This is a genomic window from Sphingobacterium multivorum, from assembly GCF_900457465.1.
Lineage (GTDB): Bacteria > Bacteroidota > Bacteroidia > Sphingobacteriales > Sphingobacteriaceae > Sphingobacterium > Sphingobacterium multivorum.
This window is the reverse complement of sequence record NZ_UAUU01000009.1, coordinates 403,699-461,369: the sequence shown is the minus strand read 5'-3', so window position 1 is coordinate 461,369 and position 57,671 is coordinate 403,699. Positions and strand designations below refer to the sequence as shown.

The window sequence follows — 57,671 nt, the reverse complement described above, 5'->3', positions numbered from 1 at the left end:
TGGAATCATAACAGTAGGTATGAGCTGCCGGTCATCCCATCGCCAAGTCTGCCAAATTATCTTTCTGTTCGGTTGTACCTTTCATTATGTCTTTTTGAAGGTACGGATATTTCGGTAGGTCGGGGTACGGATTGGCCGTTCCAGGTATTAGGTTATACAAATCCGGTCTATGGCTCCTTTACTTTTACACCGGGCGAACGTCACGGTATGTCCAAACATGTGGAGGGCAAAGGAACAGTCAATTATGGTGTTGATTTGCGCGGTCTGGATGCTGATCATCAAAAATTTACCTTAAAATATCTGTTGGAATTTTATCAAAAGACACCTGATAAATCCACTTTCTTCGCGCGGCCTGAATTTTTTGATAAGCTTGCGGGGACAGATCAATTACGTAAGCAAATCCTTGCCGGACAATCTGAAGCTCAGATTCGTGCTTCTTGGTCCGATGACCTGAAAGCCTATAAGCAAATGCGTAAAAAGTATCTGCTTTATACTGATTTCGAATAGCAATAACTAACAATATTAACTAGAATCATTTATTTTAAAACTCTATAATCAATGCGAAAATTTGTACTATTTTCTGTTGCTCTTGGATTGAGTTTTCCTTCTGAATCCTATTCTTTTGCAAAAAAAGAAGGTGCTTTGAATCGCGACAATTTAACAAGCGCCTTTCTGAGTTCTTCTGCAAAAAATGCGTTTCAAAATACGGTGCAAGGTACTGTAAAGGATGGAAAAGGTCCAGTCTCTGGGGTAAGCGTGTCTGTGATTGGCGGTACTGCGTCAACTAAGACTGATGCTCAGGGGCATTTTAAAATTACAGCTGCCGTGGGGAGCAAGTTGCGTTTTTCGTCTGTAGGATACGTGACGAAGGAGGTTGCCATTACTTCAGCTACGCTTGATGTAACATTAGCGGACGATAATCAAGCGTTGGACGAAGTGGTCGTTGTCGGTTACGGTACCCAGAAAAAAGGTAACCTAACTGGTGCGGTTTCATCGATCAATGTGAAGGAGAATCTACAGAGTCGTCCGATCGCCGATGTCGGCCGGGCAATTCAAGGGACGACGCCAGGATTTAGTGTTACTGTACCGAGTGGTGAGGTTGGATCTGATCCTACCATGCGTATTCGTGGTGCAATATCTTCCATTCAAGGGAATAGTAGTCCATTGATCTTGGTGGATAATGTGGAAATCCCGAGTATCCAATATGTAAATCCGGATGATGTTGAGTCGATCACCGTATTAAAAGATGCTGCCTCTTCGTCCATCTATGGTGCGAAAGCTGCTTTTGGTGTCGTATTGATTAAGACGAAAACAGGTGGAAGTGCGGAAAAGGTTACCGTAAATTATTCTAATAACTTCTCATTCCAAAATCCATATAAAAAGTTGGAAATGGGACGTGTTAATGCCTTGAAATATACCATTGACGCATTAGAAAGAGTTGGCGGAACCGAAACTGGTGCTTTCTATAAAGTAAATAGAGAAAGTTATGAACGCGCAGTGGAGTGGGATAAAAAATATGGATCTTCAATCGGGAAAGATGATCCAACGGTATATGGCAGAGACTGGTATGTAGATCCGGGATCGCCGACGAAAAAGTACGGTGTTAGAACGTATGATCCATATGATTATATGGTGCGCGAGTGGGCTCCCACACAAACACATAACTTGTCTTTAAATGGTACCATTAAGAAGACACAATATACAGCTTCATTTGGTTCGTTAAACCAAAGCGGTATGTTAAAGGCCGGCGATTCGGATAAGTTTAAACGGTATAATGCTGCATTAAGACTAAATACCGAACTGAATAAATATGTGACTATTAGGGGTGGAGCGATGTTTGCACAACGGAACAAGATCTATCCTTATGCGACAAACTCAACAACGGCCGATCCATGGTTGTACATGTATCGCTGGAGTTCCCTTTATCCAATGGGCTATGACGAAAATAACAACCCAATAAGGAGTCCATGGAGTGAAAATGAGGCGGCAAACCAAGCTTCCATGCTTCGCAATTATATTAATTTAAGCGCTGGTGCTACAGTTAATATAATGAAGAATTGGAAAGTAGATGTAGACTATACATTTACCAATGAGGATTATAGCTGGCGTAAAAACGGGACGAGATATACAGCAGCCAATTCTTGGGTAGCAGCTAAACAACGGTTTGATGCACAAGGAAATCCAGTTTATGTCAATAAAGAAGGAGCTGTTGTCAATAAGGGAGATGCTGATGCAACTTTAGCTTATGATCTTTCCAATGATATGTATACAGCGAATGGTTCTGCGCAAGATCATATCTATATGCGTTCACAAAATGAACATAAGCATACTGTCAATGCATTTACAACGTATGAGCTCGACTTGAATGATGATCATAACTTTAAATTTATCCTTGGTTTAAATAGAGTAACAAACGATGGTTCTTACCATTGGACACAGCGTGCTGATTTATTGGATATCACAAATCCTCAGTTTGATTTGGCTGTGGGCCAAATTACGGGTAGCGGTGGTGAGTATTGGGAATCACAATTAGGGTATTTTGGCCGTGTGAACTATGCGTATAAGAATAAGTATCTATTTGAAGGTAATATCCGTTATGATGGTTCCTCCAAGTTTCCAACAGATTTGAAATGGCGATGGTTTCCATCCTTTTCAGCAGGCTGGGTAGTTTCAGAAGAAAAATTCATGGACTGGTCAAGGGCTACATTAAATCAGTTGAAGTTTAGAGGTTCATGGGGTGTTATCGGAAATCAAACGGTACCTTCTGATCTTTATGTTTCAAACATGGATGCGGGTCAGATTAATTACATCGTCAATGGCGCATTGTTGAATTCTGTGGGCACGCCAAAACTGAATTGGCCAAACGTTACGTGGGAAGATCTGGAGACCCTGGATTTCGGTGCGGATGCCAGATTCTTCAAGAATAAATTAGGTTTGACGTTTGACTGGTATCAGAAGAAGACCAAAAATATGTTTGCTCCTTTGGAAGGAACAACACTGACCTTGGGTTCTGCGGCGCCTTGGGGTAACTTCGGTACCTTGACGACCAAAGGCTTTGAATTGGCCATCGATTTTAACCACCGATTTGAGAATGGATTGGGTATTAATTTTAGGGCTAATTTGGATGACTCTAAATCTGTTTTTTAGTGGCTATACGTCATTACGCACTACCGGTGTGAATTATAATGGTCGGGTATATGGTGATATTTGGGGGTATGAGACAGACCGTCTGTACCAATACAATGATTTTGTATTGGATGGAAATAACAATCCGCAGTTGGTAAAACCAAATGCAGATATGACCAAATATTATGGAAGTACAGATAACGTCTATCTCTTGAAAGAGGGGCCGAATGGTGAAAAGCCTGTCTATCAGCCACGATTCCAAAATTCAACTAATTTCTATTTTGGTCCTGGGGATGTTAAATTCAAAGATTTGAATGGTGACGGCGAGATCGATAATGGTGACGGTACGATCGATAATCCTGGCGATATGAAGATCATTGGTAATTCGACGCCTCGTTATCAGTATGGCTTTAGATTTGGTGCTGATTGGAAAGGCTTCGATGTTTCAGCATTTTTCCAAGGTGTGGGACAACGTAAAGTTTGGGGAGCAGGATTCTTGGCGATTCCAGGATTTAACACTTCAGATGGAGCAATGCCTGCAAGCTTTGTAAACGATTACTGGACGAAAGATAATCAAGGAGCATTCTATCCAGCTGCATTCAACAACGGCGGTAGTGCGAATGTCAATAATATGCAAGTTCAGTCCCGCTATCTGTTGGATATGTCGTATTTGAGAATTAAGAACCTAACTGTGGGGTATACAATTCCTCAGCATATCGTGCAACGAGCTAAGATAAATAACTTACGTGTTTATGTTTCGTTGGAGAATTTCTTCACTTGGGATAAGCTTCGTGGCTTACCGATTGATCCGGAAGAGGTGGAAGGCTTCTCGATTTTTAATGAAACGAATTACAACGGTGGACGTACAGGTGTTGGAACACCAACATTTAAGAGTGCCTCATTTGGTGTTCAGTTAAACTTTTAAACGAATTTGACAGATGAAATTAAATAGAATAAAAATTGGATCTATCATGCTTTCCGCCATATTATTGGGGGTGGGCTGTAGTAAGGATGTGCTGGATAGGCCTGATCAAACTAAAGTAATCGATGAAAACTTTTGGAGAAATGAAGCTGATGTTCGTTTGTATGCAAATGATTTTTATTTAAATTATTTTGTTGGCTATAATACTTTTTATGGTACGGCCTATGCTCCCTTAGTGGGATATAACTATGCAGATGACTTTACTTCTGAAGGAACGCAAGGTGGCTTTGAGTCAGTTGTTCCGACGAGTAGAGGTGCGAGTACGGTGACACCTGATATGTTGACGACCTACTCAGGGCCGACCTGGAATTTTTACTGGGTTAGAAAGGCTAATGTGATGTTGACCAGGATTGAAACAAAGGCCAAGTCAAAATTGTCAGAGACTGAGTATAAGCACTGGACTGCAGTAGCTCGTTTTTTTAGAGGCTACGAATATAGTAGGTTAGTTTCTGTGTTTGGTGATGTGCCTTATTTTGATGTTGAAGTTGATCCGATGGATCAGGCTACAATGTATAAGGAACGTACCAAGCGCGGGGAGGTTATGGATAAAGTCTATACAGATTTTGAGTATGTTCTTGATAATATGCGTGCTGATGACGGAAAAGGTTATGTAAATAAATATGCAGCAGCGGCACTTATTTCTAACCTCATGTTGTTTGAAGGTTCCTGGGAAAAATACCATGGCTTGGATCAGGATCGTGCGAAAAAGTATCTCGCGCTTGCGGTTAAAGCGTCCGAAGTTGTCATGAATAGTGGAAAGTGGTCTTTTGGAAGTGATTTTAAAAGCCTGTTCGCATCTGAAGATCTTTCAAGCAATCCAGAGGTAATTTTCTTCAGAACTTATAATGATGCCTTGAAAGTAACGCACGCCGTAGGTTCTTACAGTAATGGTACTGAAGGGCAGAAGGGCGTTAACTTGGATTTGTTGAAATCTTTTATCTGTAACGATGGAAAGGTTTGGCAAAACTCAGCGCTCACAAATGCTTCGGACTTTTCGATGAAATCTTTGGCGAGAACGAGAGACCCACGGTTTGAAGCTTCGTTGATGGATACCGTTAATACAGCTTCATCAACATTTGCTTACGGTCATAAATTTGCTGCTAGAGAAGCCTTGACGTATATTGGAAAAACTTATCCAGCAAAATGGAGTAGTAATACAAATACAAATGATGCTCCGATTGTGCGTCTTGGTGAGGTTGTGTTGAATTGGATTGAGGCAAGGCAGATTCTTGCGGAGTTTTTTGGTGGAGCAGCTGTTACCCAAGGTGATTTGGATAAATCAATCAATGCGGTACGGAATAGGCCGCTAGACGCAGATGCCATAGCTAAAGGGGTAAAGAAAACGGCACCTTTGACATTAAATTCCCTGCCGAACGATCCAAGCCGCGATGCGGATGTATCGCCGTTGATGTGGGAAATCAGACGTGAACGAAGAATGGAATTTGTATATGAGTATGCGCGATTGAATGATATCCGTCGCTGGAAAAAATTGGATTATATGAACTTTTCACGCAATGTCGATTATTCATTGGGTCCCTGGGTAAATATCAAAAAGGACCTTCCAAATCGTTTGACAAAAGCTTACGAAGGTGTTTTGAAAGTCCGTGACGCAGCAGGAAATACAATCACGTACAATGGTAAAAACGCCGATGCTATGGTGGGATATTACGTTGTTCCGAAATTTGCAAACAGGGTAAGTTTTACCGATCGGTCGTACTTGGCTCCTGTTGGACTGAATCAGATTCAACAATATGCAAATTTGGGCTATATCTTAACACAGACGCCAGGCTGGCAATAGATAGCATTGTATTAAAAGGCCTTTCTGAATTTCAGAAAGGCTTTTTAATACATAATGAATTTTGATTTACATGAAGATGCATAAAAATGCAATATCATTTCTGTTTTATGCATAAAAACGCTATTTTTAAGAAAACATTACGCATGAGGTTTCCAATTATCACCTTTTTTATTGCATTATCCTGCGTTTTTAACGTTGCGATAGCACAGCAGTCCTTCAAATTTGCCCACGTAACAGACACGCATGTCGGTGGTGCAACAGGTGAGGAGGATTTGCGACGTACTGTAAAGGACCTGAATACATTGAAAGATATTGATTTTGTTATAGTCTCCGGAGATATCACCGAGTTTGGTGCTGATCATGAGTTAAAGCTTGCGAAGCGAATCTTAGATAGTTTGCAGCTGCCTTGGTACGTGATTCCGGGAAATCACGATGGCAATTGGTCAGAAAATGGAGCCAACACGTTTCGCACCGTCTTTGGTGGCGAAACCTTTTTCTTTAAGCATAAAGGCTACGCATTCATTGGAACCAATTCAGGCCCCAATATGCGCATGAGTCCTGGTCAAATTCCTCGGGAAAACCTGGTTTGGATGGATTCCATTTTTGCAGCGAATCCGGATAAACAGCTTCCATTGATCTATATTAATCATTATCCACAGGATTCATCGTTAAATAACTGGTTTGACGCACTGAAAAGAGTTAAAACGCGGAATGTCCAGTTGGCGCTTTGTGGGCATGGTCATGCCAATAAATTATACGATTGGGAAGGAATTCCGGGGGTGATGGGACGGTCTAATCTGCGTGCGAATAAAGCGGTTGGAGGTTATAATATTGTGACCATCGCCGATGGTAAAGCGAGTTATCAAGAGCGTAATCCCGGTGTAGGAATGCAGGAGAAACCTTGGGTTGTTGTTCCAATGTTCGACCATCATTATGAAAATGAAACGATAAGCTACCCGAGACCAAGTTATGCTGTGAACGCAAAATATGCGGACCAGGTTAAAGTTAATTGGACGTTTGAAGACGCCAGCGATATCGGGGCGGGACTAGCCGTTTACAAAAATAGCGTGATTACATCAAATACCGTGGGCGATATCTTTGCGCTTGACTTAAAAACTGGCAAAAAGCTATGGGCATACCGTACCGGCGGTAAAGTTTATTCTACGCCTGCTGTGTGGAAAGGGATTGTCGTGGCGGGATCATCGGATCATGCAATTTATGCGGTAGATGCCGGTAATGGCAAGTTGTTGTGGAAGGTGGAGACTGAGAAGGCGGTTTTGGGTTCACCCTTGCTACATGATGGCATGGCTTTTATCGGTGGCTCGGATGGTAAGTTTAGAGCGCTGGACATCAAGACGGGAGCTGTAAAGTGGAGTTTTGACCAGGTCAAAGGATTTGTATCGACGCTGCCAACGTATTATTTGGGGAATGTAATTTTTGGTTCCTGGAGCAATGGATTCTATGCTTTGGATGCCAAAACGGGTAAGCTTTCGTGGGAGTGGAATAATGGACAGGCCAATCGGATGTTTTCTGCTGCGGCATGCAATCCGGTGGGGGTAAACAATCGTGTTTTTGTAGTTGCACCGGATCGTTTTATGACAGCACTGGATGCGAATAACGGTGCGGTCATCTGGCGGGAAAAGAAAGATACCATTCGGGTGCGCGAGTCTATGGGGTTGGCTGCAGATGATAAATTGGTTTATGTGAAGACGATGGATGGGGATCTTTTAGGTATTTCGGTTGCTGGTGATCGTATGGATGTTGCCTGGAAGTCCAAACTTAAATTGCCCTACGAATTGACACCTTCTGCAATTATATCCAATGGCAAGTTGGTCTTTGTGCCGAGTCATTCGGGTTTGCTATCTGGAGTTGACGCAAAAACAGGCGCGGTAGTATGGCAATATAAAATATCCAATGGAATGGTTAATCCCGTTGCACTAAATGGGAGAAATACCGTGATAGCGAGTACGATGGATGGCAAAATAGTTTCATTACAGTTTTAAGCAATCGATTGAAATGGTCTTTTTGAAAATAAATGCCTTGATATGATAAAAAAATGTCTAAACTTCTTAAATTTACGTCAAGCTTTTTTGCTTGTTTTTGCATGTTTTGTTTGTAACTTTGCGAAAGCACAGCAAAATGCTTGGATTAGAATAAACCAATTGGGCTATACTCCAGCGGGCAAGAAGGTCGCGGTATGGGGTGGGAAATCAATCAGGCAGCTTCGTTCTTTTGAAATTAAAAACGCACAAACGGGTAAAACAGTCTATGTACATCCTGTTGGAAAAGATTATGGGGCTTATGGTCCTTTTGTTCAGAGCTTTCGTTTTGATTTCTCTTCCATGCAGGATACTGGACGCTTTTTTGTTCAGGCCGGAGATGTGAAGTCTCCAACATTCCGAATCGCTCGGGACGTTTATAAAGGAGCGGCAGATTTTGCACTGCGTTATATGCGGCAACAACGGACATTGTTCAACCCTTTTCTGAACGATAGCTGCCATACACACGATGGCTTTGCGCTGTATGCAGGAAAGGTTGGCATTCCCGATAGCTCCCGTATCGATGCGGGTGGCGGTTGGCATGATGCTTCTGATTATTTGCAATATGCGACAACGTCAGCAAATGCAACATTTCATCTGTTAGCGGCTTACCGCGATTTTCCAAAGGTGTTTGGTGATCTAAAGCAAGCAAATGGTCTTGATGGAAAAAATGGCCGGGCCGATGTGCTCGATGAGGCAAAATGGGGCTTGGATTGGCTGTTGAAAATGCATCCCAAGGCCAACCAAATGTACAATCAGATTGGTGATGACCGGGATCATGCCAGCATGCGGATGCCAAAGGAAGATCCTTACTATGGTCGTGGATTTGAGAGACCGGTGTATTTTATCGATGGAGAGCCACAGCAGCGTGGCAAGTTTATGAACAATACAACCGGGACAAGCTCTACTGCTGGTAAATTTAGTAGTGCTTTTCGACTGGGGGCGATGTTGTTTGACAAAGAGGATCGGAAATATGCAACGCTGCTTTCGAAGAAATCGGAAACAGCCTATGCTTATGCCAATATAAAACCAGGCGTGACACAGACAGTTTCTGTGAAATCGCCCTATATTTATGCCGAAGATAATTGGGTAGACGATATGCAGTTGGCCGCTGCAATGGGTTTTTCGATGACAAAAAAAGAAAAGTTTGCACGAGAAGCCTTACGCTTCGCCCGGCAAGAAAAGATTACACCTTGGATGGTTAGCGATACTGCTGCACATTATCAGTGGTATCCTTTTATCAATCTTGGGCATTATGAGTTGGCAAAAGGATTAAAAGGACAAGATCGCGAGGAGATTGTTTCCTATTATAAACAGGGGATTGAGCAAGTCAATCGGAGAGCTGAGAAAAACGCTTTTTTTCGGGGAGTTCCCTTTATTTGGTGTAGCAACAACTTAACGGTATCCTTTGCGATCCAATGTCTCTGGTATAAAGAATTGACGGGAGATGCACATTTTGATGAGCTAGCCCAAGCTAATTTTGACTGGTTATTCGGGGCGAACCCTTGGGGCACGAGTATGGTATATGGTCTTCCGGCTGGAGGCGATACACCTGTCGATCCGCATTCGGCGTTTACCTTTCTTGGAAAGCATCCGATCGACGGCGGATTGGTTGATGGGCCCATTATGGCATCCACGTACCGCAATCTGATTGGTATCAAGTTGAATAATCCGGATAGCTATGCGGAGTTTCAAAGTGATCTGGCGGTCTATCATGACGACTACGGAGATTATAGTACGAATGAGCCGACAATGGATGGTACCGCTTCGTTGATTTATCTGTTGGCTTCAAAGGAGGGTAAGGCCATGGAGGAGCCTACCGGAAAAAAGTAACACGGGATGTTTTTGGAGCTATTGTCCGGGGCGACTCGACAAAACGGCAGGTGGCCCTGGTGTTTACCGGTCATGATTTATCTGAGGGTACTGCTGAGGTATTAGCAAGTCTAAAGCATAATGGCGTTAAAGGCTCTTTTTTCCTGACAGGTGATTATCTCAGAACTCCAGGTTTTAAGCCGTATGTCCGTCAGATGTTAAGCGATGGCCATTGGATTTCGGGGCATTCCGATAAACATATTCTGATGAGTGACTGGGGGAGTAGGGATGTGCTTTTGGTCAAACGTGACTCTTTTGTCGCTGATCTAAAAGCAAACCTGAAAGCACTGGAAGGCGCGGGTGTCAAAAGAGAGCAGCTGTCCTATTATATTCCTTCTTATGAATGGTATAATAGTGAAACAGTCGACTGGGCAAAGGCAGTTGGTCTAAATTCGGTTAATTATACACCAGGAATACGGACTGCGGCTGATTATACCTATCCTGAAATGGGGGGGCGTTATTTATCGTCGACAGCGATTCTCGACAATCTCTGGTCTTACGAAGCTCGATATGGGCTCAATGGATTTTTGATATTGATTCATATGGGAACTGACGGTCGGCGGAAAGATAAGCTGTATCATCATTTGGATGATATCATTAGCATATTAAAGGGGAAAGGGTATCAACTTGTGGATGTACCCGATTTATTGAAATAAAGAAATACAATATATACTAATAATGGTAAATACAACGGAGAAAGATTCGAATTATCAGGATTTAGACAAGATGTCTGTGCATGAGTTATTGACAAATATCAATAATGAGGATAAATCTGTGCCACTTGCTGTAGAGCAGGCTATCCCTCAGATTGAAGCATTAGTCAAAGTCACTGTGGAGAAAATGAAGGCTGGTGGTCGAACTTTTTATATCGGCGCTGGTACAAGTGGCCGTTTGGGCGTGCTGGATGCGTCTGAATTACCTCCGACATACGGCGTTCCATTTGAATGGATCATTGGGTTGATTGCTGGTGGTGATACTGCAATTAGAAAAGCAGTTGAATTTGCAGAAGATGATCTGGAGCAAGCATGGAAAGATATGGAAGCGTATGATATTGATGAAAACGATGTTGTTATCGGCATTGCGGCTTCTGGAACCACACCTTATGTTATCGGCGGATTGAAAACGGCAAACGAGAAAGGGCTTGTGACGGGCTGTATTGTCTGTAACGGAGGGTCCCCGATTGCGGAAATAGCGCAGTATCCGGTTGAAGTTATTGTTGGGCCAGAATTTGTTACCGGGTCTACGCGAATGAAATCGGGTACAGCACAGAAACTTGTGTTAAATATGTTCAGTACCGCAGTGATGATCCAATTGGGTAGGGTAAAGGGGAACAAGATGGTCGATATGCAATTGTCAAACCATAAGCTGGTCGGTCGTGGTGTACGTATCATTATGGATCAGACCGGGGCGCTTGAAGAAGAAGCTGCGGCTTTGCTTGAGCAATTTGGTAATGTAAGACAGGCAATCGAAGCTTATCAGGATACCCATTGAGCATAACCTATTAAAATCACCTATTTAAAAACAAACTATGTCACCAGTAATATTATTATCTTTTATAATAATCTATTTTGCAGTTCTGCTTGCTGTAGCTCACTTCACCTCGAAGGGAGCTTCCGATAACTCTACCTTTTTTGTCGCAAACCGGAACTCTAAATGGTATATGGTCGCCTTTGGGATGATCGGTACCGCGCTCTCCGGCGTAACTTTTATCTCGGTTCCCGGCGCAGTCGGTGCGTCTGAATTTAGCTATTTTCAATTTGTTCTTGGGAACGCCGTTGGTTTTGTCATTATTGCCTATGTATTGCTTCCGCTCTATTATAGAATGAACTTGACTTCCATTTATACGTATTTGGAAGAACGTTTTGGGCACACCACGTACAAGACCGGTGCTGCTATTTTTTTGGTTTCCCGTACGATCGGTTCGGCGTTTCGTCTTTATCTGGTCGCAATCGTATTGCAGCATTTTATTTTTGATGCCTGGAATGTGCCTTTCGCGATTACGGTCGTTATATGTTTGGTGTTAATCTGGATGTATACAAACAAGGGTGGCTTAAAGACGATTATTGTGACAGATACCCTACAGACTACCTTTTTAGTGACCGCAGTAATTCTCTCTATCTATTTTATGGCCAAAGGATTAGATTTTGGTATCGTCGATACTTTCGAGGCTGTAAAAGAAAGTAGTTATTCCAAGATCTTTTTCTGGGATGATTTTGTCGGCAGTAAAGCAAATTTTTGGAAACAATTCTTGGGAGGAATTTTTGTGACCATTGCGATGACGGGGCTAGATCAGGATCTAATGCAAAAGAACTTATCGATGGGGACCATTAAAGAAGCCCAAAAGAACATGATCACTTTTACAAGTGTTTTTGTGGTCATTAATATTTTCTTTTTAGCTGTCGGTGCTTTGCTGTATATCTATGCGGCTAAAAACGGAATTGATGTGACTCAACTGGCAACACGCGATTATTTGTATCCAGAAATTGCATTAAACCACTTGGCTATTGTTCCTGCAATCATCTTTATGATGGGCTTAACGGCTGCTACTTTTGCAACGACGGATAGTGCGCTAACTGCCCTAACGACATCTTTCTGTGTGGACTTTCTAAATTTCAATAAAAAAGAAAATCCCAATGATCCAGCGCTGATCAAGCAGCGTAACTATGTGCATTTCGGTTTTTCCATTGTGATGCTGTTGGTTATTCTGGTCTTTAAGCTGATCAATGATGACTCGGTCGTCAATGCAATCTTTACTGCGGCGAGTTATACCTATGGACCTTTATTAGGTTTATTCGTTTTCGGAATATTCACAAAATATGCCGTGCGGGATAACGCTGTACCTTATATCTGTGTACTTTCGCCTACCGTCTTATTTTTGCTTAAAACCTATGTTATTGAAGTGTATACACCTTATGTTATCGGATTGGATTTGATCATTATTAATGGTTTTATCACGTTTTTAATGCTTTTGATCAGTTCTCCAGGTAAAGCAAATGAAAAAGCGTTATCTCATCACTAGTATTTTTCAGCTATAAAAAATTTCTCCATTGGTGAGAAGATGTAAATACAAGTATTGATTTTGATTTGTACGTACAGAAAAATTAAGTTAAGTTTGATATACTTAGTTTTCTGTACGTATGTATCATAGCATAAATGAGACTACGGAATTTATCCGTAGAAAAATTGGAGATTTTACTCCAGAATTCGGTATCATCCTAGGTACTGGTTTAGGTAAGTTGGTTGATGAAATTGAAGTCAAGTATCAGCTAATGTATTCCAATATACCAAATTTCCCTATTTCAACTGTTGAATTTCATTCTGGTAAGCTCATCTTTGGAAAACTGAGTGGCCGCAATGTGGTCGCTATGCAGGGGCGGTTGCATTATTATGAAGGTTACGATATGCAGCAGATTACATTTCCGATCCGTATCATGAAAGTTTTAGGGGTACAAAAATTGTTTGTTTCCAATGCCGCAGGGTCCTTAAATCCTGAGGTGAAAAAAGGTGATCTTGGTATTATTGAAGACCATATCAATTTATTGCCCGATAACCCACTTCGCGGGCAAAATCTATCCGAGTTTGGTTCTCGATTTCCCGATATGAGTGAGGCTTATAACCGAGAAATGATCGTACAGGCTCTTGAGATCGCAGCAAAGCATGATATTAATGCACGAAAAGTTGTTTATGTTTCCTCTGCAGGTCCAAATCTGGAAACAAAAGCGGAATATCGCTATATGCGTCTGATCGGTGGCGATGTGGTCGGTATGAGTACCGTTCCAGAAGTAATTGTCGCTAATCATATGGCGCTTCCGGTATTTGCGATTTCTGTTGTTACGGATGAAGGTTTTCACGAGGATCTTAAACCCGTTTCCTTGCAGGAAATTGTCAGTGTTGCGGAGAAAGCGGAACCTAAAATGACGTTAATTTTGAAAGAATTAATAGCTTTGCAATAAATTGTCTTTTCATGTATCATCTTTGATGGCCAAAGTTGATGGATTGGTGGATATTTGAGAGTAATTTGTTCATTCAGGTGAATTTAGCTTTTTTGGTTTTTATATAATTTTAGATGAAGTTGATCGTACGCATACTTGCCGCATGGTGTGTTTTATTTGTTTATTCCATGGATGTTATTGCCCAGAGCAAGGAAGAGTGGAGTAGTGCATTGGATTCGGCTAGGGCAAAGGAAGATGGGAAGAAAGATTCTGTCATCCTTTCTGCGAAGTATATCCGATATGCCACACTGGATATGTTAAAAAAAGGAACTTATACACGGCAGATCGATACATCACATCATAATTATCAATATTATAATCCGCAGAATTTACCCTGGAATCCCAGCGTGAACCTTGGGGCTTATGGTCTTGCTACACGGGATCTATTGTTCCAACCTAAAAAGACCATTGGCTTTCAGTCTGGTTTTACAGCATTGGAACGTTATTTATTGAACCCCGATTCGATCCAATATTTTAGGGCCCGGGCGAGGTACTCCGAACTGTCGGCTGTGGGATTCTTTTTTAATGACCAAGTCTTTAGGGCACGGGTAGCACAGAATATCAATTCTCAGTGGAATATGAATGTCGATTTCCATTCGACCAAAACGGATGGATTTTATCTTGGGCAGAATTATTCGGATTTAAAGGCTTCAGTTGCGTCTTGGTATGAATCGAAAAATAACCGGTATAATTTGTTGATCAATGCAGTATTTAATCGTTTGGATGCCATGGAGAATGGTTCTATTACGGAGGATCTTCCATTTGCACCCGGAAACAGGCAGTCTCCGGACCGGTTTATACCGAAATTCAATGATCCGAGTAAAACAAATGTACCGCGATCCAAATGGTGGGATAACTCATTGTTTCTACGTCAATCGCTTTATTTAGGGCGATTGGATACAATCGATAAAGGAAAGCCGACCATGCAGATCCATCCGACCAATAGCATGGCGCATAATACGCGCATAAGAAGACAGACCTATAATTTCTTCAAGAACATGGATGACCAAAATGCGGCATTGCCTTACAATAATAAGGCATTGGCGCTGAACAGTGATAAGACGCTGATCACGAATGTTTCCAATGAATTTGAATATAACTTTTTTCTCAGAGGAAAGTCGGTCTTTAAGAATGAGGCGAAACTAAATTTGGCTTTTCAGCACGACATGAACTGGGTGGAGCAGCATCAGTTGGACTCCATGCGCTATTATAACAATACTTCAGCCTATCCACAGCCGCTGAAGAAATTGCCGGATAGCACCACATTTGATCGCTTTTATCAAAATGGAATCGTGAAAGGTGAATTAGGGTATAAGTTTTCAGATCGTCTTGATTTTAGTTTAAAAGCGAATCAGATTGTATTTGGTCACAACTTTGGGGATTTCTTGTATGAAGCTAAAGCGGATATCTCCATGGGGGATAAAATTGGAAAGGTGACCCTGTCGGCTTATTCACAGAATAAATCGCCAGAGATGGTTTTCGAGAATTTAAATTATACCTACGGAAAATGGAATGATTTAGATCTTAAAAAGACGAAAATTCAGAATCTGGGTTTTCAATATGCCAATCCGATGCTTGGTTTCCATGGTAAGGTGGAGTATTTTTTGATGAACAATTATACCTATTTCGAAGAGTTGTCCAATCCACAGAACGATCCTAAAAAGGATAAATGGATTGTTCCGGCACAATTGGACAAAGCGAATTTGTTGAAGGTAAGTGTTGGACAAAAATTTAAATTAAACCATTTTACCCTCGATAATCTCGTGGTCTATCAAAAGACAGATCAACAGAACACACTGGCTGTTCCGGAGCTGTATACTTGGCATAGTTTGTATTACAGTAACCTGTTTTATAAAGTTATTGATTATAGTATCGGTCTGGACGCAAAGTTCAATACACCTTATGCCAATCCGAATTATTCAATTGGGACAGGACAGTTTTACAATGCTTACAAACAGATTGAGTTTTCGACATATCCAATCATGGATCTATGGATTACAGCGAATATACAACGGGTGAATATGTTTTTGAGTTATAATTTTTTAAATCAGAACTTCTATCCGCATGGTTACTATACGGTCAGACGTTATCCGATGAATAGTGCTAATTTTAGATTTGGTATTTCTTGGAAGTTCTATGATTAAAAATTATTTCGGTGTTTCTTAGCTTGTTGTGATATTAAAGGCATAAAATCTTATAAAATAATTTTGAGAATAGAATTTTTAAGCTATATTTGCACACGCAATTAGGGAACGGCGTTCTTTAAAAAAGTATGGAGGCTTAGCTCAGCTGGTTCAGAGCATCTGCCTTACAAGCAGAGGGTCACAGGTTCGAATCCTGTAGCCTCCACCATACAAAGTCGGAGAATTAGCTCAGCTGGTTCAGAGCATCTGCCTTACAAGCAGAGGGTCACTGGTTCGAATCCAGTATTCTCCACCAATCCAAAACGGAGGCTTAGCTCAGCTGGTTCAGAGCATCTGCCTTACAAGCAGAGGGTCACAGGTTCGAATCCTGTAGCCTCCACAAAAGCATCATCAATTGGTGCTTTTTTTTCGTTAGGGGGTTTAGCTCAGCTGGTTTAGAGCACTACCTCGACAAGGTAGGGGTCACTGGTTCGAACCCAGTAATCCCCACGATAAAAAAAGCGTTCTTCATGAACGCTTTTTTTATGGGCTGAATTCGCTGTAAATTTGAAAGTCCCCGATCCGGTATTCAATCTATCTCGGGAATCTTTCGCATTTATTTTCTAACTATTTCCGTTTCTTCCCTAGTTTAATTCCGTAACCTGTTGTCCATTCAATAAAATCAGCTTTACCGCCATGGGCTTTAATGGAAACACCGGCAAAGAAATCTTTGTAAACTTTATAACGTACTCCTGCTCTTAAATACACGGGCATGCTCTCGCCATTGAATTCGTTGCGATGAAGATAGACTCCTACATTTCCGTTGATATAAAGGCGTGAATTTAACACATGATCAATGTAGAATGCGGGGCCGTAAGAAAATAAGGCGGAGAATTTTCCGGCTTTGTCGCCGGCAACCTTCTCGTCGTTTCCACTGGCTGAATAAAATGCATCAAACCCAGCGCCAAGCCGCCATTTGTAGCCGAAATGCTTGCTGTAGTATGCACCTAGCATAGATTTAAAATATTGGCTATCGTGTTCGCGATCAATCTGTTTGAAGCCAAAGGCATAGTTGAAATGGAGTTCCTCTGTTTTCTCCATTTGTGGAATACTACTTTTTCTATAATCAAAAGGCTTGTTTGTTGGTGTATACGAAACCGATAGGCTCAAGGGGACGAGGTTTATCCCTGTGTTCGGTAATGCCAGGGCGCCATTGCTGAAGTGGTGGAAGGCTGCACCAGCCCCTACCTGAAAGTTTTTATTTAGGCGGTAGTTGACCTGAAGTCCAAGATCAATAAATACATTGTTTTTGCTGCCAATAAGTAGGTTGAACGGATTGTCCTCCTCATTGTAGGGGTTGAATCTCCCGGAAAGACCGAGCGCAATGCGGTAGTTGAAATTCCATCTTGAATTTACTTTTGGCCGAATAGGAATGGCAACAAAGCCATAGGCGGCGAAAGGTCGTCCGAGGTGCTCCTGACCAAAAGTACTGCTGTAGATGCCTATGCCGTATATTGGATAGTTGTATATTTCATTGTAAATACTCTTTAATGAGTCTTGAAACTGGGTCTGAAAACCGACTCTAAAATTTAACCCACTATAGTATGAGTCAGCAAGGGTTTCTTTGGAGCGCTCATTGAATTTGAGTTCGCCCCCGCTTTCATGTTCAAGTTGGAATATAAGTCTCGTCTTAGCTGGGGTACGGCTTTGTAAAGTGTCATTCGGATTTTCTATTCGGGGTGTGACCTGTGCTGTGGCACGAAAGGAGAGCAGTGTCAGGGCCACAAAAGCAAGTATTCTTGATCTCATGAAATAAAACGTTAGCGTTTTTTAAAATTTTTGCAAAAATAAGAATGATATATCATTGTAACAACAGTATTTAAACAGTAGCGAAATCAAGTTATAAAAAATGCCATTTTTCAGCCACACCATGTCGGTTAGTGGTGAGAGAAATTAGGCAGCTTAACTATCAGGCTGTCAAATGGGTAAATAATTATTGTTTATGTCTTTAATTATATTGCATATAAAAAGCAATTTATCTAAGTTTGAGGTGAAAAGAAAAAGGAAATATGATTAAAAACCTATTTAGAATTACTGCTGTTACGTTTGCACTAACAACAGCAGGGTGTGCTTTGTTTGCTCAAAACGCCAAATTTGATTGGAAAGAAGCATCTGAGGGGGGTTACACCTACAAGTACGTCACGAATGACCCTACACATTCACGGTTTTACAAGTTAAAAAATGGCTTAACGGTGATTTTGAGCCCGACCAAAAAAGAACCACGTATCCAAACTTACATTGCGACAAAAGCGGGGAGCAAAACAGACCCGAAAGATCACACCGGTTTGGCCCATTATCTGGAGCATATGCTGTTTAAAGGAACCGATAAATTTGGTTCTAAAGACTGGGCAAAGGAAAAACCTTTGTTAGATCAGATTGATGCGCTCTATGAGAAATACAATGGTACAACAGATGAAACCGAACGGAAAGCAATCTATAAGGAAATCGATAAAGTATCTGGAGAGGCTGCGAAATATGCTATTGCGAATGAGTACGATAAATTGATGGCATCAATGGGGGCGGAAGGTACTAATGCATTCACCTCATTTGAGCAGACAGTCTATCAGGAGCAAATTCCTAGTAATGTAATGGATAAGTATCTCGCTGTACAGGCAGAACGGTTTAGATATCCGGTATTGCGTCTGTTCCATACTGAGCTGGAAGCTGTGTATGAAGAGAAAAATATCAGTCTGGATAAAGATAATCGTAAGGCTGTAGAATCGATGTTTTCAGCTGCTTTTCCTAATAATAATTATGGAAAGCAGACGACAATTGGTACTGTAGAGCACCTTAAAAACCCATCTTTGAAAGCGATTCGTGAATATTTTCACACCTACTATGTCCCTAACAATATGGGGGTTATTATGTCGGGTGATTTTGATCCTACAGAGGTGGTGAAAAAGGTGGATAAGGCCTTTGCTTTTATGCAGGCGAAAGAAATTCCGGCCTACACGTTTGATGCAGAGAAACCAATTTTAACTCCTGTTGTCCGCGAGGTTAAAGGTCCGGATGCTGAATTTATGTTAATGGGATTCCGTTTTCCTGGCGCTGCAACAAAGGATGCCCGTATGCTCAATCTGATGAGTCAGATCTTGACAAATGGTTCTGCCGGTCTGATTGATCTGGATTTGGTGAAGAATCAAAAATTATTAGGTGCAGGTGCTTTTCCGTATGTGTTAAAAGACTATTCTCTGCTTCTGTTGCAGGGTAATCCTGGTCAGGGACAGAGCTTGGAACAGGTGCAACAGCTGCTGTTACAAGAATTGGCAAAATTGAGAAAAGGAGAGTTTTCGGATGAGCTGATCACGGCGATTGTGAACAACGCTAAGAAAGACGAAATCAAGCAAAATGAAAGTTATGGTGATCGTGCTGAATCATTGATGGATGCCTTTACTTCGGGTCAGGATTGGGCGTCTGTCGTGGGCTATTCGGATGAGTTGAATAAAATCACCAAGCAAGATGTGGTTGATTTTGCTAACAAATATTTGAATGACAATAATTATGTTGTTGTTTATAAGCGTAAGGGAGTTGATAATAATGTCGTTAAAGTTGTTAAACCTGAGATTACTCCCGTAACGGTCAATCGTGATGACCAGTCTGATTTCTTGAAGAAAGTAGAAGCATTGCCAGAGGATAAAATTCAGCCGGTATGGGTAGATTATAACAAAGATATTCAGAAGGCTACTGCAAACGGTTTGCCAGTACTTGCTGTAAAGAACTCAGATAATGAACTGTTTTCGCTGTCTTATCGTTTTGATGGTGGAAAATGGAGCAATAAATTGCTTTCATTGGCTGCGGGTTATCTAGAATTTTTAGGTACAAAAGATAAATCCAGTGAGCAGTTTAGCAAGGATTTTTATCAATTGGCGTCTGATTTTTCAGTGTCTGCAGGAAATGAAGAAACTATGGTGTCGATTTCAGGCTTGAATTCAAACTTTATAGCTACACAGAACTTGATTCAGGATTTATTGCGTAATTGTGTTGCTGACCAGGAGGCTTTCAAAATGTATATTGCCCGTCTTAAAAAAGCGAGAGCAAATGCGAAAGAAAACAAGGGAGCGATCATGGAGGGCCTAAAATCTTATGCTAAATACGGCGCTAAAAATCCATTTAATAATGTGTTTACAGACGCGGAATTGGATGCTTTAAAAGCGGAGGATTTGGTGAAGGCATTGCACGATTTGGCTAATATGAAACATACGATGCTTTATTTTGGCCCGTTAACTGCCGCGGAATTTGTAGCGAAAGCGAAGCCTTTGAAACAAGGGGCTGGAGAGTATATTCCGGCGAAAAAGGCGGTCGTGTTCGCAGAATTGCCAACAAGCAAGAACCAGGTCCTTTTTGCTAATTTCGAAATGAAGCAGGCTGAAGTATTTTGGTATAGAAGCTCAGGAGTATACAGTAGTGCCTTGACACCGACTGTTTCTCTGTTTAATAATTACTTTGGTGGCGGCATGGGAAGTATTGTCTTCCAGACTATCCGTGAATCGAAAGCATTGGCTTATTCAACTTATGCCTATTATGGACAGCCTTATAAAAAAGAAAACCATTACACCGTTGGGGCCTATGTTGGGACGCAGGCTGATAAGTTTAACGATGCGATTAAAGGCATGAATGAGCTGCTGGATGTGTTGCCTGAAAGCGCTAAAGGGTTGGATATTGCGAAAGTAAGTCTGGAAAAATCAATTGCCAGTGAACGTGTGTTGAATGCGTCTATATTAGGTAGTTATCTAGCTGCACAACGTTTGGGAAATGCAACTGATATTCGTAAAGTTGTCTATGAGCAAGCGCCAAAATTAACTTATGGTGACCTAAGCACTTTCCATAAGAAAGAGATGAGTCAAAAGCCGTACGTTTATTGTATTGTAGCGAAGGAAGAAAGTCTTAAGCCAGAGGATCTTGCGAAACTGGGCGAGGTTAAAAAGCTGGATCTTAAAGAGATCTTCGGCTATTAGATCCCGGATTGCTTGTCTTAAGAATTAGATTAGCGTATGATACGAAAGAAGCCTCCGGTGTTTGCCGGAGGCTTCTTTCGTATCAGGTTTTGTGATGCCCTTTGTTTTTTATTCTTGTTTCACGCTACGGAATCCTTGTTTCACTGTTCGCGAGTAGGATTAGTTTTAAGGTGAATTCGCTATCATGGCTACTAAAACTAGCGTATTAAAACCGGATAATCTCCTCAATCTGTTCGTTGATAAATTGCAGCGTATCTTCTTTGAATAACTGCCCTTCATCATTCAGTTCGTTCTGAACATTGGGTAGAAAGATCTTAAGGGGAAGCACGTGCATTCTTAAGTAGTGGCATATGCCCGTCAGGTGATCTATGCCGCGGAGGTTGCCATAGCGACCTGAGGATAACCCAACCAATGCAGCTTTCTTGTGATAAAAACTAATCGGAAATGTACAGCAGTCAATGAACAGTTTCAGTGCTCCTGGAATACTTCCATTGTATTCGGGAGCGATGAAAATAAATAGCTCAGCTTTACTTACCATTTCTTGGATGGGTTCAAATGCGGTGCTTCTTTTTCCGTAAAGATCTGTTTCTAAAATGTTTGCTGGTAGATCTTCCAACGAAAAGATGTTACTTTCAATTGACTTACGATCAAGTAATTGCTGGTAGCATTTTGCTATTTTTAACGTCTTACTATTGGGACGGTTTGTTCCGGATATTATTAAAATCATTGTGTTGTTGATACTTATAAAAAGCGCATTTTCAAAGTGGATACATATCTTGATTTTTTGTATCTTAGCATCCTGAGGATATGTGCTTTCGATCAATCAAAAGTACGAAATATGCTGAATTAGTTTTGTTAATTTGAATCGCAGATTAAAATTTGGGCAAATTGATCTTCAGAGACGTGAAATGTAGTATAAAATGACATTTTAATTAAGAAAGGTTTTCATTCAAGATGGGAAAAGTAATTGCAATCGCAAATCAAAAGGGTGGGGTCGGAAAAACCACAACGTCAATTAATTTGGCGGCTAGTTTGGCGGTTTTAGAATATAAAACATTGTTGGTCGATGCAGATCCCCAAGCAAACTCTACTTCTGGGATTGGCTTTGACCCTCGTACAATCAGCGCAAGTGTATACGAATGTTTAGTGAATGATTTGGATCCTCGTGAGGCTATTCAATCAACAGAAACGCCAAATTTGGATCTTTTACCGGCTCATATTGATTTGGTTGGGGCAGAAATTGAGATGATCAATATGCACGAAAGGGAGTACAAGATGAAAAAAATCTTGGATCAGGTGAAACAGGATTATGATTTTATTATCATCGATTGTTCACCTTCCTTAGGCTTAATTACAATCAATGCACTATCTGCTTCGGACTCAGTTATCATTCCGGTACAGTGCGAATACTTTGCCCTAGAAGGACTTGGTAAGTTGTTGAACACAATTAAAATCGTTCAAAACCGTTTAAATACAAGTTTGGAGATCGAAGGAATTTTGTTGACCATGTATGATGTTCGTTTAAGATTGTCAAATCAGGTGGTCGAGGAAGTGAAAACACATTTCACAGATTTAGTTTTTGATACGATTATTCAGCGAAATACCCGTTTGAGCGAAGCTCCAAGCTTTGGAATTTCTGTTATCATGCATGATGCGTCCTGCAAAGGGGCAATAAATTATTTGAATTTGGCACGCGAGATTTTACAGAAAAATGGGCATCTTAATGAAATGAATAAAACAGTAACCGCATAATATGGCAGCACATCAGCGTAAAACAGGACTGGGAAGAGGCTTAGGTGCGCTATTAAACGATAGTGTAGAAGTTCCTGCTAAAGGTAATCAGCAAGTGGAAGAAGCTCCTCTAGTTACACCAACTGCAGTAAAAACAACAAAAGAGAATGGCAGTATCAGCCATGTCCGTGTAGAAGAAATATCTGTCAACCCTTTTCAGCCGCGTACAGAATTTGATCCGGTTGCCTTACAGGAGTTATCGGAATCGATTATTTTACAGGGTTTAATTCAGCCGATTACCGTACGTAAAATTTCGGACGGAAATTATCAGTTGATTTCCGGAGAGCGGCGTCTCCGCGCTTCGCGCTTGGCCGGTATCACCGAAATTCCAGCGTATATCCGTACCGCCAACGACCAGCAGATGCTGGAGATGGCCCTGATTGAGAATATTCAACGGGAGAACTTAAATGCTATTGAAGTAGCCTTAAGCTTTCAGCGCATGATTGAGGAGTGTAATTTAAAACAGGAAGAATTGGGTGAACGTGTTAGTAAAAACCGTTCTACTGTTACAAATTATCTCCGTTTATTAAAACTTCCACCTGTCATTCAAGCGGCAATACGCGATGGAGCCTTGACTATGGGACATGCTCGTGCCCTGATTAATATTCCAGAGGTTGATAAGCAGCTTTATATCTTTAAGTTGATTATTGATCAAGGTTTATCCGTCCGTAAGGCGGAGGAGTTGGTTCGTGAGTTACAAAAAGGCGGTAAGAAAAAAGCTGGAAAAGATAAAGCTCCGATGTCTTTTCAATTGCAGAAAATTGAAGATGATCTGGCGTCGAAATTTTCTTCTCGTGTCAAATTGAATCTGAAGAGCACCAAAGGAAAGGGTGCTATTGAGATACCTTTTGAATCGGAAGATGATTTAAGTCGCATTCTTGAATTGTTAGATTGGTAATATGACCAAGTTAATAAGCTTGATATTTGCGGTATTTGCACTGTCGGTAGTACATGGACAGACTGTGGATACAATTCCTAAGAAACAGTTGGCACCCGTCAAAATAGATAGCATAAAGCAAAAATCGGTACAGGATACCGTAAAGAAGGAATCTCGGAAGGAACGTAAAAAACGGGAGAAGGAGGAGGCGAAGGCGAAAGAGAAGGTTGTGTTTAAAGATTCAACCCGTTTGGCTATCGAAGCAAAAAATAAACAAGCTTGGAAGCGCTCTTTAGTACTTCCAGGCTGGGGACAATATACAAATGGCGGCGTTTGGTGGATAAAAGTACCTGCAATCTATGGTGGCTTAATAACAACCGTACTTGTTTTCGATTTTAATAACCGTTATTATAAGGAATTACTGGGGGTATTACAAGACAAAGCTCTTGGTAAGCCGATTGATCCTTATTACATCGGAATCTCCGACCAATCTATCATCCGGGCAAAAGATAATGCGCGGCGAAATCGAGATCTCATGGTGCTACTTACGTTAGGTGTTTATGGCCTGAATGTCGCAGAAGCTTATATCGACTCGATGCTTAAATATCGCTGGAGTATCGGTGATGATAAACCCAAAAAAACGGCTTTCTTAATAGGACCTACTTTAATGGATGCTAGTCTCGCGTCGGGAACTTATTCGTTTAAACCTACGGTCGGACTTAAATTGACCATGAAATTCAATTAAAATCTCCTGTTTTAAAGGTTATATTTTGATTCCTTTTGTTTATTCATGAGTTTATTTCTTTATTAAGGGATTCATATAGCCCAAGCAAATTTAAGACAATAAGGACTGAACAGTTTTATTTTCATACGGGTTTATGGTTTTAAACATGGGTATTTCATTGAAATTTTTTAATTTTAAAAATAAACTATACTTTTTTCTAAATATATGAACATCATTCTCTTGGGATATGGCAAAATGGGGCAGATTATCGAAAGATACGCGCTGAAAAGAGGCCATCAAATTTTTTTAGTTGTCGATGAACATAATCGTCCTAACCTGACTGCTGATGATATTAAAGGTGCTGATGTCGCAATAGACTTTAGTGTACCTTCTGCAGCATTGGATAATATGAATCTTTGTCTTGAGGCAGGTGTACCTATTGTCGTCGGAACAACCGGTTGGTATGATCAACTGGAGGATGTTAAGGCGAAGTGTTTGGATGCTGATGGTTCTATTTTGTATGGCTCCAACTTCTCTATCGGAGTGAATGTATTCTTCCATATCAATAGAATGTTGGCGAAGGCATTGCAGCCTTATAAACAATATGATGTTCAGGTAGAGGAAATACACCACATTCACAAATTGGATGCACCAAGTGGTACAGCAATTACGATTGCAGAGGGAATATTGGATAATAGCGATGTGAAAACCAATTGGGTAAATACTGTTGTTGGTGAACAGGATGAGCTTATTCCAAAACCACAGGAACTTTTAATAGAAAGTCATCGAATTGAAGAGGTTCCGGGAACACATACGGTACTTTATAGTTCTGAGGTTGACCAAATAGAATTTAAACATACCGCACATAGCCGTGATGGATTTGCTTTAGGAGCTGTAGTTGCTGCTGAATGGTTGAATGGCAAAAAAGGTTTCTATCAGGTTACTGAAATTTTTGATTTTAATAAATAGTACTAATTAGTAGATTATGGGATTAATTATATTTGCGGTTTTAACAGCAATATCGGGATATGGTTTGTGGCAATTGTTTGTTAAAGCTGGCAGAAATGGCTGGGAAGCGATCGTGCCTTTTTATAGCCAGTATATTCAGGCAAAATTGACGGGAAGACCTACATGGTGGGTAATTTTATTGCTCGTGCCAATTGTCAATGTCTTTGTTTTCTATAATCTTTACCTTGATTTTATCCATTGTTTTGGAAAACGCCGGTTTTGGGAGAATGCTGCTGCTGTTTTAGTGCCTTTTATCGTTCTGCCCATGTGGGCAAAGGACAACAATGTGCGTTTTTTGAATGGTTTATATGCAAAGAATTTAAAGGCAGCTACTCAGGAAGGTATTGAACTGACCGAGGAGAAACGTGCCGAAATTGCACTTGAATCTTACAAAGATTATAAAATTAAATATCCGTACAAGAAATCCATGGTACGTGAATGGGCAGATGCCATTGTATTTGCAACTGTAGCAGCGTCACTTATTCGTGGTTTTCTGATCGAGGCTTATATGATTCCTACAGGATCGATGGAGCGTACCTTGTTGATCGGGGATTTCTTATTTGTAAGCAAGTTAAATTATGGACCACGGGTTCCTAACACACCGATTGCCTTTCCTTTTGCGCATCATACGATGCCCATCACTGGTGGGAAAGCATATTCTGAATTGATTGAACTACCTTATAAGCGTTTGCCAGGATTTCAAAAGATTGAGCGTAATGATGTTGTTGTTTTCAATTTTCCTGCAGGTGACACTGTCGCGCTCGAGAACCAAAATGCAAGTTATTACGATCTTGTTCGGGCTTATGGCTGGCAGACTGTCAATTCCCAATTTACGATCCAGGCAAGACCTATTGATAAAAGGGAGAACTATATTAAACGCTGTGTCGGATTGCCGGGCGATAAAATTTTCATGAAGGATGCTAAACTCTTTGTGAACGATCAACCGGGTTTTGATCCTCCAGAAAGCCAATTGGACTATCTCGTCTTAACGGATGGTACCCCATTAAATATGGATAGATTACGGGAGTTGAGAATAGAAGCGGCTGGTGGAGATCAGCAGCCTGGTGTTTATCAGTTGTTCATGACAAAAGATGAATTAGCTATAGTAAAATCGTGGTCGAATGTCAAAGAAATCAGAAGAAATCCTGGTGGTGAAGGTGCTTATCCGTACGATCCACAATACAAATGGAATTTTGACAATTTTGGGCCGATTTTAATCCCGAAGAAAGGATGGACGGTGGCATTAAATGCACAGACTCTGCCCATTTATGAAAGAGCGATCCGCGTTTACGAAAACAATAAGTTAGAAAAACGTTCGGATGGGATCTATATCAATGATGTGAAAGTAGACCATTATACGTTTAAAATGGATTATTTTTGGATGATGGGTGATAATCGCCATAATTCCTTGGATTCAAGAGGTTGGGGATTTGTTCCCGAAGATCATGTTGTCGGAAAGGCTTTATTTACTTGGATGAGCTGGGATGAGATTGGTACAGGACTTTCGAAAATTCGCTGGAACCGTATCTTTAAAGGAATTCATTAGCAACTGCCATTTGAGCAATAACACCGCTATTTGGGGTGCAATAAAAAAGGGCTTTCGTTGTGAAAGCCCTTTTTTATGAATCTGTGTTTTCTCTCAGCAAGAGAAAACCTTTGTGATCTCCTTTGGAGCTACTGGTGACAGCGAAATTACGAAGGTTTTAATGAATATTTTTGCAGTTTCTCAACCACAAGGGTGCTGCCTGATGAACGCTATTCCCTGAATGTTGCACTACTTCAAACAAGCGAGGTAACGTTTGATCGTTTCCTCTAACCCTAAGTATAGTGCATCGGATATAAGCGCATGGCCTATGCTTACTTCCAGCAGCTCAGGAATGTGCTGGTTGAAATATTGCAGGTTGTTGAGGTCCAGGTCATGGCCTGCATTTAGACCTAATCCAACTTCACGTGCTTTTAATGCAGCTTTGAAATAGGGTTTTATCGCAAGTTCTTTATCGAAGCCATACTCTGTAGCAAATCCTTCTGTATAGAGCTCAATGCGATCTGTTCCTGTTTCGGCCGCGGCCTCTACCATTTCTTCGACGGGATCAACAAAGATAGAAACACGTATACCTGCATCTTTGAACAATTTACACATATCTTGTAGATAGGCTTTGTTTTTAATGGTATCCCAGCCATGGTTAGAGGTTAATTGTCCTTCGGTATCGGGCACTAAGGTTACCTGTGCTGGTTTATTGGCCAATACAAGGTCAATAAACTTCTGTTCTTGGCAATTCCCTTCAATATTGAGTTCGGTCTGGATTTCTGCTTTTAGATCAAAAACATCCTGATATCGAATATGTCTTTCATCAGGTCGTGGATGCACAGTGATACCTTGAGCGCCAAAACGTTCACAGGCTAGTGCCGCAGATACTAGATTGGGGTTATTGCCACCTCTAGAATTTCTGAGCGTTGCGATTTTATTGATATTTACTGAAAGTCTAGTCATTTTCCTGTATGTTATGATGTAAAAATACAAATAATATCTATTTTTTTTTAACTTGCATATATGGATGGAATCGACTATAGCCTGTTTAGCGGCTTTCGCCTATTGGACGTTATTGATATCATATTGGTAGCGATTATTATCTACTATATCTATAGTTTGATTAGGGGGACCATTGCCGTTAATATCCTGATTGGCGTAGCACTGTTTTATGGCGTTTATATTGTCGTCAAACAGATGCATATGCGCTTGCTGACTGAGATATTTGGCGGTTTTATATCCGTAGGATCAATTGCTTTGATTGTTGTATTCCAGCAGGAAATCAGGCGGTTCTTACTACACGTGGGAAAGAATATATCCATGAAACGAAAAAAAGTTTTTTGGTCGTTTATCGGGAATAAAAAGGCAATACAAAAAGATTTGACGGAGGATCTAAAACCCGTTATTGAAGCCTGTAGAAGCATGTCGCGTACACGGACGGGAGCTCTATTAGTTTTCTCAAAGTATTTTGACGAGGAATATTATCAAAGCAGCGGTGAGTATATTGATGCCCATATCTCCAAGCGCTTGATTGAAAGTATCTTTCATAAAAATAGCCCATTACATGATGGTGCGGTGGTTATTGTTGATTTTAAGATTATGACAGCATCTTGTGTGCTACCATTGTCGGATAGTGAGGATTTACCGCTGCAATTCGGACTACGGCATCGCGCTGCAATTGGAGTGACGGAAATCTCGGATGCGATTGCCGTTATCGTCTCTGAAGAGACTGGTGAGATATCTTTTGCGAAGGATGGAAACGTCAATATGAACGTTTCACCAGAAGAACTTGAGCAATTGCTAAAAGACGAGTTATAAAATAAAAAGCTGAGCTATAAAAAAAGGTTTTAAATGCCAATGCCCCCAAAAAGTTAGACACTTTCTGGGGGCATTTTTAGATAGAGATACCTATTTCTTTGCAGCGTTGATCACTTGTGTATTTAATTTGATGTATTCACCATTTTTATCTGCTGTGGCAACTTCAAGACCTTTGGTTGCTGTTTCTATCGCACCTTTTTTATCTCCAGCTTTTAATTGCGCTTTTGCTTTCCAATATAGGACGTGAGCGGCTTTGGGTTGAGCTTTAGCAGCTTCGTCAAACCAGCTTAGTGCTTTATTTAGATCTAAATTATTACTGAAGTAATATTGGGCTGCAGCAAAATAAGGTTTTTTCTCACCCTTCATAGCCTCGTCAATAGAAGCTAATATTTTAGCCTGTTGATTGACTTTGAGATCAACCTTTACAGACGTTTTTTCCCAAGCGAGACTCAATACAGCGCCTGTAGGTGTAACATTGTCAAAAGAAATGGTAAATGTCTCCACTGGATTTGCTAAGGTCTGTGGTTTAACATTGAAGCGTAAGGCATCTTCAGTTTGTTTATAGGTATAGGCACCCCATTGTTTTGTGTTTTTACTGATGATGATGGTCCACTCTGATTTGTTCGGGATTGTGAAAAGAGCGTAGGTTCCAGCAGAAAGCTTATGGCCATTCAACTCAACATCACCTTCAAAGGTTAATGTGGTATTGGTATTTGCTCCTGTACGCCATACTTCATTATAAGGAACAAGATCGCCAAAGATCTTACGACCGTTCATGCTAGGTCTGCTGTAATTAAGGGTTACGTTTTCAATACCCAATCCTTGTGTAACTGTCTGTGAGCTACTTGCTGCAGGTAGCTTTAGCTGAGCAAAAGATTCGTTGGCCGTAAACATCATTGTTGCGGCAATGGCAATTGCAAAAAGATTCTTTTTCATCTGTATCATTGTTTGTTTTGTTGTATGCTTAATATTTAATGGCTCTTACAGCATCTATCTCCTAAAAGTAGGAAGAATTTTAAGAAAAAAAGGCATCTATTTTTAGATGCCTTTTTTTCTTAAAATATAAGATGGATTTACCTTAATTCGTTTTTTCCCACTTTATGACCTGCTATAGAGAAATACATAATGTATAGATAGCCTGGTACCATCGCATATAGGAATGCATGTTGAAAATCAATATGCAAATGATCTTTTAACAGTCCATAGATCAAAGGCCATATTGCTCCACCAGCAATACCCATAATCATAATTGCTGATCCTGTTTTTGTGAATTTTCCCAGACCTTTAATTCCTAATGGGAAGATCGCTGGCCACATGAGGGAGTTTGCGATTCCTAATAAGGCAACAAATATAAATGATGTTGTGCCAGTTGTGAAAACAGAAATGACGGTGAATGTGATGCCAATGATTGTGCAAATGCGTAGGGCCATTTGTTGTGATACAAATCTTGGAATAGAGATAATACCGATAATGTAACCGATCAACATGCAAGATAGTGTAAATGCTGTTGCGTAGGTCGTAAAGAAGGGATCAACTTTCAGTTCGCGTGCATAGACGCCAATGATATCTCCCGCCATAACTTCGACCGCTACACAGAAGAAAATTGCCAAAGCGCCCAAGAACAAATGTGGATATTGAAATATCGATGTTTTCTTTGCCGCAACAGTTCCGCTTTCTACGCTGCTTTCTTCTTCTGCGTCCATATCGACCTCAGGCAAGTGAGTGAACTTTAAGAAAATTGCGAAGGCAACGAAAATAATTGCAAGCGAGATGTATGGCGTGTGTACGCGTTGAAGAAGATTATCTAAGATCGCATTTTTTTGGACCAGATCCGTTGTTGCTTCTAATTTTGCTGTTACTTTTTGAGCATCTTTTAAAAAGAGTGTTCCGAAAAGGATAGGTACAATGATACCAGCCGATTTATTGAAAAAACCAGCTATTGAAATTCGTTGTGCTGCGCTATCAATAGGACCAATAATACTTAAGTAAGGGTTAACTGCTGTTTGTAATAATGCCATTCCTGAACCTTGAATAAAGATTCCTGTTAAAAATAGACCATAGCTTCTGTTATCTGCCGCAGGAATAAAGATCAAGGACCCTAAACCTAATATAATAAGACTGACAACTAAACCATTTTGGAAACCAATTTTTTTGATGATGACTGAGCTTGGAAGTGCTAGGAAAAAATAAGCAATATAGGAAGCAAAGGTTACGAAGAAAGCTTGCAAATCTGTTTCGAGGTTACAAGCAATTTTTAAGAATGGAATTAAAGTTCCGTTTGCCCAGGTAATAAAACCGAGGATAAAAAATAAACCACAGCAGATGGCCATAGGGCGAAAAGCTGTTTTACCAACGTTAGGATTAGTGGTCATGTTTTGTTTTATTATATTTAGTTAAGTTATCGTTCGAGTAGTTAAGTTATCGTTCGAGGATTGGTAAATCAGTAGGAATAAGGAATGAACAAACGATTGCATGCAATTTTTGTTGATTTTTAAAATATCCATCCTACAAGACTACTTAAATTTATTGAATATTGGAAATAAATAAAGGCATATTTTTGGAGTATTTTGATAATTAATTGGCAAAAAAAAGGAGGATAAATTGTGAAATTTATCCTCCTTTGCTTATAAACGTTGTCGAATTTTAATTAGACCAAGTTGATAAATCGAGTTAGCAGGAGCCAGACAGTCCTCTTCATTTTGGAACGATTGCTACTGTAAGCCTTGAGATACAATTTAATTTGTTGAAACGGTCGTACATTTTTATTTCCCAAATGTGTGTGGACCGGCCAATATGTATCGGGCTACATTTTGCGGTGATTACACCGCTACTGACCGGGCGTATGTGATTGGCATTTACTTCAAGTCCCACACCGCGGTATTTGTCAGGGTCAACCACGAGATTGGATGCGATACTTCCCAAAGATTCCGCCAGAACGACAGAAGCACCGCCATGTAAAATGCCGTGCGGCTGTTTGACTTTATCTGTTACAGGCATGGTCGCCGTGATGGAGTTGTCATCTATTTCTGTTGCTTGAATTTCGAGCAGACCTGACAGATATTTATTGAAGAATACGTTAATTTCCTCAATGCTGTAATGCTGAAACCAAATTTTTGACATCGTCTGAGTTTAAATAACGTTCTTGGATAATAATGCGGTGATGATTGAGATGGCCCGCAATGACATACAAAAGCGCTTTTACACTTGTCAGCCGTTCAGATGCCATGCCCTTACGTTCTAGTTCCACATCGTTAAAACTATTGAAAAGCATCATGTTAGCTTTGCGAAGAAAGGTGAATTCTTTGCTTAAACTTTCTAATGTGCGGTCGTTGTAACGGGAATATTGAATGAGATAGTCTTGGTCATACCCGGCAAGCTCTTTAAGGTCATTACGTGAAAAACGCAATGCCCGGTAAGCCATGATACGCTCATTATCGATGACGTGGCCAACAACTTCTTTGATGGTCCACTTATCTTCGGCGTATTTAAAATTACCTCTTTCCTCAGGAATCGTGTCCAGAAATGCTGGAAAGGAGAGCGTTTGTTCTTCTAGTGCATCAAACACGTTATCGACGACAGTCTCAATATAAGGTGCGTAGACTGCTGGATATTCGTCAGATTTGAGTGGCTTCATATTTTAAATTGCTTTTTAAGATTATTCGAAATGTTGTTCCTTTACCTACTTCAGATTCTTTTACAAAAATTTGTCCCTGGTGGTACCGCACCATTCTTTTTGTCAGACTAAGGCCAAGCCCCCAACCTCTTTTCCGTGTTGTGAAACCCGGCTGGAAAACAGATTCAAAATTAGATCTCGGAATTCCTTTGCCCGTATCACTAATGTCTATAAAAATTTCTTCTTTCGCAATATTTTCTGAAATATTAACAGTTATCTTTCCTTCTGTGCCAATGGCATTTACTCCGTTTTTCAATAAATTTTCGATAATCCAATCAAAGAGTGGAATATTGAGTTGTGCTTCAAGATGTGTGTCGCCTTTTAATTCGAAAGCAATTTTATTACTGGTTCGTATGCGAAAATAATCCATATAATTTTTGATGACATCATAGAGGTTATGGTTGGTCAGTACGGGAGTAGATCCTATTTTGGAGAAGCGGTCAGCGACGATTTCAAGTCGTTTAATGTCATTTTCCATTTCATTTAGCGTGTCATCTTCTTCGGCATCAAATTTTATGCGAATCAATTCTAACCAGCCCATCAGTGACGAAATAGGGGTGCCCAACTGATGTGCTGCTTCTTTGGTTAGTCCGACCCAAACAAGATTTTGTTCAGATTTTCGGATGGAGTTGAAAACCGTATAGGCAATAATGAGAAAGAGGGCAATCAATGATAATTGTACATAAGGAAACACCCTTAACTGTTGCAAAAACCAAGAATCCTTATAATAAACATGCCATTTTTGACCATTTTCCAATTCCAATGTAATCGGAGGATGGCTCTTCTTCATAAACGCGAGCTGCTTTTGAAAATATGCCGGATCATAATCGAGATGTTTTGTAACACTGTCGTTGTGTCCGGGTTTAATATTTGTCTTTGTGGAATCGAGGTTACGCCAGAAAATAATGTCTTCCTTATCGTCAGTAATAATTGCTGGTAAATTTAGGCTGTCTCTTACGGCGTAAATAAATGTAATGAATTCATCATCAACGTCGGGCATGGTCATGATATTTTTGGTACTCATAGCCCATACCTCAGCCTTTGAACGTTCGGCATGCGCAAGATTTCGAACGAGGTAGTTGGTATAAACCAAAGAGGCGACAGCAATGACTGCTGCAAAGATAAGCAAGATAAATTTCCAGCGTTGTTGGCTAATCTGATAGGGTTTCATGATTACGTATTCGTGTCCTTCATTTGCAAATTACTGAATAAATGTCTGTTTTCTGCACTTTTATTCATTGAAGAAGTTAACGTACCATCCAAATCAAAAATTTTGTGGTAATTTTGCGGCATGAGTTCAGAAAGAAAAGTAAGAGTGCGTTTTGCACCGAGCCCGACAGGTGGTCTTCACCTTGGTGGGGTACGTACAGCTTTGTTTAATTTTCTCTATGCGCGTCAGCATCAGGGAGATTTTATTTTACGTGTCGAGGATACGGACCAAACTCGTTTTGTCCCAGGTGCTGAGGAGTATATCAACGAATGTTTAGCATGGTGTGGTCTGTCTCCAGATGAAAGCCCGTTAAAAGGGGCGAGTACGGACCTTACCGTCAAAGTGAGCGAAAACCATCTTACCGGAAATATGCTGAGCAGTTGATCGAGAATGGTTATGCTTATTATGCATTTGATACTGCAGAGGAATTGGATGAGCAACGTAAGTTGCAGCCTAATTTTCGCTATAGCCACGAAAATAGACTTCAATTGCGTAATTCATTGAGTCTGTCTGAGACTGAAACTCAACAATTATTGGATGCGGGGACTCCGCATACCATTCGTATAAAGATTCCTACCGATGAAACGGTAACATTCACGGATATGATCCGTGGAAAGGTTGCTTTTGATACAAATCTTGTCGATGACAAGGTGTTGCTTAAAGCAGATGGCATGCCGACTTATCATCTGGCAGTTGTTGTCGATGATAAAGCTATGGAAATATCGCATGTTTTCCGTGGTGAAGAGTGGTTGCCTTCGGCGCCTATCCATATTTTATTGTGGGAATACCTCGGCTGGGGTGATAGCATGCCAGGTTGGGCACACCTTCCATTAATTCTGAAACCAGATGGAAATGGTAAATTAAGTAAGCGTGATGGCGATCGCTTGGGCTTCCCTGTTTATGCAATGAACTGGACTGATGCGAAATCTGGTGATACAACAAAAGGATTCCGTGAGATGGGCTTCTTGCCAGAAGCTTTTGTCAATATGCTTGGGGTGTTGGGCTGGAATGATGGAACTGAACAGGAGATTTTCTCCTTAGATGAATTGATCCAGAAATTTGGTGTTGACCGTATCAGTAAAGCTGGGGCAAAATTTGATTTTGAAAAAGCAAAATGGTTCAACCATGAATGGATTAAACGCACATCGACAGAATCTCTGTTGCCACAGATCAATACAGTTTTGGAGCATCATCAAGTAGAAGCCGATGCCGCTTATGTGAGCCGAGTATTGGATGCCGTGAAAGAACGTTTAACCTTTGTTGAAGACTTTTGGACTCAGGCGTCCTTCTTCTTTTCGCAGCCTGCGGAATATGATTTGAGCGCGGTAAAACCTAAATGGTCTGCTGAGAAAACAGCATTTTTTGAGCATATTAACCAATCATTTGAAGGATTTAATACCTGGAAGGCTGCTGAATTGGAACCCTTCTTCAAAGATGCGATTCAGGCATCAGGGATGAAGATGGGTGAGCTTATGATGCCATTCCGGATTATGCTGGTAGGGGGTAAGTTTGGACCAGATGTATTTCAGATTGTTGAATTACTTGGTCAACAAGAGGTCATAGCGCGTGTGAAAAAAGCACTTAAAGAATTCGATGCTTAAATAGCTTTAAGTACGAGATACTGAAAAGGGGTTGTCTGCATTGCTATGCAAACAGCCCCTTTTTTCTGAAAGAGGTTGTTTATTGATTGCTGTTGTTTTTATCAAGTCATCAATGCGCGATTAAGTCATCAATGCGCGCGCGATACGCGGTTGATTAGCCAAAAAGAATCTTCCGTTCGGGTTCTTAACTGTTGTTGCTCGCGAAATCATGGAGCTTGTCTATAGGGGGGAGTGGCCTCATTTACAAGTATGGTATCCTTAGGCGCATGAAAAGTGTTTTGGCTGGGCCGAATAAAAATATTAGCCCCGTTATTAGTATTCCTAGTATCCCTAGATAAGTAAATATCTCCATGTTACTGATTAACGTTGCTTGCTGACTTAGGGTTCCCAAAATACTTTTGCTGGCAATACGGCTTGCTATCTGATCGCCATATATTCCGGCATATTTCTCCATTAATGTATCCCAATAGTTTATTGTTAAGGTATTGCTTGTATTCAATGTTTGTTCGAGTTGAATATAATGTTTTTGATTTAGTACATAACTGACGTTTTGGATAAGAGCAAATCCGACATTCGTACTCCAGAACCGAGCTGTTGTGCCCATAAGACCTGCATTGCCAACGTGATGGGATTCGACACCAGTCAAGATATAGATAACAAGCGGTGTAAAGAGCCATCCCTGACCTATTCCTTGAATAAACAAAGGAAGACCGATTGCCCAAATTGTGGTGTCAGGGTAAAATGTGGGTACAAATAGAAAACATGAGGTCGCCAAAATCAAAAAGCCGAAACCAAAGATATATTTAGGAGATACATCGCGCAGGAGTAAAAAACCTGAACTACCGACACCCAGTATTGTGCCAAACACGTTGATGTACTGTACATCAATAATATAATGCCAGGGCCACTTCCAAACTGTAGCCATTACAGTATAAACATTATTGAGGCAGCTACGAATAATATAAAACAGAAAAAACAGGGTAACACCAAAGATCACATTTTTGTATCTCAAGATCTCAAAATGAAAAAGGGGTCTTTTGACCGTCTTTTGTTTAATCATAAAGAGTGCGCCGAAAATAAGGGAAAGGGCGAAGTTTATGGTGATATTGGCGTGTTCAAACCAATAGTATTTGCGACCATAAATTAAGACATAAGCTCCACAGCTCAATGATATCAATAAAAACAAGCAACTTGCCAGATCTAATTGATAGAGGGGGAATTTTTTACCCAAGCGATTATTGTTAAGTAACAGCAAAGCTATTGCAATCACAATCAAATGCCAATAGAGGACGACGTGGATCATATCTTGCCATCCGTAATCCATAATACTTTCTTTGAGTAAGGAGGTCGTTAAAGTTGATCCCGTAAGCATAAAGGTGTACAGGAAAAAATAAGCAATCGTACGGCTTTTGGCATGCCTAATTTGCATCATAAGCAAGGGAAGAAAGCAAGCTCCTTCCAATACACAGAAAATACCTTCTACCACGCGCAGAATGCCAATAAGAAATGGATCTCTTGTCAGCGAAATGCCTAGTAGGATCAAAATGGAAAGACTGCAGGTCAAAAGAATATATGTTCTTACTCTGAAGAAGGAAAATAGCCGCTGAAATAGAAGTAAAGCAACGACAATGGCGCCATACATCAGGGATAGAAAATACTGAATATCCTCGGCTTCAATGTCCAGTACCGAAGCGGTAAATGCCGTATTGGAATGGAAGAGAGACATTAACATGAGATGTGGGAACATCGCTAATATCATTAACGGAAGTTTTATCCATTCGGGCACCCAACTATAGTATAAAGATTTATTCATACGCATGATGATTAGGATTGATGGGTAGCATGGATAACCACATTCATACCGGCACGCAATTTCTTAAGATCCTGTTTTGGATCAAATACAATTTTAATAGGAATCCGTTGTTCAATCTTTACGAAATTTCCGGTTGCATTGTCTTGAGGTATCACGGAAAATTTGGAACCTGATGCTGGGGAAAAAGAGTGAATTTTTCCTTTAAAACTAAGTTTGGGAAAGGCATCAACCTGTATCGTGACTACAGTACCTTCTGAAAGGTTTTCGAGTTGAGTCTCTCTAAAATTAGCGTTGATCCATTTTTCCTCGCTAATGACGTTGGCTAGTGTCTGGCCTTCCTTTACAAATTGTCCTGGTTGGATCGTTCGTTTGCCAACAAAGCCATCGTAGGGAGCGGTTACTACGGTATAGGAGAGAAAAAGCTGTGCATTTGTTTTCGCAGCCTTTTTGATATTGATATTAGCTCTTGCCGGCAATTCGTTTGCTTTTTCTTTGCTGCTGTTCAGTTGAGCTGAATTATATTCTTCCGTAATGGCGTGCAATTGCGCCAATGCGATATCGTATGCTGCTTTGGCATTATCGTACTGCTGTCTGGTGGCAGCCTCAGCTTCAAATAAATTCTTGAACCGATTGTAATCCTGTTGGGTCTGCCATACACTTACTTTTGCAGCCTCTAATCTTGCCTTTTGAACCGAAATACTATTAGCTGCCGCATCGGCTGTTTTGCTGAGAACCTCGGCATTTCTCTCACTACTTTGGAGTTCGGCATTCGCCATATCCACCTTGGTTTGATACTCGCTCGCGTCTATAATAAGCAGCGTGTCGCCTCGATGAACATATTGATTTTCCTCAAATCGTACCTCTTTAATAAAACCAGCGATTCTACTGGCAATGGGTGTAACATATTGATCAATTTGAGCGTCATTTGTCGTGACATACTGATTAGTAAAAATGAGGTGTCTGACTAAGACGCCAATACCGGTCAATAATAATAGGCTGGCAAATATGACGAGCACTTTATTAAATCCCTTTGTTTTGTCTTTTTTATCTTCTTTATTCATTGTTGTTTAATTGCGCGTTTTTCAATTGTTTGCTTTGCCTGTGCTTATTCCTTTGTATGTGCTTGACGTATCCTTTACCTTAAAATCATCAAAGCTTCCAGCTCAAAAAGTCTCGGAGCCATTCATCCAGTTCAGCTATGCTGTACTCGAAGTAGCAATTTTTCTGGTTTTGTATTTGACTTAAACAGGAGTACTCGGAATACGAGCAAATTTCCTCTGAGCACATGAGCATATGGCTGTACAAAGATACTGTGAGATAGAAACGTTTTGTTTTGTATAGTCGGACGAATATATGTTCATTTGCGCCATGTTGTAGGAAAAGTGTAATTTTAAGTTATGGAAGAGGAAAAACTGGCAGCTATTGATGCTGATCAATATGATTTTTATGTAGACCACATGTATGTCGATCGTATCGATTCTCGGGAGTATAAACATAAAAAGGCACGGTTGCTCTATGCCGAAGGTGGAATTGTTCATGTGTTTACAGCAACAAAGCACTGGTACTTACCGGCAAGATTTTACATGTGGATTCCGGCAAATACAACCTATCATCTGGAAAGCACAAGCTCCCGTATCCCGCTATATAGTTTTTATTTCAAAGAGCGGCAGCAGATGCCGTCCGTACTTTCAGTACCGAATATATTTCTTAGCAATGATCTGGTGCGTGAAATGTTTTTATTTGCTCAGGATTGGAGCGGAGGGGTCAGTAAAACGACCGATTATTCAAAATACTGTCTCTTGCGCGCGATGATGGCTATCATTCCGGATACAAGTTCACCAATAGATGCTTTCCCGATGCAGCATCCCTATCCTAAAAGTGAGAAACTCAGGAGTGTGGCTAGATATCTGAACAGCAACATTGATCAGGCCTTTACCATAGAACAGATTGCGGCTCGCTTTGGAATGAGTAGCCGCTCGTTGTCCAGACTTTTTAAAGACGATATGGGCATCAGTTATATTCGGTTTTTAAGAGCCATACGAATTGCAAAAGCTTTGGAGCTGATGTCAGAGAATAGCTATTCCATTCTAGAAATAGCCATGCGCGTGGGATACAACGAGCTGTCTTCTTTTAGTAATATTTTTACGCGTGTAACGGGTATCCGTCCATCGATATATATGGCGAAGATTAATGAATATAAACAGTAATATTTTATTTAGGCCAAAAGTTCCTGCAGATCTTCCTGAGATAGTGACTTGATAAAGCTTTCTTCTGTCGTGATCAGGCTTTGTGCAATCGATTTCTTTTTATTCTGTAAAGCCAGTATCTTTTCTTCGACGGTATCTTTACTGATAAATTTATAGATAAATACATTGCGCGTTTGACCGATGCGGTGTGAACGGTCTACGGCCTGTTGTTCCACAGCTGGATTCCACCACGGATCCAGAATAAAAACATAGTCCGCTTCAATCAGATTGAGTCCCACCCCACCTGCTTTTATCGATATAAGAAATAACTTAGTATCGTTGTTTTTACGAAATTGGCTAACGGCTTCATCCCGGTTCTTTGTGCCGCCATCTAGGTAGGCATAATTTATTCCTTTATTATCGAAATACTGACGGAAGATATTGAGCTGTTTTACGAACTGGGAGAAAATCAGTACTTTGTTGCCCCTTTGCATTACCATCTCAAGCGTTTCAATGACAGCGTCGAACTTGCCGGAAGCACCCGAGAACTTCTCATCCACCATTCGGGGATGATTGGCTAATTGTCGGAGCTTTGTCAAGCCCTGCAACAGCGCAATTTGGGTAGATTTTGGCTTGCTGTCCAATTGTCCGTCAAGAATGGCATTGCGATATTCAGATTTGACTTTTTCGTACAACTCGGATTGTTTTTCAGTCATTTCACAATAAAGTACCTGTTCAGTTTTTGGCGGTAATTCTGTTGCCACCTGATCTTTTGTACGTCTTAATATAAAAGGTTTGACAATCGCTTGAAGACGCTGCGCCTTTTCTTCATCTTTTTTCTTTTCTATGGGCTGTACAAATTCCTTCTGAAAATAGGTATAGCTTCCTAGTAATCCTGGATTGGTGAAGTGCATCTGTGCCCAAAGATCCGAAACGGAATTTTCTACAGGAGTTCCACTCAAGGCCAATTTGTTTTTGCTTTTTAGGCTTTTGATGGCTTTAAACGATTTGGAAGTTGGGTTTTTGATATTCTGGCTCTCATCGAGGATAATGTAATTAAAATAAAAGCCACTCAAGGTTTCTTCATCAATGCGGGCAATCCCGTAGGTAGTAATGACCAAATCATATTTAGCGAAAAGCGAGGCATCTTTAATGCGGTTGTTTCCGGTATGAAGGTGAATATTAAGCTGTGGCGCAAATTGCTGTGCTTCTTTTTGCCAGTTGTATACCAATGATGTTGGCAAGACCAAAAGTGAGGTACGGACATCCTGTTCGTCTTGGAGTTGTTCTTTTTGCTGTTGCAATAACGCTAAAGTCTGTATGGTTTTACCTAAACCCATATCATCTGCAAGACAGCCGCCAAATTTATACTGCTTCAAAAAATTAAACCAATTGTATCCTGCTTTTTGGTATGGGCGAAGATTTCCCTTGAAATGTTTTGGTTCGGGAATATCAGCAATCTCTTCAAAGTTGGCTAGATTCTGTAGTTTTCGTGTAAATACCAGTTTTGTATGCTCACTAATTTCAAAGAGTAGACCAATATGTACCTTATTTAGTTTGAGCTCATGTCGGTCTGCAGAAAATTGGAAGAGATGGTTGTATTTTGCAAACCATTCTTCCGGAATCATGGCAATTTCTCCATTTGGTAAGGTGAATTCCTTAATATTATTAAGGATATGGTTGCGCAGCTGAATAAATGGAATCTCATAGGGCCCAAATTTTGCGATAGCACTTATATCAAACCAATCATTGTCTTCATCAATGGAGATATCTAAGGAGGTGTGCCCTATGAAGAAGCGTTTTTCTTCACTATTTTGTATAATGTGGAATCCAAGAGCCTCCAGTTGTTCTTGATGGTTGTTCATCCAGTCAAATACTGAAAGCCGTTTTCCAGTTTGGTTTGCTGGCGTTAATAAGCCGAGTTGGAGATCAACATCCTGTAGTCCCAATTTTTTTAAGCTTTCATGTTGTTGTTCTTCCCATTGCAACGATCGTTTGACACGGTGGAATATATATTGATCATCTTGCGCATTATATTCCATGCGAACAGTAACCTTATTCTCGGCTCCCGCGGTAAAGGTATGCGGTCCGTACTTGAATTGCAGTTGTAATTGCGAGGCTCCATCCTCGACATAAATCAAATGGAGGAGTGGAATTGCTTGGTGCTGGTGGGTCTGAATTTCAAATCCTTCGGCATAGACATGATAACGTTCAATCAGTCCACATACAAAGGTTTCGAAATATTTTTTTTCAGTGCTTCTACCGACAGAAATGTAACGTTTATTCAGGAAAGGGCTGAGCTTCTTGCCCTCAAGGGCCTGATCGAAATAATATAGGGTATTGTTTAAAAGTAACCATGCTTGTACATTGGTCAAGACAATGGCATTTTTGAACATAAACTCCAGACGCTGATTTTCGTATTTGATTGTCGGGAAATAACGTGTTTCTTCTTCGTTTCGTCGAAAATGAAATAGAATCGATGCCGCAGAGGTTGCCAATTTAATTTCTTGATCTGCTGGATAACCATCTTTGCTCATCATGAAAAGTGGTTTGTCTCCAATAGCTTCAAAAAATTGGATCATTTTTTCATCTATTTTAGGCCGAAGAAGTTCATACAACTTTTTATCGAAAACTTTGGAAAAGAAATCGACAGGTCTAATTGCTTTTTTATAGTATTTTTTGATGAGATGCGTTTGTTCGATTTCATCGAGCAATCGAATCAGTTTGTAATCTACTTCATCCAATTCCGCGGCGTAAGCATCGACAGTATTGCTAAATATACGCTGATAACGTAGTGAGTAAGTCCCGTTGGGATTGAGTTTGACCATGTGTGGCTCAATAAGATAGCCAAGATAGGGATGCTCACATATAGAATAAACGATTTTATATACTGGAAATGACTTTGACTGTTGCATTAAAAATAGCGGACCTTATAAATAAAGGTTTCTAATATACAATAAAATATACCATTAATTGCAATTTGCACGTTGAAATTTTAAAAATCGATTCCAAGGGATAGCCTCGTTAAGATCCTGTACTAACCTTCATTATGAAGTTGTTCACAGGTATCGTTAAATGCCAAAGATAACAGGTCGTCCTTCACGGCTTGATTTACCTGAGTTGAAAATTTGAGTTGTAATTAGCTTGACTCGCTATAGGAGTAAAAATCTAATAGTTTCCTTCAAAGACAAATTGTGCTGGACCTTTTAAGAATACCTCTGAGAAATGGGAGCCCTTCTTATGGAATGAAATATAAAGCTGCCCTCCTAATACGCGAATAGGAATAGTGATATCACCTTCTAAATTTTGCTGCAGAGCAACAGCCATCGCTGCTGCAGTTGCTCCAGTGCCGCAGGCATAGGTTTCATCTTCAACACCGCGCTCAAAAGTACGGAGGAAATAACCATCTCCTTCCGCTTCAATGAAATTTACATTGATGCCTTCTTTTTCATAAGTAGCATTGTTGCGAATTGCGTAGCCATCTTGGAAGACATTTTTATCCTGCAGATTTTTTACAAACTCAACATAATGTGGAGACCCCGTTTGTAATACATAAGCTTCACCATCACGTGTATAATCTTGTACATCGATCATTTGCAGGTTGACAAGGTCTGCTGCTAGCGAGGCATGGTGTATGCCGTCTACTGCCAAAAAGACAGTTTTGTCAGTAATGATGCCTAAGTCGCGTGCAAAAGCGACGATACAACGGCCCCCGTTACCACACATGCTGCCTTCTCTGCCGTTGGCATTATAATAAATCATCTCAAAATCGTAATTTTCCTTGTTTTGAAGCAGCATTAAGCCATCGGCACCAATGCCAAACCGACGGTTACAGAGTTTTTCTACCAATGCTTCATCTGCGCGGTCAAATGCACTGTCGCGGTTGTCTACTAAAATGAAGTCATTTCCTGCGCCCTGATATTTTGAAAATCTTACTTTTGATGCCATTACGTTGATTTGTAGTAACAAAAATACGTTTTTTTGTTACAAAAAACCGGGTAAAAGTTAAGATTTGTTAAAATGATTGCATTTGTCTAGCAATTAACATTTTTTAACGTGTCGGATTTTCCGAAGGCCTTGAAATGGTATTACATTTGAACATATCCGAATAAAATCGGTAATTTTAGGAGCAAAAGTTATCAGCATATATTAGGACATTTTAAAATAGAAATAAGTTTATGAATAAGGTCGGTTTAACGCTATTAACGGCTGTTTTCGGTGGAGCGGTAGCATTAGGTGGTTACAAGCTTATTGAGAATAAGAAGTTGGATGGTATGTCTTTCGAAGACAAACAAAAAGTTTATTTTGCAAACAATCCTACAGGAGTTATGTCTTCAACAGGCAATCCTGATTTCACCCAGGCTGCCGCAATAGTGTCGCCAGGTGTAGTGCATATTAAGACAACCTATAGCCGTAAAGGATCACAGCAATCGCAAGGTTCTCCGTTCGATATGTTTGAAGAGTTTTTTGGCATGCCACAAGGTGGTGGACGTCGTCAAATGCAGGCGCAACCTGTGCAGGCATCCGGATCAGGTGTAATTATCTCGGATGATGGTTATATTGTAACGAATAACCACGTCGTAGAAGATGCAGATAAAATTGAAGTCGTATTAACAGACAAACGTACGTTTGAAGCCAAATTGATCGGACGTGATCCGAATACAGATTTAGCCTTGTTGAAAGTGTCAGGCAAGGGGCTTCCTGTGGTCAAGTTAGGTAACTCAGATAATGTCAATGTCGGTGAATGGGTGTTGGCTTTTGGATACCCGCTAGGGCTTCAATCTACAGTTACCGCAGGTATCATTAGTGCAAAGGGTCGTCAGATCGGTATTCTGAGTGAAGGTCAGCAACAACGTGGTAATCCATTTGGTGGTGGACAGGATCAAATCCCGGTGAGTTCAGCGATAGAATCCTTTATTCAAACAGATGCTGTTATCAATAAAGGAAATAGTGGTGGTGCGTTGACGAATGCTTCGGGAGAATTGATTGGTATTAACTCTGCTATCGCTTCTCCGACAGGAACATATGCGGGTTATGGTTTTGCGATTCCGGTCAATTTGGTGAAAAAGATTGTCGATGACTTTGTCGAATACGGTAATGTAAAACGCGGTTATATCGGTGTTACCTATACCGAAATAACACCTGAACTTGCTAAAGAGAAAGGTTTCACAGATGTTGATGGCTTGTATGTTCAAGACGTTGTAGCTGGTGGTGCCGCAGAGGCTGCAGGTGTTAAAAAAGGAGATATCCTGACCAAGATTAATGGAAAAGTGATCACAGGTTCACCTGTCTTAAGTGAAACTATAGGCCGTGCGCGTCCTGGAGATAAGGTCAATGTCACCTACAAACGTGATGGTAAGGAAAAACAAGTAACCATGACATTGAAAGGGGAAGAATCCTTGAAGACCGCAAATACCGGCGGTAAAGCTTCTAAAAGTGCAACGGAGATTTACAATAAATTGGGTGCAAGCTTTATTCCTGCTTCAGCTCAGAAGAAAAAAGAGCTGGGTGTCAACTCTGGAGTTGTTGTGACCCAAGTGAATCGTGGTGGCATCTTTGATTACTTCGGTGTAGAGCGTGGATTGGTCATTACTGAGGTTAATGGAAAAGCTGTAAATACAGTAGACGATGTTGAAACTGCGCTTGGCGCAACACAACGTAATATTGTGCGATTGAAAGGGGTATCTCCTCAAGGTGGTGCTGTTCAATTGAGCTTCCCAGTAGAATATTAAGCGTTGAATTAAGAATTGGTTGATTAATATAGTTTAGGTGGTTCTAGCCGTAAGGTTAGGCCACCTTTTTTTTCTGAAAGTGTCTGATCTTATTGGCCAGAAAAAACCTTCAGTTTGCTTTCATTGCTATTGGTGGCTGCGAAGTCATGAAGGTTTTATCCTTTGTATTATGATCACGTTTTTTCATTAAGGGAGTAATGAACTCGCTATGCTTGGTTTACTAAGCATTGTTTAATTTCATTGGCTTTAATGAACTCAGTTATTGGTCAGAATGATTTTTAGGCGGGTTTTTCCGCTGTTTTTGTATGCGAAATCAGGAAAATTTGGTGGAAATGCTATGTCACTTGGTAACATGTAGGTCAATTTTAAGCTGGTTGTTTCCTTAATAATTTTAGTTTAGCTATTTTGCGGAATGAAGTGCCGAACAGCGCCAGTACTTGTTAAGCTGCGTCTTTCTGGCCTGATGATTTATTATATATTTTGCTATCGACAAGAATGAGAGCCTGATTATATGGGCTAAAGGCGTTCTTTGCGTCCTTTAGTTGGATCAGTCAACGGTATCGCGATTGCTTGATAGTTTTTTAAAATTATAGAGATGAAGATTTTAATGGTTTGTTTGGGCAATATCTGTCGTTCGCCCCTTGCACATGGTATATTAAAACAAAAAGTTGCGGATAATCAATTAAATTGGGTCGTTGAATCGGCGGGTACAGGTGACTGGCACATTGGTGAAGCACCCGACCGTAGGGCGATAGCCATTGCAAAGAAGTATGGTGTCGATATTTCCGGTCAGCGGGCCCGACATTTCAAGCCGCATTTTTTTGCCGAATATGATCTTATATTTGTGATGGATAGACAAAATTATGAAGATGTATGCGCTCAGGTGATTGATAAGGAAGACCTGAACAAAGTGAAATTGTTTTTAGGAGATGATGTTGTTCCCGATCCGTATTTTGACGATAATTTGTTCGATCCAGTTTTTCAGATGATTGATCAGCGCTGTGCAGAGGTTATTGCAAAAGGAGGGAATCTAACGGCATAAGTGTATTTATTTATCTTAGTTTGTTTAAAACAAAAAAATGAAGGCAGCAGAAGTAAATAAGAAGTGGAGTATTCTACAGGATGAAATTGCTTCACTATTCGATATGGAAAAGCCGGACATCAAAGTCTGTTTATTCCTCATTGGTGTTCAGGAATTGGGTAAAGGTGCTCAAAAGTTCTCAAAACGGGAAAAAGAAGAATTGATGCACATTGCGACCTGTCGTCTTTTCAGTGCAATGGGATTTTATAATCTGAAAGGTCTGGATGAAGAGGGGTGGCCACATTGGGAATTGGTAAAACCTATTCCTAACTATACGCTTTTGGAACAAGAACTGATTATGAAGTCCTTGATCATAAATTATTTTGAGGAATTAAACGTTATCTAGAAAATAGCACAATTGAAAAAATTGGAAGTTCTAATTGGGAGCATATAATTATTAACAGATGAAATTTTTAAAGGCTAGTTTAATAGCAGTATTCTGCTTTCTGCAGGTTTTGGCATTTGCGGCTAAACCCGAGTTTAAATATGTACAGATCGTTACTGACAAGGGGACCTGTGTGCTGCGGTTGTATAATGAGACACCTAAACATCGGGATAACTTTGTCAAATTGGCAAAAAGTAAATATTACGACGGGACTTTGTTCCATCGTGTCATCCAGAATTTTATGATTCAGGGTGGTGATCCTGATTCAAGAAATGCCGTTGGCGGCGCTCAATTGGGTAATGGAGGACCAGGGTATACAATTCCTGCAGAGATTCAGGATGGTTTATTCCATAAAAAAGGTACTATCGGAGCGGCTCGAGATAATAATCCCGCAAAGGCTTCTTCAGGTTCTCAATTTTATCTCGTTCAGGGAAAGGTATTCACCCCTGAAGACCTCGATCGTTTGGAGCAAACACGAATGAATGGTAAGAAATTTTCGGAAGTGCAACGTCAGGCGTATACGACTATTGGTGGAGCTCCGCATTTGGATTGGAATTATACCGTATTTGGTGAGCTGGTCAAAGGCGTGGATGTCATCGATCAGATTGCAGCTGTGAAAACCGATAAGCACGATAGGCCAGAAGTCGACCAGAAAATGAGCATGCACGTGCTCACAAGACGAGAAGCGTTAAACCTGGAGCGAGAACTAAAAGGTCTAAAACCTCAGACGGGTATCTTTTCTAAAATTGGTGATCTGTTCTCTTCCAAGGATTATTAATGTCGTTATGATTCGCAAATCAGGGGTTGAAGAGCTTTTTCCTTTATTATTTAGCATCTCAATATTCAAAAAATGAAAATAGTAACCTATAATGTGAATGGTTTACGTGCAGCCTTGAAGAAAGATTGGTTAGGCTGGTTGAAAACTGTAAATGCAGATGTCATCTGTCTTCAGGAGATTAAAGCTACACCGGATCAAATTCCTGAAATTGCTTTGTTGGAACAGATGGGCTATGAGCATTACTGGTATCCCGCTCAAAAAAAAGGCTATAGCGGAGTCGCCTTGTTTACGCGTATCACACCTAAGCATATTGAGTATGGTTGCGGCCATGAAGATTATGATTTTGAAGGACGTATTATCCGTGCTGATTTTGATCAGGTTTCCGTGATGAGTACTTATTTTCCATCAGGTACGACAGGAGACGTGCGACAGGATTTTAAATACCGTTTTCTGGCGGATTTTCAGTTATATAGCGATAAGCTTTTGGTCGAAAAACCGAATTTGGTCGTTTGTGGTGATTATAATATTTGTCACCGTGCTATTGATATTCACAATCCAAAATCAAATGCAAATTCTTCGGGATTTCTTCCAGAGGAGCGCGAATGGATGGAGAATTTTATTAATTCGGGCTATATCGACTCTTTTCGCCATTTAAATCCTGATCCGCACCATTACAGTTGGTGGAGTTACCGTGCTGGAGCACGTGCGAAAAACCTAGGTTGGCGTATTGATTATAATATGGTTTCAAAACCTCTGGCAGAGAAAATCAAATCGTCCAGCATAATGCCAGATGCTGTCCATTCCGATCATTGCCCGGTATTGTTGGAGCTTGCCGTCTAATTAGATGGCATCTCACAAAAAAAGGCTTTCATATGCATGAAAGCCTTTTTTTTGTGAAGCACGAGGGACATTATTAACTAATTATTTCCCCTGGCTATGGATAATGGAAAGTTGCTGGGCAACTTTCTCTGCAATCGTTAAAAATGATTTCGTTACAGGGTCTTCGGTATCTATGGCAACTGGGAAACCATTATCTCCAGCATCAGAAATGCCTTTTAATAAAGGGATTTCACCAAGGAAAGGAACTTTATATTCTTCTGCCAAACGTTTTCCACCGTCTTTACCAAAAATATAGTATTTATTCTCTGGCAGCTCAGCCGGGGTAAAATAGGCCATATTTTCCACGACACCCAATAATGGAATATTGATGCTATCCATTAAGAACATTCCAATTCCTTTGACGGCGTCGGCCAGGGCAACGTGCTGCGGCGTAGTGACAATCACAGCTCCGGCAATAGGGAATGTCTGCGATACGGTGATATGGATGTCACCAGTGCCTGGAGGCATATCAACGACCAAGTAATCCAGTTCGCCCCAGTGCGCATCGTTAAAAAGCTGCTTGATTGCGGAGGTGGTCATTGGACCACGCCATGGAATAGGTTGGTTTGGATCGGTGAAAAATCCTATTGAAAGTAATTTCAGCCCAAATTTTTCAAGCGGTTCAATTTTAACCTGTCCGTCTGGCATTTCTACCGAACCTGGCTTAGCGCCTTCCAATCCAAACATAATCGGAAGCGATGGTCCATAGATATCGGCATCTAAAAGTCCTGTTTTAGCACCTTTGGCATGGAGAGCAAGAGCTAGATTGGCGGCAACCGTAGATTTACCAACTCCACCTTTGCCTGAAGATACCAAAATGATATTTTTAATACCCGACACTTGTGCACCTTGCTTCCCAATCACATTGGAAGTCATATTGATCTGAACTTCGAGATTTTTGTCGATGAAATGGGCTATAGCGTTTCGACAAGCATGCTCAATATGGTCTTTAAGCGGGCAAGCTGGCGTAGTTAAAATGACATCGAAAGAAATTTTTTGGCCTTCGATTTCGATATTTTGAATCATATTCAATGTTACAAGATCCTTTTTCAAATCAGGCTCTTCAACATAGGATAATGCATTTAATACTTGTTCTTTGGTAACCATCTGTTATTCATTTGTAATCACGGATTACAAAACTACTCATTGCAGATCAATTTCATGTCATTTCTTTGTTTTTAATGGGATTTAGAAAGCTGTATTGCACCAAAAGGGATGGGACATTAATCTTCCATAGTTCAGGTTCAAAACATGAAGTGAATATTCCTTTTTTTTAACGGACCTAATAGGGACCTGATAGGGATCTCATTCGGACTTCATTCGGATGAACCCCTATAAAACCCGTTTTAAATCCCTATAAAATAAGTTGTAAATTCCTGCTAGAAAATAAGCTTATTGGAAGTTGTCATGCCATTGGTCGGAATGGCTTTTATCATTTTTATCCGTCTATGTGTGCTTAGAAAAACTTCATGTATAATTCCTCAATAAATAAATTCCTCAATAGGCAGAGGAGAGATCGATAAATTACGTATATATGCCACGCAATTAAATTGCATATAAAAGCTAATTTATCTAAGTTTGACTGTTGATATGCACGAATTTGCATTAAGTAATAATTATGTCCAATCGATTTATAACATCTTTTAAGTCCCGCAAGTGGCGATGGCTTTATATTGCGCTAGCTGCTATGCTGGTTTTGGCTATTGCAGTTGGTACCTATGCTTATCAGAAAAGAGATGCCATGCTCATGGGAGCAATCAACAAAGCGAAAGCAAAGTTGCTTGAAAAGTATGATATGGAATTGAAGATCCAATATTATGCCTTCCAGGGAATTAGTGCAGTACAGTTTAAGAATATACAATTGTTGCCCAGACATCGCGATCAATTGGCACAAATCAATGATCTTACGGTATCTGTAAAATTGTGGCCTTTGCTATTCGGAGACGTAAAATTGGGGCAGGTTATTTTGGATAATGGGACCGTTTCTCTTGTTAAAAAAGACTCGGTCAGTAACTACGATTTCTTATTCAAGAAACAGAAAAAAGATACCGTAGAAAATGATAATCCAAAACAGAATCTGGCAGCTTTAGCAGATCGATTGTTGAAAAATGTGTTTTTTAAGGTTCCAAATGATCTTGATCTCAAGAACCTTGAGCTTTCCTATCGCGATGACAGCACTTCACAGCGCATTGTCATTCCCTCTGCGGTGATCGACGGTGGAGATATGGAAACGAAGTTCCTGCTAAACGACCATGAAGCGGCCTGGAATCTGACTGGAACAATAGATTCGGATAATCAAGAATGTGACCTTCGTCTTTTTTCTGATAAAAAGGAGGTCAATCTTCCCTTGTTGCAACGTAAATTTGGCCTTGCAGTAAGTTTTGATGAAATATCCTTCCGACTGGACAAGGCGCACAGGAGGAATAAGGAATTGCTGGAATTGCATGGGCAATGGGGCTTTAAAAATTTGAAAGTAAATCACTGGCGTATTTCTAGTAAAGATGTCATCTTTCCTGAAGCCATCATGCAGGGGGCATTGAATATTGGAGCATCATCGATTGAAGTGAGTAAAGAAAGTACCGTACAGGTCAAAGATTTTGTGTTTTCCCCTTATGTCAAGTATGTGCACAAGCCGGAGAAAGAGCTCTTCTTCGCTATTCACACAGATAAGATCGAGGCTCAGCACTTTTTTGATGCCATGCCAGTTGGACTATTTCCAGGTTTAGACGGTATTCAGGTGGAGGGGCACATTCAATACGATCTAAACTTTGCGCTCGAAATAAAAAAGCCCGAAAAGCTTCTTTTCTCTTCCAAAATGGATGATAGGGATTTAAAAGTCGTTAAATGGGGAGAGGCTGATATTGCGATGCTAAATACGCCTTTCACGTATACAGCTTACGAAGATGGTAAGCCGATGCGGGAGATTGTGGTGGGGCCTCAAAACCCTAATTTTACACCGCTAGATCAAATATCCCGTTATATGCAGATTAGTTTGATCAATACAGAAGACCCCTTTTTCTTTAAACACAAGGGCTTTGAGGAGAAGGCTTTTAAGCTCTCCATTGCTACAAATATCAAGGAAAAAGGGTTTAAGCGCGGGGCGAGTACGATATCTATGCAACTGGTAAAAAATGTTTTTCTAAATCGGAATAAGACCGTTGTGCGGAAGCTGGAAGAAATTTTGCTGGTATGGCTGATGGAGCGTTCACAGCAAGTCAGCAAACAACGCATGTACGAGGTTTACCTGAATGTCATCGAATGGGGGAATAATGTATATGGTATCACCGAAGCTGCGCGTTATTATTTTGGAAAAACACCGGCACAGTTGGGGCTTGGAGAGAGTATATTTTTGTCCAGTATCGTTCCACGACCTAAAAAAGGACTCAACTTTTTTGATTGGACAGGGCACCTGAAAGAGAATATGTTGCGCTATTTTAATACCTATGGTCATATTATGACCAAAACAGGGCAGATTAGTGTGGATTCAACAACTTCAAATTATGGTTTTTATGAAGTTGTTCTGCAACCGCATCTGCGGGCAGCTCGACCAGCTGTGGTAGATTCGGTTGATGTATTTGATATGGGAGATGATCCATTGTTGTTCGATCGTCTCGAAAGTAGCTCTCCTGCCGATAATCTTGAAAGTGTATCTGTTCCAAAGAAGCTAAAACAAATGGATCTAACGGAAAAGAAAGATGAGGAGGCGACTGAACCAGAGAAACCAAAACGATCGCTATTTGACAAGATATTGGGACGTAAAAAAGAAGAAAAACAAAACGACGCACACAAATAGTGTTTGTGGCGAAAGAAGGATATTAACATGAAAAAGATAGAAATTGACGGATTGCTTTTCGAACCTTTATTTGAAGAAGAACAAATTCAGAAGCGAGTGCGCCTAATGGGGATTGATATAAGCCGGCGTTATGAACACAAACTGCCTGTTTTTATAGGTGTCTTGAATGGATGTTTTATGTTTATGGCAGATTTGCTTAAGCAAATTGATGTTCCTTGTGAGATGTCCTTTATTAAGTTGGCATCTTATATTGGAACGGGACAATCTGAATTAAACGAGCTTTTAGGCCTTGGTATCGACCTTGAAGGCCGTGATGTGATTATTGTAGAAGATATTGTCGACTCCGGGCATTCACTCAAATACACCTTGGATGCAGTAAAAAAATTAAATCCAGCCAGTGTGATTGCTTGCGCACTTTTGGTGAAACCTGAGGCACTGCAGTATCATTTCGAGGAACTAACTTATGTTGGCTTTGAAATAAGTAAGGAATTTGTAGTTGGGTATGGTATGGACTTTAATGGTCTTTGTCGGAATCTCCCCGATATTTATAAAAACGTAGCAATCTAATGTGCTATCAAGTGATCGTTAGATTTTAATGGTAGAATTTCGCTCTATTCAAGCGTTTGATCGCTGTATAATGCTTTCAGATTGATGAGCAAAATTTCCAGATCAGACAAGGGGAATTTAGAGACAGTTTCAAACATTTCCTTTTCATCAAATTTAATGACCAAGACACCTTTATGATCTTCTTCATAGCCCGCTTTTTGTATTGTAAAGTCTATCTTTTCAAAATCAAATTCTTTTAGACTTCCTTTAAACCATTGGTAGTTACCTGCGTAATTAAATTTGTTTTTTTGAAAATGAATAATTTCAGTGCCATAGGTATTCCATAGTGAAACCCGGATCATATACCATGCTATTAATCCGAATATACCATAGAAGACAACACTCATAAGTGTTACCCCGTCATTGAGAACATTGGCAATGAAGCCGCCTAATGGGAGAATTATCGTCATTATGGTCAGTAAATAGATGAATATTCTGGCAACTAGCGGTCCCTTGTTTTCTTTTAATACCAATTGGTTATGTGTTAGGTCGATTTGATTCATAGCTGGCATTCCTGTTCTTAAAGGTTCGTTTTATGGGGTAGAGCACTTGTTTTGATTCTTTCAAATTGATTTGCGAAATCGATGCGCATTTTACTGGCTAGCCTATTTAGTCTCTCCTTAAACCACCTATAATTTACTGATTATTAGTATTTTGGGTTTAAAATAGCTTGTTTTTTATTGCAAGAATTTGTATCTTCGAGCTTTAAAACCTTGCAAATATGTTGGGGAAAAATCCAGAAAAGAAGCCAGAATTATTCCGCCCAATGTTGGTGGATTTTATTGACCACGAGCATGAACTTGTTCTACTTTCAGAAAAAATAGATTGGAATTATTTTGAGAAAGAATTTTCGCCCTTGTATTCCAAAGTGGGCAATCCGAGCCATCCGATTCGGTTTATGGTGGGTTGTTTGCTACTGAAACATTTGTATAATTTGGGCGATGAGACGTTGGAAAAAGCCTGGATCATGAATCCTTATATGCAGCATTTTTGTGGCAGGGTTTTCTTTGAACACGAATTTCCTTGTGACCCGAGTAATTTTGTTCATTTCCGAAAAAGAATTGGCGAAAAAGGTATCGAAAAAATCTTTGCCTACAGCGTAAGAATGCACGATGCCAAGACGAACACCTCAAATTTTGTTTTGTCCGATACTACCGTTCAGGAGAATAATACCTCTTTTCCTACCGATGCAAAATTGTGCAAAAAAGTGATCGATTATTGCAACAAAATAGCCGGAAATGAAGGCATAAAACAAAGACAACGCTACACAAAAGTCAGCAAACAAATGGTGCGCAACACCTACAACGGAAAACATCCCAAGCGGGCAAAAGCGGCAAGGAAATCTCAAAGACAGCTCAAAACCATCGCCATGAGACTGATTCGTGAATTGCAACGGAATTTTAATGCAGAACAGCAAGAATTTTATAAAGATTTAATGACATTGTACACCAAGGTTGTCACACAAAAAAGAAACGATGCCGATAAAATTTACAGCATTCACAAGCCTTTTACCCGATGTATTGCCAAAGGAAAAGCGCATAGCCAGTATGAATTTGGGAATAAGGTAGGTTTGATAACCACCGCCAACAAAGGCAAGAAAATCATTCTCGGGATTAAAGCATTTTTGCAAACTCCTTACGATGGTCACACCATAGAACCACTTTTGGAACAGATGGAAACCGGTGGTCAAAAGCTCCCAAAAGAACTCCTTTACGATAGAGGTGGCAGAGGAAAATCAGAAATAAAGGGCGTGAAAATCTCCATCCCAAGCACTCCAAGAAAAAAAGACACTGCTTATCAAAAGCAGACAAAGCGCAAAAAATTTAGAACCAGAGCGGCAATAGAACCTATCATCGGACATTTAAAAACCGATTTTAGGCTGGCAAAAAATTACTTCATGGGAGAAACGGGACCACAAATCAATGCATTACTAGCTGCAACCGCTTGGAACATGAAGAAAATGATGGAACTACTGAAACAGAAAATTATTTTCTTATTTTATAAGATACAAATTATGCTGTTTTCTAATCCTGTTTTTAAAAATAAATTAAATAGTGGGTTTTGTTAAGGAACGACTATTTAAACGAACAGGTTTCGATATGGTCGTTCACCATTCCAACGGCCTGCATATACGCATAACAAATGGTAGAGCCGAAAAATTTGAACCCTCTTTTCTTCATGTCTTTTGCTATCTTATCAGAAATAACTGTCGTTGCAGGTACCTGTTGCAAACTGCTCCAGTGGTTTACAATCGGTTGTTTTTCAGGTAAAAAGCTGTATAAGTAGTCATAGAAGCTACCATATTCTGCTTGGATTTTCTTGAAATGTTGCGCATTGGTAATGGTGGATTCAATTTTATTCCTGTGTTTGATGATTCCCGAATCGCTCAAAAGCCTCGCAACATGTTCATTGGTATAGGCCGCGACTTGATCAACATCAAAGTTGGCAAAAGCTTCTTGGTATGCTGCTCTTCGACGAAGAATTGTGATCCAGCTTAAGCCAGCTTGTGCAGACTCCAGGATCAAAAATTCAAATAAAGTTTTGTCATCGCGGACTTGTCGCCCCCATTCTTTATCGTGATAGTCTACATATTGCGGATCAGAACCGCACCATTGACAACGTATGATTTCTTTGTACATGTTCTCTGAAGATTTTTTGAATGCAATATAACTTTTTATCCTAACTTTACGACCAAAATTAAAGAGTTTCGAATAGAGACGGTTCATGAGTATTTCATTGCCGTTAAGAGACAATTCATTTTAATGAGCGTAACTATCTTCAAATATCATCTTCTATTTGTAGTGCTTCTGCTATTTTCCTTTACGGGATTGAATGCGCAGCGGCGAACTTTTCGGGCGGTTGTACAAAACAGCAGCACAGTTAAGGCTGATAGTCTAAATGTAGTAAAAGATTCTGTTGAATCGCCAAACCAGAAAGTCTTGGCATCTTTGAACCCTGCGTTACAGAATCAATATCGGATCGTAACCGTAAACGGGGAAGGGCTGAAGGTTCATAACAATTATAATTTTGATGTACAGCAGTATTTTCAGGGTGAATTAAGAAATAGCAATTTGGATCGGCAATATGGCACGCTCAAGGCTCATCGTGAAAATTGGATTTTATTTACAGTTCTCGCATTAATTTTTGGTGTTGGGATGATTCGGGTATTCTTCCCGTCAGATATCAAATTGGTTTTTCAGGGCTATTGGGACGATCGGGTCTTACTATCAGTAAGTAAGGAGGATACGATCCTGACATCTTGGCCATTTATTTTTCTGTTTATATTATTCTCTGGGGCAATAGGCTTATTTGTAAGTCTATTTTATGCGTATGAATTAAATAGATTTGATTTTATTACTTTTCCCAATTATATGAAGACTGTGGGAATGGTTGGCGCTTTGTTTGCACTAAAAATCGGGTTTATTCGGTTCTTATCCTTTGTGTTTCAAATCAGAAAGTTGGTAAAAGAATATGTGACCGTGCTGTATCTGATTTATTTCAATACACTTTTTTTAATGCTTCCTGTATTATTAATTTTGAGTCTTGTGCCGTTGACATCGGTGGGTGTGGTGCTGCATTTGGCCATCGTTGGAGCGGCCTTACTCTTTTTCTATCGATTTCTTAAGACAGCGACTCATATTATGTCCATGTATAAATTTTCAATTTCCTATTTAATTTTGTACCTTTGTTGCCTAGAAATAGCACCAATATTAATACTGTTAAGATTATTGAGCTAAAACTGGTTAATATGCAAACTTCAGACGTAGAAAGAGCAAAGAAGGTAAAAAGTGTACTGGTGACTTTACCAAAACCTGAAAACAATAAGTCCCCTTATTATGATTTAGCAAAGAAATACGGGTTAAAATTAGATTTTCGAGGTTTTATACACGTAGAAGGAGTTCCTGCCAAAGATGTGCGTAGGGATAAGGTTAATCTAGCAGATTATTCTGCCGTAATATTTACGAGTAGAAATGCTGTAGATCATTATTTTAGAATTTGCGAAGAGATGCGGTTTGAAGTGTCTGCAGAAATGAAATATTTCTGTATTTCAGAGACGATTGCCCTTTATCTTCAGAAGTATATTCAATATAGAAAACGGAAGATTTTCTTTGGTAAACAGACCGCGAAAGACCTTGAAGAGGTATTGAAAAAACACAAAGGGGAGAATTTTTTGTTCCCTTGTTCGGATGTTGCTAATGAGGAAACAAGTAATTGGTTACTACAAAACGGCTATAAATTTACACCAGCTGTGCTTTTTAGAACTGTGGTAAGCGATTTGACGGATTTGAAAGATGTTTTCTACGATGTTATCGTGTTCTTTAGTCCTTCAAGTGTACAGTCCTTATATGATAACTTCCCTGATTTTAAGCAGAATAATACAAGGATTGCAGCATTTGGCGCTTCTACGCAACAGGCTCTTTTAGATCACGGATTAATTTTAGATATCCCTGCTCCAACACCAAAAGCGCCAAGTATGACGATGGCTGTCGAAGAATATATCAAAAAGGTAAATAAGTAGTAGCCTAACATAAGGTAAATAACAAAAAAAGGGTTCTTAAGACCCTTTTTTTGTTATTTATGCAATTTTAAGGACCACAAAATCGCTAAAGACTTCTATGGGGAAGGGCGTTTTATCATTCCGAATCGATGTCGGTACGACGACAATTTTACGTATCGGCAGATGATCAATAGCTGTGGTATGTTCCTCTTATAAAAGATAGATGAATAATATGTTTATCTTAAGGGGGTAGAAATGGTTGCGAGTCGAATCGATGATGTTAAAATGTAATAAAAGTGACGAATGTCATGGAGATTTTAAATATATTTCTATTAAATTGCTAGGAGTAATTTGTTCCAATTAAAAATAAAGCATAGACAATATTTTTAAAATTTGATAGAAATATTTTTTTTATGTTTGTAATTAAGCAAAATTAGTCAGTCGTGAAGTTAAAGCAAGTTGATAAAATTTCGGGCATTCAATCAGAGGACTTCTTAAAGAATTATCTGAAACCAGGTTTTCCTGTAATTATATCAGATTTTATCAGTGCAGAAAGTCCAGCATGGAAGAAATGGAGTTATGATTACTTTAAGGAAATCGCAGGAGATATAAAAATAGATGTCTATGGAAAAGAGGAGGAATCAATGGACCGTGCTGCCAGTGCTCCTGTTGGCCATATGACATTTGCAGAGTATTTGGATCTGATCACAAAAGAACCTACTGAGTTACGGTTGTTTTTGTTC

The 57,671-nt window shown here is 40.1% G+C and carries 45 protein-coding genes, 4 tRNA genes and 1 pseudogene (2 of these 50 only partly in view); 35 read left to right on the top strand and 15 right to left on the bottom strand.

The window, feature by feature from the left end; genetic code table 11:
* The 15 genes from DTA23_RS13555 to DTA23_RS13495 all read left to right on the top strand — a co-directional run.
* A protein-coding gene (locus DTA23_RS13555) for an exo-beta-N-acetylmuramidase NamZ family protein (RefSeq protein WP_239468771.1) crosses the window boundary here: on the top strand, window positions 1-507 show its 3' end. 738 nt of this gene lie to the left of the window's left edge; 507 of the gene's 1,245 nt are visible here — the last part of the coding sequence; its start codon lies beyond the left edge, outside the window; its stop codon occupies window positions 505-507.
* Window positions 508-558: 51 nt separating this feature from the next.
* Window positions 559-3,147 (top strand): SusC/RagA family TonB-linked outer membrane protein, encoded by a 2,589-nt coding sequence (locus tag DTA23_RS13550; protein ID WP_256603722.1) that lies wholly within the window; start codon window positions 559-561, stop codon window positions 3,145-3,147.
* Window positions 3,125-4,051, top strand: a complete 927-nt coding sequence (locus tag DTA23_RS29150) for a SusC/RagA family TonB-linked outer membrane protein (protein ID WP_256603720.1) — start codon at window positions 3,125-3,127, stop codon at window positions 4,049-4,051. The genes DTA23_RS13550 and DTA23_RS29150 overlap by 23 nt, the downstream gene beginning before the upstream one ends.
* 13 nt (window positions 4,052-4,064) lie before the next feature.
* On the top strand, window positions 4,065-5,906 hold the full coding sequence (locus DTA23_RS13545; RefSeq protein WP_112375046.1) for a RagB/SusD family nutrient uptake outer membrane protein: 1,842 nt from the start codon (window positions 4,065-4,067) through the stop codon (window positions 5,904-5,906).
* 143 nt (window positions 5,907-6,049) lie between these two features.
* Window positions 6,050-7,909: an outer membrane protein assembly factor BamB family protein gene (locus DTA23_RS13540; protein WP_112375045.1), complete on the top strand. Its 1,860-nt coding sequence runs from the start codon at window positions 6,050-6,052 to the stop codon at window positions 7,907-7,909.
* A 42-nt stretch (window positions 7,910-7,951) separates the two neighbouring features.
* Complete coding sequence (locus tag DTA23_RS13535; RefSeq protein ID WP_236586153.1) at window positions 7,952-9,778, top strand: glycoside hydrolase family 9 protein; 1,827 nt, start codon at window positions 7,952-7,954, stop codon at window positions 9,776-9,778.
* 50 nt (window positions 9,779-9,828) lie between these two features.
* Window positions 9,829-10,473, top strand: coding sequence for a polysaccharide deacetylase family protein (locus tag DTA23_RS29145; protein ID WP_236560312.1), 645 nt, complete (start codon window positions 9,829-9,831; stop codon window positions 10,471-10,473).
* Window positions 10,474-10,495: 22 nt separating this feature from the next.
* Entirely contained in the window at window positions 10,496-11,308 is an 813-nt protein-coding gene (gene murQ / locus DTA23_RS13530) for an N-acetylmuramic acid 6-phosphate etherase (protein WP_046672659.1), read from the top strand.
* A 37-nt stretch (window positions 11,309-11,345) separates the two neighbouring features.
* Window positions 11,346-12,836: a sodium:solute symporter gene (locus DTA23_RS13525; protein ID WP_112375044.1), complete on the top strand. Its 1,491-nt coding sequence runs from the start codon at window positions 11,346-11,348 to the stop codon at window positions 12,834-12,836.
* 118 nt (window positions 12,837-12,954) lie between these two features.
* Complete coding sequence (locus DTA23_RS13520; RefSeq protein ID WP_046672657.1) at window positions 12,955-13,770, top strand: purine-nucleoside phosphorylase; 816 nt, start codon at window positions 12,955-12,957, stop codon at window positions 13,768-13,770.
* A gap of 113 nt (window positions 13,771-13,883) precedes the next feature.
* Entirely contained in the window at window positions 13,884-15,953 is a 2,070-nt protein-coding gene (locus DTA23_RS13515; RefSeq protein WP_112375043.1) for a putative porin, read from the top strand.
* A 130-nt stretch (window positions 15,954-16,083) separates the two neighbouring features.
* Window positions 16,084-16,161, top strand: a tRNA-Val gene (locus tag DTA23_RS13510).
* A 9-nt stretch (window positions 16,162-16,170) separates the two neighbouring features.
* Window positions 16,171-16,248, top strand: a tRNA-Val gene (locus DTA23_RS13505).
* Window positions 16,249-16,257: 9 nt separating this feature from the next.
* Window positions 16,258-16,332 (top strand) — tRNA-Val (locus DTA23_RS13500).
* Window positions 16,333-16,367: 35 nt separating this feature from the next.
* A tRNA-Val gene (locus DTA23_RS13495) sits at window positions 16,368-16,442 on the top strand.
* A 117-nt stretch (window positions 16,443-16,559) separates the two neighbouring features.
* Here the strand turns inward: DTA23_RS13495 and DTA23_RS13490 are convergent.
* Window positions 16,560-17,741: an acyloxyacyl hydrolase gene (locus tag DTA23_RS13490; RefSeq protein WP_083295768.1), complete on the bottom strand. Its 1,182-nt coding sequence runs from the start codon at window positions 17,739-17,741 to the stop codon at window positions 16,560-16,562.
* Window positions 17,742-18,001: 260 nt separating this feature from the next.
* Between DTA23_RS13490 and DTA23_RS13485 the strand changes: the two genes are divergently transcribed.
* Window positions 18,002-20,947, top strand: coding sequence for a M16 family metallopeptidase (locus tag DTA23_RS13485; protein ID WP_112375042.1), 2,946 nt, complete (start codon window positions 18,002-18,004; stop codon window positions 20,945-20,947).
* A gap of 205 nt (window positions 20,948-21,152) precedes the next feature.
* On the opposite strand, the gene DTA23_RS13480 is transcribed toward DTA23_RS13485, so the two are convergent.
* A complete protein-coding gene (locus DTA23_RS13480; RefSeq protein WP_112375441.1) occupies window positions 21,153-21,674 on the bottom strand; it encodes an NADPH-dependent FMN reductase in 522 nt (173 codons plus the stop codon).
* Window positions 21,675-21,901: 227 nt separating this feature from the next.
* Between DTA23_RS13480 and DTA23_RS13475 the strand changes: the two genes are divergently transcribed.
* From DTA23_RS13475 to lepB, 5 genes are all read left to right on the top strand, one after another.
* Window positions 21,902-22,699, top strand: coding sequence for a ParA family protein (locus DTA23_RS13475; RefSeq protein WP_070561294.1), 798 nt, complete (start codon window positions 21,902-21,904; stop codon window positions 22,697-22,699).
* 1 nt (window position 22,700) lies between these two features.
* Window positions 22,701-23,636: a ParB/RepB/Spo0J family partition protein gene (locus DTA23_RS13470; protein ID WP_112375041.1), complete on the top strand. Its 936-nt coding sequence runs from the start codon at window positions 22,701-22,703 to the stop codon at window positions 23,634-23,636.
* A 1-nt stretch (window position 23,637) separates the two neighbouring features.
* Complete coding sequence (locus tag DTA23_RS13465) at window positions 23,638-24,360, top strand: DUF5683 domain-containing protein (protein WP_112375040.1); 723 nt, start codon at window positions 23,638-23,640, stop codon at window positions 24,358-24,360.
* Between the two features lie 204 nt (window positions 24,361-24,564).
* Entirely contained in the window at window positions 24,565-25,308 is a 744-nt protein-coding gene (gene dapB, locus DTA23_RS13460) for a 4-hydroxy-tetrahydrodipicolinate reductase (protein ID WP_070561291.1), read from the top strand.
* Between the two features lie 16 nt (window positions 25,309-25,324).
* The gene (gene lepB / locus DTA23_RS13455; protein WP_112375039.1) at window positions 25,325-26,893 is read left to right on the top strand and encodes a signal peptidase I; all 1,569 of its coding nucleotides are present in this window, start codon (window positions 25,325-25,327) and stop codon (window positions 26,891-26,893) included.
* A 228-nt stretch (window positions 26,894-27,121) separates the two neighbouring features.
* Here lepB and DTA23_RS13450 read toward each other — a convergent pair whose 3' ends face one another.
* A complete protein-coding gene (locus DTA23_RS13450) occupies window positions 27,122-27,838 on the bottom strand; it encodes a pyridoxine 5'-phosphate synthase (RefSeq protein WP_046672649.1) in 717 nt (238 codons plus the stop codon).
* A gap of 60 nt (window positions 27,839-27,898) precedes the next feature.
* Here DTA23_RS13450 and cdaA point away from each other — a divergent pair, with 60 nt between their 5' ends.
* On the top strand, window positions 27,899-28,693 hold the full coding sequence (gene cdaA, locus DTA23_RS13445; RefSeq protein WP_046672648.1) for a diadenylate cyclase CdaA: 795 nt from the start codon (window positions 27,899-27,901) through the stop codon (window positions 28,691-28,693).
* 90 nt (window positions 28,694-28,783) lie between these two features.
* Here the strand turns inward: cdaA and DTA23_RS13440 are convergent, their stop codons facing one another.
* The 5 genes from DTA23_RS13440 to DTA23_RS13420 form a co-directional block, all read right to left on the bottom strand.
* Window positions 28,784-29,629, bottom strand: a complete 846-nt coding sequence (locus tag DTA23_RS13440) for a DUF2911 domain-containing protein (protein WP_070561502.1) — start codon at window positions 29,627-29,629, stop codon at window positions 28,784-28,786.
* A gap of 137 nt (window positions 29,630-29,766) precedes the next feature.
* A complete protein-coding gene (locus DTA23_RS13435; RefSeq protein ID WP_112375038.1) occupies window positions 29,767-31,065 on the bottom strand; it encodes a sugar MFS transporter in 1,299 nt (432 codons plus the stop codon).
* A gap of 322 nt (window positions 31,066-31,387) precedes the next feature.
* Window positions 31,388-31,813 (bottom strand): hotdog fold thioesterase, encoded by a 426-nt coding sequence (locus DTA23_RS13430; RefSeq protein ID WP_112375037.1) that lies wholly within the window; start codon window positions 31,811-31,813, stop codon window positions 31,388-31,390.
* On the bottom strand, window positions 31,779-32,327 hold the full coding sequence (locus tag DTA23_RS13425) for a DinB family protein (RefSeq protein ID WP_046673623.1): 549 nt from the start codon (window positions 32,325-32,327) through the stop codon (window positions 31,779-31,781). Before DTA23_RS13425 ends, DTA23_RS13430 begins: the two co-directional genes overlap by 35 nt.
* Window positions 32,308-33,537, bottom strand: coding sequence for a sensor histidine kinase (locus tag DTA23_RS13420; RefSeq protein WP_070561286.1), 1,230 nt, complete (start codon window positions 33,535-33,537; stop codon window positions 32,308-32,310). Before DTA23_RS13420 ends, DTA23_RS13425 begins: the two co-directional genes overlap by 20 nt.
* A 120-nt stretch (window positions 33,538-33,657) precedes the next feature.
* Here DTA23_RS13420 and gltX point away from each other — a divergent pair.
* A pseudogene (gene gltX, locus DTA23_RS13415) lies at window positions 33,658-35,177 on the top strand (glutamate--tRNA ligase).
* Between the two features lie 241 nt (window positions 35,178-35,418).
* Here the strand turns inward: gltX and DTA23_RS13410 are convergent.
* On the bottom strand, window positions 35,419-36,990 hold the full coding sequence (locus DTA23_RS13410; RefSeq protein WP_172462417.1) for an MFS transporter: 1,572 nt from the start codon (window positions 36,988-36,990) through the stop codon (window positions 35,419-35,421).
* Window positions 36,991-37,001: 11 nt separating this feature from the next.
* Window positions 37,002-38,051: an HlyD family secretion protein gene (locus DTA23_RS13405; protein WP_070561283.1), complete on the bottom strand. Its 1,050-nt coding sequence runs from the start codon at window positions 38,049-38,051 to the stop codon at window positions 37,002-37,004.
* Between the two features lie 336 nt (window positions 38,052-38,387).
* Here DTA23_RS13405 and DTA23_RS13400 point away from each other — a divergent pair, with 336 nt between their 5' ends.
* The gene (locus tag DTA23_RS13400; RefSeq protein WP_070561282.1) at window positions 38,388-39,197 is read left to right on the top strand and encodes a helix-turn-helix domain-containing protein; all 810 of its coding nucleotides are present in this window, start codon (window positions 38,388-38,390) and stop codon (window positions 39,195-39,197) included.
* 8 nt (window positions 39,198-39,205) lie between these two features.
* Here the strand turns inward: DTA23_RS13400 and DTA23_RS13395 are convergent, their stop codons facing one another.
* On the bottom strand, window positions 39,206-42,091 hold the full coding sequence (locus tag DTA23_RS13395; protein WP_112375035.1) for a DEAD/DEAH box helicase: 2,886 nt from the start codon (window positions 42,089-42,091) through the stop codon (window positions 39,206-39,208).
* A 253-nt stretch (window positions 42,092-42,344) separates the two neighbouring features.
* Window positions 42,345-43,124 (bottom strand): diaminopimelate epimerase, encoded by a 780-nt coding sequence (gene dapF / locus DTA23_RS13390; protein ID WP_112375034.1) that lies wholly within the window; start codon window positions 43,122-43,124, stop codon window positions 42,345-42,347.
* Between the two features lie 230 nt (window positions 43,125-43,354).
* Here dapF and DTA23_RS13385 point away from each other — a divergent pair, with 230 nt between their 5' ends.
* From DTA23_RS13385 to DTA23_RS13365, 5 genes are all read left to right on the top strand, one after another.
* Complete coding sequence (locus DTA23_RS13385) at window positions 43,355-44,908, top strand: Do family serine endopeptidase (RefSeq protein ID WP_046673632.1); 1,554 nt, start codon at window positions 43,355-43,357, stop codon at window positions 44,906-44,908.
* A 595-nt stretch (window positions 44,909-45,503) separates the two neighbouring features.
* Entirely contained in the window at window positions 45,504-45,950 is a 447-nt protein-coding gene (locus DTA23_RS13380; RefSeq protein WP_070561279.1) for a low molecular weight protein-tyrosine-phosphatase, read from the top strand.
* A 37-nt stretch (window positions 45,951-45,987) separates the two neighbouring features.
* Window positions 45,988-46,335 carry a hypothetical protein gene (locus DTA23_RS13375; RefSeq protein WP_046673634.1) on the top strand — a complete coding sequence of 116 codons (348 nt, stop codon included), beginning with the start codon at window positions 45,988-45,990 and terminating at the stop codon, window positions 46,333-46,335.
* 58 nt (window positions 46,336-46,393) lie between these two features.
* Window positions 46,394-47,152 (top strand): peptidylprolyl isomerase, encoded by a 759-nt coding sequence (locus tag DTA23_RS13370; protein ID WP_046673635.1) that lies wholly within the window; start codon window positions 46,394-46,396, stop codon window positions 47,150-47,152.
* Window positions 47,153-47,224: 72 nt separating this feature from the next.
* Entirely contained in the window at window positions 47,225-47,992 is a 768-nt protein-coding gene (locus tag DTA23_RS13365; protein WP_070561278.1) for an exodeoxyribonuclease III, read from the top strand.
* 81 nt (window positions 47,993-48,073) lie between these two features.
* Here the strand turns inward: DTA23_RS13365 and DTA23_RS13360 are convergent, their stop codons facing one another.
* A complete protein-coding gene (locus DTA23_RS13360; RefSeq protein ID WP_046673637.1) occupies window positions 48,074-49,138 on the bottom strand; it encodes an Mrp/NBP35 family ATP-binding protein in 1,065 nt (354 codons plus the stop codon).
* Between the two features lie 511 nt (window positions 49,139-49,649).
* On the opposite strand from DTA23_RS13360, the gene DTA23_RS13355 reads away from it, so the two are divergent.
* Window positions 49,650-51,824 carry a transglycosylase domain-containing protein gene (locus DTA23_RS13355; RefSeq protein WP_112375033.1) on the top strand — a complete coding sequence of 725 codons (2,175 nt, stop codon included), beginning with the start codon at window positions 49,650-49,652 and terminating at the stop codon, window positions 51,822-51,824.
* 27 nt (window positions 51,825-51,851) lie between these two features.
* Window positions 51,852-52,391 carry a hypoxanthine phosphoribosyltransferase gene (hpt, locus tag DTA23_RS13350; RefSeq protein WP_046673639.1) on the top strand — a complete coding sequence of 180 codons (540 nt, stop codon included), beginning with the start codon at window positions 51,852-51,854 and terminating at the stop codon, window positions 52,389-52,391.
* A gap of 44 nt (window positions 52,392-52,435) precedes the next feature.
* On the opposite strand, the gene DTA23_RS13345 is transcribed toward hpt, so the two are convergent.
* Complete coding sequence (locus DTA23_RS13345) at window positions 52,436-52,933, bottom strand: hypothetical protein (protein ID WP_146753076.1); 498 nt, start codon at window positions 52,931-52,933, stop codon at window positions 52,436-52,438.
* Window positions 52,934-53,151: 218 nt separating this feature from the next.
* On the opposite strand from DTA23_RS13345, the gene DTA23_RS13340 reads away from it, so the two are divergent.
* A complete protein-coding gene (locus tag DTA23_RS13340; protein ID WP_112373584.1) occupies window positions 53,152-54,498 on the top strand; it encodes an IS5 family transposase in 1,347 nt (448 codons plus the stop codon).
* A gap of 7 nt (window positions 54,499-54,505) precedes the next feature.
* On the opposite strand, the gene DTA23_RS13335 is transcribed toward DTA23_RS13340, so the two are convergent.
* Complete coding sequence (locus DTA23_RS13335) at window positions 54,506-55,069, bottom strand: DNA-3-methyladenine glycosylase I (protein ID WP_046673739.1); 564 nt, start codon at window positions 55,067-55,069, stop codon at window positions 54,506-54,508.
* 123 nt (window positions 55,070-55,192) lie between these two features.
* Between DTA23_RS13335 and DTA23_RS13330 the strand changes: the two genes are divergently transcribed.
* The 3 genes from DTA23_RS13330 to DTA23_RS13320 all read left to right on the top strand — a co-directional run.
* On the top strand, window positions 55,193-56,167 hold the full coding sequence (locus tag DTA23_RS13330) for a DUF4271 domain-containing protein (RefSeq protein ID WP_112375031.1): 975 nt from the start codon (window positions 55,193-55,195) through the stop codon (window positions 56,165-56,167).
* Window positions 56,168-56,178: 11 nt separating this feature from the next.
* Window positions 56,179-56,949: a uroporphyrinogen-III synthase gene (locus tag DTA23_RS13325; protein ID WP_172462416.1), complete on the top strand. Its 771-nt coding sequence runs from the start codon at window positions 56,179-56,181 to the stop codon at window positions 56,947-56,949.
* Between the two features lie 422 nt (window positions 56,950-57,371).
* Window positions 57,372-57,671, top strand: partial view of a cupin-like domain-containing protein gene (locus DTA23_RS13320; RefSeq protein ID WP_046673643.1) — the 5' end (the start) only. Its footprint extends 570 nt past the window's final position; 300 of the gene's 870 nt are visible here — the first part of the coding sequence; it begins with the start codon at window positions 57,372-57,374; its stop codon lies off the right edge, out of view.

What these genes read in the sequence shown, in the direction of transcription:
- DTA23_RS13525 (WP_112375044.1), top strand. Translation starts at nt 11,346, where the DNA reads ATGTCACCAGTAATATTATTATCTTTTATAATAATCTATTTTGCAGTT.
- DTA23_RS13475 (WP_070561294.1), top strand. Translation starts at nt 21,902, where the DNA reads ATGGGAAAAGTAATTGCAATCGCAAATCAAAAGGGTGGGGTCGGAAAA.
- DTA23_RS13465 (WP_112375040.1), top strand. Translation starts at nt 23,638, where the DNA reads ATGACCAAGTTAATAAGCTTGATATTTGCGGTATTTGCACTGTCGGTA.
- DTA23_RS13520 (WP_046672657.1), top strand. Translation starts at nt 12,955, where the DNA reads ATGTATCATAGCATAAATGAGACTACGGAATTTATCCGTAGAAAAATT.
- murQ (WP_046672659.1), top strand. Translation starts at nt 10,496, where the DNA reads ATGGTAAATACAACGGAGAAAGATTCGAATTATCAGGATTTAGACAAG.
- DTA23_RS13535 (WP_236586153.1), top strand. Translation starts at nt 7,952, where the DNA reads ATGATAAAAAAATGTCTAAACTTCTTAAATTTACGTCAAGCTTTTTTG.
- hpt (WP_046673639.1), top strand. Translation starts at nt 51,852, where the DNA reads ATGAAAAAGATAGAAATTGACGGATTGCTTTTCGAACCTTTATTTGAA.
- DTA23_RS13480 (WP_112375441.1), bottom strand. Translation starts at nt 21,674, where the DNA reads ATGATTTTAATAATATCCGGAACAAACCGTCCCAATAGTAAGACGTTA.
- DTA23_RS13515 (WP_112375043.1), top strand. Translation starts at nt 13,884, where the DNA reads ATGAAGTTGATCGTACGCATACTTGCCGCATGGTGTGTTTTATTTGTT.
- dapB (WP_070561291.1), top strand. Translation starts at nt 24,565, where the DNA reads ATGAACATCATTCTCTTGGGATATGGCAAAATGGGGCAGATTATCGAA.
- DTA23_RS13440 (WP_070561502.1), bottom strand. Translation starts at nt 29,629, where the DNA reads ATGAAAAAGAATCTTTTTGCAATTGCCATTGCCGCAACAATGATGTTT.
- DTA23_RS13550 (WP_256603722.1), top strand. Translation starts at nt 559, where the DNA reads ATGCGAAAATTTGTACTATTTTCTGTTGCTCTTGGATTGAGTTTTCCT.
- dapF (WP_112375034.1), bottom strand. Translation starts at nt 43,124, where the DNA reads ATGGCATCAAAAGTAAGATTTTCAAAATATCAGGGCGCAGGAAATGAC.
- DTA23_RS13430 (WP_112375037.1), bottom strand. Translation starts at nt 31,813, where the DNA reads ATGTCAAAAATTTGGTTTCAGCATTACAGCATTGAGGAAATTAACGTA.
- DTA23_RS13485 (WP_112375042.1), top strand. Translation starts at nt 18,002, where the DNA reads ATGATTAAAAACCTATTTAGAATTACTGCTGTTACGTTTGCACTAACA.
- DTA23_RS13490 (WP_083295768.1), bottom strand. Translation starts at nt 17,741, where the DNA reads ATGAGATCAAGAATACTTGCTTTTGTGGCCCTGACACTGCTCTCCTTT.
- DTA23_RS13470 (WP_112375041.1), top strand. Translation starts at nt 22,701, where the DNA reads ATGGCAGCACATCAGCGTAAAACAGGACTGGGAAGAGGCTTAGGTGCG.
- DTA23_RS13365 (WP_070561278.1), top strand. Translation starts at nt 47,225, where the DNA reads ATGAAAATAGTAACCTATAATGTGAATGGTTTACGTGCAGCCTTGAAG.
- DTA23_RS13360 (WP_046673637.1), bottom strand. Translation starts at nt 49,138, where the DNA reads ATGGTTACCAAAGAACAAGTATTAAATGCATTATCCTATGTTGAAGAG.
- DTA23_RS13370 (WP_046673635.1), top strand. Translation starts at nt 46,394, where the DNA reads ATGAAATTTTTAAAGGCTAGTTTAATAGCAGTATTCTGCTTTCTGCAG.
- DTA23_RS13450 (WP_046672649.1), bottom strand. Translation starts at nt 27,838, where the DNA reads ATGACTAGACTTTCAGTAAATATCAATAAAATCGCAACGCTCAGAAAT.
- DTA23_RS13340 (WP_112373584.1), top strand. Translation starts at nt 53,152, where the DNA reads ATGTTGGGGAAAAATCCAGAAAAGAAGCCAGAATTATTCCGCCCAATG.
- DTA23_RS13325 (WP_172462416.1), top strand. Translation starts at nt 56,179, where the DNA reads ATGCAAACTTCAGACGTAGAAAGAGCAAAGAAGGTAAAAAGTGTACTG.
- DTA23_RS13410 (WP_172462417.1), bottom strand. Translation starts at nt 36,990, where the DNA reads ATGAATAAATCTTTATACTATAGTTGGGTGCCCGAATGGATAAAACTT.
- DTA23_RS13380 (WP_070561279.1), top strand. Translation starts at nt 45,504, where the DNA reads ATGAAGATTTTAATGGTTTGTTTGGGCAATATCTGTCGTTCGCCCCTT.
- DTA23_RS13335 (WP_046673739.1), bottom strand. Translation starts at nt 55,069, where the DNA reads ATGTACAAAGAAATCATACGTTGTCAATGGTGCGGTTCTGATCCGCAA.
- lepB (WP_112375039.1), top strand. Translation starts at nt 25,325, where the DNA reads ATGGGATTAATTATATTTGCGGTTTTAACAGCAATATCGGGATATGGT.
- DTA23_RS13385 (WP_046673632.1), top strand. Translation starts at nt 43,355, where the DNA reads ATGAATAAGGTCGGTTTAACGCTATTAACGGCTGTTTTCGGTGGAGCG.
- DTA23_RS29150 (WP_256603720.1), top strand. Translation starts at nt 3,125, where the DNA reads ATGACTCTAAATCTGTTTTTTAGTGGCTATACGTCATTACGCACTACC.
- DTA23_RS13375 (WP_046673634.1), top strand. Translation starts at nt 45,988, where the DNA reads ATGAAGGCAGCAGAAGTAAATAAGAAGTGGAGTATTCTACAGGATGAA.
- DTA23_RS13400 (WP_070561282.1), top strand. Translation starts at nt 38,388, where the DNA reads ATGGAAGAGGAAAAACTGGCAGCTATTGATGCTGATCAATATGATTTT.
- DTA23_RS13545 (WP_112375046.1), top strand. Translation starts at nt 4,065, where the DNA reads ATGAAATTAAATAGAATAAAAATTGGATCTATCATGCTTTCCGCCATA.
- cdaA (WP_046672648.1), top strand. Translation starts at nt 27,899, where the DNA reads ATGGATGGAATCGACTATAGCCTGTTTAGCGGCTTTCGCCTATTGGAC.
- DTA23_RS13425 (WP_046673623.1), bottom strand. Translation starts at nt 32,327, where the DNA reads ATGAAGCCACTCAAATCTGACGAATATCCAGCAGTCTACGCACCTTAT.
- DTA23_RS13395 (WP_112375035.1), bottom strand. Translation starts at nt 42,091, where the DNA reads ATGCAACAGTCAAAGTCATTTCCAGTATATAAAATCGTTTATTCTATA.
- DTA23_RS13540 (WP_112375045.1), top strand. Translation starts at nt 6,050, where the DNA reads ATGAGGTTTCCAATTATCACCTTTTTTATTGCATTATCCTGCGTTTTT.
- DTA23_RS13345 (WP_146753076.1), bottom strand. Translation starts at nt 52,933, where the DNA reads ATGAATCAAATCGACCTAACACATAACCAATTGGTATTAAAAGAAAAC.
- DTA23_RS13405 (WP_070561283.1), bottom strand. Translation starts at nt 38,051, where the DNA reads ATGAATAAAGAAGATAAAAAAGACAAAACAAAGGGATTTAATAAAGTG.
- DTA23_RS13420 (WP_070561286.1), bottom strand. Translation starts at nt 33,537, where the DNA reads ATGAAACCCTATCAGATTAGCCAACAACGCTGGAAATTTATCTTGCTT.
- DTA23_RS13355 (WP_112375033.1), top strand. Translation starts at nt 49,650, where the DNA reads ATGTCCAATCGATTTATAACATCTTTTAAGTCCCGCAAGTGGCGATGG.
- DTA23_RS13330 (WP_112375031.1), top strand. Translation starts at nt 55,193, where the DNA reads ATGAGCGTAACTATCTTCAAATATCATCTTCTATTTGTAGTGCTTCTG.
- DTA23_RS13435 (WP_112375038.1), bottom strand. Translation starts at nt 31,065, where the DNA reads ATGACCACTAATCCTAACGTTGGTAAAACAGCTTTTCGCCCTATGGCC.